Source organism: Shimia sp. MMG029, assembly GCF_027947445.1.
In the GTDB taxonomy this organism is placed as follows: domain Bacteria; phylum Pseudomonadota; class Alphaproteobacteria; order Rhodobacterales; family Rhodobacteraceae; genus Shimia.
Genome location: NZ_JAQJIM010000002.1, coordinates 1 through 54830 on the forward strand (window position 1 = coordinate 1; position 54830 = coordinate 54830).

General features: G+C 55.6%; 64 protein-coding genes, 1 tRNA gene and 1 pseudogene (1 of these 66 running past the window's edge). 14 read left to right on the plus strand and 52 right to left on the minus strand.

The features are described 5' to 3' along the window. The first annotated feature begins 122 nt into the window (after positions 1 to 122). The 4 genes and pseudogenes from PJL69_RS06730 to PJL69_RS06745 all read left to right on the plus strand — a co-directional run bounded on the left by PJL69_RS06730 (position 123) and on the right by PJL69_RS06745 (position 5387). A complete protein-coding gene (locus PJL69_RS06730) occupies positions 123 to 497 on the plus strand; it encodes a toll/interleukin-1 receptor domain-containing protein (RefSeq protein ID WP_271308999.1) in 375 nt (124 codons plus the stop codon). A gap of 9 nt (positions 498 to 506) precedes the next feature. After that, entirely contained in the window at positions 507 to 2345 is a 1839-nt protein-coding gene (locus tag PJL69_RS06735; RefSeq protein ID WP_271309000.1) for a WD40 repeat domain-containing protein, read from the plus strand. Positions 2346 to 2513: 168 nt separating this feature from the next. After that, a pseudogene (locus PJL69_RS06740) lies at positions 2514 to 2750 on the plus strand (toll/interleukin-1 receptor domain-containing protein); the annotation flags it as partial. A 2082-nt stretch (positions 2751 to 4832) separates the two neighbouring features. After that, on the plus strand, positions 4833 to 5387 hold the full coding sequence (locus PJL69_RS06745; protein ID WP_271309398.1) for a WD40 repeat domain-containing protein: 555 nt from the start codon (positions 4833 to 4835) through the stop codon (positions 5385 to 5387). 1068 nt (positions 5388 to 6455) lie between these two features. Here PJL69_RS06745 and PJL69_RS06750 read toward each other — a convergent pair. The 5 genes from PJL69_RS06750 to PJL69_RS06770 form a co-directional block, all read right to left on the minus strand. Next, complete coding sequence (locus tag PJL69_RS06750; RefSeq protein WP_271309001.1) at positions 6456 to 7481, minus strand: IS110 family transposase; 1026 nt, start codon at positions 7479 to 7481, stop codon at positions 6456 to 6458. A gap of 410 nt (positions 7482 to 7891) precedes the next feature. Further along, a tRNA-Arg gene (locus PJL69_RS06755) sits at positions 7892 to 7968 on the minus strand. Between the two features lie 59 nt (positions 7969 to 8027). Next, the gene (locus PJL69_RS06760) at positions 8028 to 9416 is read right to left on the minus strand and encodes a sensor histidine kinase (protein ID WP_209101729.1); all 1389 of its coding nucleotides are present in this window, start codon (positions 9414 to 9416) and stop codon (positions 8028 to 8030) included. Positions 9417 to 9435: 19 nt separating this feature from the next. Further along, positions 9436 to 10854: a dihydrolipoyl dehydrogenase family protein gene (locus PJL69_RS06765; protein ID WP_271309002.1), complete on the minus strand. Its 1419-nt coding sequence runs from the start codon at positions 10852 to 10854 to the stop codon at positions 9436 to 9438. Then, a complete protein-coding gene (locus PJL69_RS06770; RefSeq protein ID WP_441347469.1) occupies positions 10854 to 11609 on the minus strand; it encodes a TVP38/TMEM64 family protein in 756 nt (251 codons plus the stop codon). Before PJL69_RS06770 ends, PJL69_RS06765 begins: the two co-directional genes overlap by 1 nt. 304 nt (positions 11610 to 11913) lie before the next feature. Between PJL69_RS06770 and rpmH the strand changes: the two genes are divergently transcribed. The 6 genes from rpmH to PJL69_RS06800 all read left to right on the plus strand — a co-directional run bounded on the left by rpmH (position 11914) and on the right by PJL69_RS06800 (position 15503). Beyond that, on the plus strand, positions 11914 to 12048 hold the full coding sequence (gene rpmH, locus PJL69_RS06775; RefSeq protein ID WP_005980833.1) for a 50S ribosomal protein L34: 135 nt from the start codon (positions 11914 to 11916) through the stop codon (positions 12046 to 12048). A 25-nt stretch (positions 12049 to 12073) separates the two neighbouring features. After that, positions 12074 to 12547 (plus strand): ribonuclease P protein component, encoded by a 474-nt coding sequence (gene rnpA, locus PJL69_RS06780; protein ID WP_271309003.1) that lies wholly within the window; start codon positions 12074 to 12076, stop codon positions 12545 to 12547. Positions 12548 to 12656: 109 nt separating this feature from the next. Next, positions 12657 to 12977, plus strand: coding sequence for a putative quinol monooxygenase (locus PJL69_RS06785; protein ID WP_271309004.1), 321 nt, complete (start codon positions 12657 to 12659; stop codon positions 12975 to 12977). Positions 12978 to 13305: 328 nt separating this feature from the next. Further along, the gene (gene argB / locus PJL69_RS06790) at positions 13306 to 14169 is read left to right on the plus strand and encodes an acetylglutamate kinase (RefSeq protein ID WP_271309005.1); all 864 of its coding nucleotides are present in this window, start codon (positions 13306 to 13308) and stop codon (positions 14167 to 14169) included. 87 nt (positions 14170 to 14256) lie between these two features. Then, on the plus strand, positions 14257 to 15003 hold the full coding sequence (locus PJL69_RS06795; RefSeq protein WP_271309006.1) for a ferredoxin: 747 nt from the start codon (positions 14257 to 14259) through the stop codon (positions 15001 to 15003). Continuing rightward, entirely contained in the window at positions 14988 to 15503 is a 516-nt protein-coding gene (locus PJL69_RS06800; RefSeq protein WP_271309007.1) for a SixA phosphatase family protein, read from the plus strand. The genes PJL69_RS06795 and PJL69_RS06800 overlap by 16 nt, the downstream gene beginning before the upstream one ends. A 54-nt stretch (positions 15504 to 15557) precedes the next feature. Here the strand turns inward: PJL69_RS06800 and PJL69_RS06805 are convergent, their stop codons facing one another. From PJL69_RS06805 to rplO, 22 genes are all read right to left on the minus strand, one after another. After that, complete coding sequence (locus tag PJL69_RS06805) at positions 15558 to 16349, minus strand: amino acid ABC transporter ATP-binding protein (protein ID WP_271309008.1); 792 nt, start codon at positions 16347 to 16349, stop codon at positions 15558 to 15560. A gap of 11 nt (positions 16350 to 16360) precedes the next feature. Next, positions 16361 to 17659 carry an amino acid ABC transporter permease gene (locus PJL69_RS06810; RefSeq protein ID WP_271309009.1) on the minus strand — a complete coding sequence of 433 codons (1299 nt, stop codon included), beginning with the start codon at positions 17657 to 17659 and terminating at the stop codon, positions 16361 to 16363. A gap of 3 nt (positions 17660 to 17662) precedes the next feature. Then, complete coding sequence (locus PJL69_RS06815; RefSeq protein ID WP_271309010.1) at positions 17663 to 18895, minus strand: amino acid ABC transporter permease; 1233 nt, start codon at positions 18893 to 18895, stop codon at positions 17663 to 17665. A 128-nt stretch (positions 18896 to 19023) separates the two neighbouring features. After that, positions 19024 to 20040: an amino acid ABC transporter substrate-binding protein gene (locus tag PJL69_RS06820; protein ID WP_271309011.1), complete on the minus strand. Its 1017-nt coding sequence runs from the start codon at positions 20038 to 20040 to the stop codon at positions 19024 to 19026. Between the two features lie 198 nt (positions 20041 to 20238). Further along, complete coding sequence (locus PJL69_RS06825) at positions 20239 to 20949, minus strand: ATP12 family chaperone protein (RefSeq protein WP_209096766.1); 711 nt, start codon at positions 20947 to 20949, stop codon at positions 20239 to 20241. After that, positions 20946 to 21623 (minus strand): HAD-IA family hydrolase, encoded by a 678-nt coding sequence (locus PJL69_RS06830; protein ID WP_271309012.1) that lies wholly within the window; start codon positions 21621 to 21623, stop codon positions 20946 to 20948. Before PJL69_RS06830 ends, PJL69_RS06825 begins: the two co-directional genes overlap by 4 nt. Positions 21624 to 21681: 58 nt before the next feature. Further along, positions 21682 to 22728: an RluA family pseudouridine synthase gene (locus PJL69_RS06835; protein ID WP_271309013.1), complete on the minus strand. Its 1047-nt coding sequence runs from the start codon at positions 22726 to 22728 to the stop codon at positions 21682 to 21684. Continuing rightward, entirely contained in the window at positions 22725 to 23114 is a 390-nt protein-coding gene (crcB, locus tag PJL69_RS06840; RefSeq protein ID WP_271309014.1) for a fluoride efflux transporter CrcB, read from the minus strand. Before crcB ends, PJL69_RS06835 begins: the two co-directional genes overlap by 4 nt. Before the next feature lie 103 nt (positions 23115 to 23217). After that, positions 23218 to 24540 (minus strand): replication-associated recombination protein A, encoded by a 1323-nt coding sequence (locus PJL69_RS06845; protein ID WP_271309015.1) that lies wholly within the window; start codon positions 24538 to 24540, stop codon positions 23218 to 23220. A gap of 15 nt (positions 24541 to 24555) precedes the next feature. Further along, complete coding sequence (locus tag PJL69_RS06850; RefSeq protein WP_271309016.1) at positions 24556 to 25938, minus strand: trypsin-like peptidase domain-containing protein; 1383 nt, start codon at positions 25936 to 25938, stop codon at positions 24556 to 24558. A 90-nt stretch (positions 25939 to 26028) separates the two neighbouring features. Further along, the gene (locus tag PJL69_RS06855; RefSeq protein WP_271309017.1) at positions 26029 to 27201 is read right to left on the minus strand and encodes an NAD(P)/FAD-dependent oxidoreductase; all 1173 of its coding nucleotides are present in this window, start codon (positions 27199 to 27201) and stop codon (positions 26029 to 26031) included. Positions 27202 to 27380: 179 nt separating this feature from the next. Continuing rightward, a complete protein-coding gene (gene rplQ / locus PJL69_RS06860; protein WP_209064880.1) occupies positions 27381 to 27800 on the minus strand; it encodes a 50S ribosomal protein L17 in 420 nt (139 codons plus the stop codon). A gap of 137 nt (positions 27801 to 27937) precedes the next feature. After that, positions 27938 to 28954 (minus strand): DNA-directed RNA polymerase subunit alpha, encoded by a 1017-nt coding sequence (locus tag PJL69_RS06865; RefSeq protein ID WP_209078491.1) that lies wholly within the window; start codon positions 28952 to 28954, stop codon positions 27938 to 27940. Positions 28955 to 29070: 116 nt separating this feature from the next. Further along, positions 29071 to 29460 carry a 30S ribosomal protein S11 gene (rpsK, locus tag PJL69_RS06870; protein ID WP_209064875.1) on the minus strand — a complete coding sequence of 130 codons (390 nt, stop codon included), beginning with the start codon at positions 29458 to 29460 and terminating at the stop codon, positions 29071 to 29073. Positions 29461 to 29475: 15 nt separating this feature from the next. Further along, a complete protein-coding gene (rpsM, locus tag PJL69_RS06875; RefSeq protein WP_209096773.1) occupies positions 29476 to 29844 on the minus strand; it encodes a 30S ribosomal protein S13 in 369 nt (122 codons plus the stop codon). A 244-nt stretch (positions 29845 to 30088) separates the two neighbouring features. Further along, positions 30089 to 30838, minus strand: a complete 750-nt coding sequence (locus PJL69_RS06880) for an anti-sigma factor family protein (RefSeq protein WP_271309018.1) — start codon at positions 30836 to 30838, stop codon at positions 30089 to 30091. Continuing rightward, a complete protein-coding gene (locus tag PJL69_RS06885) occupies positions 30828 to 31364 on the minus strand; it encodes an RNA polymerase sigma factor (RefSeq protein ID WP_271309019.1) in 537 nt (178 codons plus the stop codon). The genes PJL69_RS06880 and PJL69_RS06885 overlap by 11 nt, the downstream gene beginning before the upstream one ends. Positions 31365 to 31386: 22 nt before the next feature. Further along, entirely contained in the window at positions 31387 to 31761 is a 375-nt protein-coding gene (locus PJL69_RS06890) for a c-type cytochrome (RefSeq protein WP_271309020.1), read from the minus strand. A 56-nt stretch (positions 31762 to 31817) separates the two neighbouring features. Next, entirely contained in the window at positions 31818 to 32402 is a 585-nt protein-coding gene (locus PJL69_RS06895; protein WP_271309021.1) for a YceI family protein, read from the minus strand. Positions 32403 to 32539: 137 nt separating this feature from the next. Next, entirely contained in the window at positions 32540 to 33115 is a 576-nt protein-coding gene (locus tag PJL69_RS06900; protein WP_271309022.1) for an adenylate kinase, read from the minus strand. Beyond that, a complete protein-coding gene (gene secY / locus PJL69_RS06905; RefSeq protein ID WP_209096779.1) occupies positions 33112 to 34476 on the minus strand; it encodes a preprotein translocase subunit SecY in 1365 nt (454 codons plus the stop codon). Before secY ends, PJL69_RS06900 begins: the two co-directional genes overlap by 4 nt. 107 nt (positions 34477 to 34583) lie before the next feature. After that, a complete protein-coding gene (gene rplO, locus PJL69_RS06910) occupies positions 34584 to 35057 on the minus strand; it encodes a 50S ribosomal protein L15 (protein WP_271309023.1) in 474 nt (157 codons plus the stop codon). Between the two features lie 279 nt (positions 35058 to 35336). Here rplO and PJL69_RS06915 point away from each other — a divergent pair, with 279 nt between their 5' ends. Beyond that, positions 35337 to 35897, plus strand: a complete 561-nt coding sequence (locus PJL69_RS06915; protein WP_271309024.1) for a histidine phosphatase family protein — start codon at positions 35337 to 35339, stop codon at positions 35895 to 35897. Between the two features lie 73 nt (positions 35898 to 35970). On the opposite strand, the gene PJL69_RS06920 is transcribed toward PJL69_RS06915, so the two are convergent. From PJL69_RS06920 to rpmC, 13 genes are all read right to left on the minus strand, one after another. Next, entirely contained in the window at positions 35971 to 36183 is a 213-nt protein-coding gene (locus PJL69_RS06920; RefSeq protein ID WP_271309025.1) for a DUF1127 domain-containing protein, read from the minus strand. Positions 36184 to 36401: 218 nt separating this feature from the next. Then, a complete protein-coding gene (locus tag PJL69_RS06925; protein WP_271309026.1) occupies positions 36402 to 36617 on the minus strand; it encodes a DUF1127 domain-containing protein in 216 nt (71 codons plus the stop codon). A gap of 217 nt (positions 36618 to 36834) precedes the next feature. Then, positions 36835 to 37023: a 50S ribosomal protein L30 gene (gene rpmD / locus PJL69_RS06930; protein ID WP_209064855.1), complete on the minus strand. Its 189-nt coding sequence runs from the start codon at positions 37021 to 37023 to the stop codon at positions 36835 to 36837. A gap of 13 nt (positions 37024 to 37036) precedes the next feature. Beyond that, positions 37037 to 37603, minus strand: coding sequence for a 30S ribosomal protein S5 (gene rpsE / locus PJL69_RS06935; RefSeq protein WP_209064853.1), 567 nt, complete (start codon positions 37601 to 37603; stop codon positions 37037 to 37039). A 117-nt stretch (positions 37604 to 37720) separates the two neighbouring features. Continuing rightward, positions 37721 to 38083, minus strand: a complete 363-nt coding sequence (gene rplR, locus PJL69_RS06940; protein WP_271309027.1) for a 50S ribosomal protein L18 — start codon at positions 38081 to 38083, stop codon at positions 37721 to 37723. Positions 38084 to 38094: 11 nt separating this feature from the next. Then, positions 38095 to 38628 carry a 50S ribosomal protein L6 gene (gene rplF / locus PJL69_RS06945; RefSeq protein ID WP_209096784.1) on the minus strand — a complete coding sequence of 178 codons (534 nt, stop codon included), beginning with the start codon at positions 38626 to 38628 and terminating at the stop codon, positions 38095 to 38097. 12 nt (positions 38629 to 38640) lie between these two features. Further along, on the minus strand, positions 38641 to 39030 hold the full coding sequence (gene rpsH, locus PJL69_RS06950) for a 30S ribosomal protein S8 (RefSeq protein ID WP_209096785.1): 390 nt from the start codon (positions 39028 to 39030) through the stop codon (positions 38641 to 38643). Positions 39031 to 39042: 12 nt separating this feature from the next. Beyond that, positions 39043 to 39348 carry a 30S ribosomal protein S14 gene (gene rpsN / locus PJL69_RS06955; RefSeq protein WP_010437098.1) on the minus strand — a complete coding sequence of 102 codons (306 nt, stop codon included), beginning with the start codon at positions 39346 to 39348 and terminating at the stop codon, positions 39043 to 39045. Positions 39349 to 39366: 18 nt separating this feature from the next. Further along, positions 39367 to 39927, minus strand: a complete 561-nt coding sequence (gene rplE / locus PJL69_RS06960) for a 50S ribosomal protein L5 (protein WP_271309028.1) — start codon at positions 39925 to 39927, stop codon at positions 39367 to 39369. Then, positions 39920 to 40231 (minus strand): 50S ribosomal protein L24, encoded by a 312-nt coding sequence (gene rplX, locus PJL69_RS06965; RefSeq protein ID WP_209096787.1) that lies wholly within the window; start codon positions 40229 to 40231, stop codon positions 39920 to 39922. Before rplX ends, rplE begins: the two co-directional genes overlap by 8 nt. 1 nt (position 40232) lies before the next feature. Continuing rightward, positions 40233 to 40601, minus strand: coding sequence for a 50S ribosomal protein L14 (gene rplN, locus PJL69_RS06970; protein ID WP_005621870.1), 369 nt, complete (start codon positions 40599 to 40601; stop codon positions 40233 to 40235). 100 nt (positions 40602 to 40701) lie between these two features. Then, on the minus strand, positions 40702 to 40932 hold the full coding sequence (rpsQ, locus tag PJL69_RS06975) for a 30S ribosomal protein S17 (protein WP_209064841.1): 231 nt from the start codon (positions 40930 to 40932) through the stop codon (positions 40702 to 40704). A gap of 14 nt (positions 40933 to 40946) precedes the next feature. Further along, positions 40947 to 41147, minus strand: coding sequence for a 50S ribosomal protein L29 (gene rpmC, locus PJL69_RS06980; protein ID WP_209096788.1), 201 nt, complete (start codon positions 41145 to 41147; stop codon positions 40947 to 40949). Positions 41148 to 41584: 437 nt separating this feature from the next. On the opposite strand from rpmC, the gene PJL69_RS06985 reads away from it, so the two are divergent. Further along, positions 41585 to 42211 carry a LysE family translocator gene (locus PJL69_RS06985; RefSeq protein ID WP_271309029.1) on the plus strand — a complete coding sequence of 209 codons (627 nt, stop codon included), beginning with the start codon at positions 41585 to 41587 and terminating at the stop codon, positions 42209 to 42211. A gap of 52 nt (positions 42212 to 42263) precedes the next feature. On the opposite strand, the gene PJL69_RS06990 is transcribed toward PJL69_RS06985, so the two are convergent. Together PJL69_RS06990 and PJL69_RS06995 are read right to left on the minus strand one after the other, a co-directional pair. After that, positions 42264 to 43847, minus strand: coding sequence for a BCCT family transporter (locus tag PJL69_RS06990; protein WP_271309030.1), 1584 nt, complete (start codon positions 43845 to 43847; stop codon positions 42264 to 42266). Between the two features lie 385 nt (positions 43848 to 44232). Beyond that, the gene (locus tag PJL69_RS06995) at positions 44233 to 44853 is read right to left on the minus strand and encodes a 2OG-Fe(II) oxygenase family protein (RefSeq protein WP_271309031.1); all 621 of its coding nucleotides are present in this window, start codon (positions 44851 to 44853) and stop codon (positions 44233 to 44235) included. Positions 44854 to 44999: 146 nt separating this feature from the next. On the opposite strand from PJL69_RS06995, the gene PJL69_RS07000 reads away from it, so the two are divergent. Next, a complete protein-coding gene (locus tag PJL69_RS07000; RefSeq protein WP_271309032.1) occupies positions 45000 to 47165 on the plus strand; it encodes a methyl-accepting chemotaxis protein in 2166 nt (721 codons plus the stop codon). 272 nt (positions 47166 to 47437) lie between these two features. Here the strand turns inward: PJL69_RS07000 and rplP are convergent, their stop codons facing one another. From rplP to PJL69_RS07035, 7 genes are all read right to left on the minus strand, one after another. Continuing rightward, the gene (gene rplP, locus PJL69_RS07005) at positions 47438 to 47851 is read right to left on the minus strand and encodes a 50S ribosomal protein L16 (RefSeq protein WP_209064820.1); all 414 of its coding nucleotides are present in this window, start codon (positions 47849 to 47851) and stop codon (positions 47438 to 47440) included. Positions 47852 to 47864: 13 nt separating this feature from the next. Beyond that, the gene (rpsC, locus tag PJL69_RS07010; protein WP_209064818.1) at positions 47865 to 48572 is read right to left on the minus strand and encodes a 30S ribosomal protein S3; all 708 of its coding nucleotides are present in this window, start codon (positions 48570 to 48572) and stop codon (positions 47865 to 47867) included. Beyond that, on the minus strand, positions 48572 to 48952 hold the full coding sequence (gene rplV, locus PJL69_RS07015; protein ID WP_058238276.1) for a 50S ribosomal protein L22: 381 nt from the start codon (positions 48950 to 48952) through the stop codon (positions 48572 to 48574). Before rplV ends, rpsC begins: the two co-directional genes overlap by 1 nt. Positions 48953 to 48955: 3 nt before the next feature. Continuing rightward, positions 48956 to 49234 (minus strand): 30S ribosomal protein S19, encoded by a 279-nt coding sequence (gene rpsS, locus PJL69_RS07020; protein ID WP_058238275.1) that lies wholly within the window; start codon positions 49232 to 49234, stop codon positions 48956 to 48958. A 3-nt stretch (positions 49235 to 49237) separates the two neighbouring features. After that, positions 49238 to 50080 carry a 50S ribosomal protein L2 gene (gene rplB, locus PJL69_RS07025; protein ID WP_132862190.1) on the minus strand — a complete coding sequence of 281 codons (843 nt, stop codon included), beginning with the start codon at positions 50078 to 50080 and terminating at the stop codon, positions 49238 to 49240. Between the two features lie 285 nt (positions 50081 to 50365). After that, a complete protein-coding gene (gene rsmD, locus PJL69_RS07030) occupies positions 50366 to 50935 on the minus strand; it encodes a 16S rRNA (guanine(966)-N(2))-methyltransferase RsmD (RefSeq protein ID WP_271309033.1) in 570 nt (189 codons plus the stop codon). Next, positions 50932 to 52140, minus strand: coding sequence for an NAD(P)/FAD-dependent oxidoreductase (locus PJL69_RS07035; RefSeq protein WP_271309034.1), 1209 nt, complete (start codon positions 52138 to 52140; stop codon positions 50932 to 50934). Before PJL69_RS07035 ends, rsmD begins: the two co-directional genes overlap by 4 nt. A gap of 84 nt (positions 52141 to 52224) precedes the next feature. Here PJL69_RS07035 and PJL69_RS07040 point away from each other — a divergent pair, with 84 nt between their 5' ends. Next, positions 52225 to 52713 carry a peroxiredoxin gene (locus PJL69_RS07040; protein ID WP_271309035.1) on the plus strand — a complete coding sequence of 163 codons (489 nt, stop codon included), beginning with the start codon at positions 52225 to 52227 and terminating at the stop codon, positions 52711 to 52713. A 47-nt stretch (positions 52714 to 52760) separates the two neighbouring features. Here the strand turns inward: PJL69_RS07040 and PJL69_RS07045 are convergent, their stop codons facing one another. From PJL69_RS07045 to PJL69_RS07055, 3 genes are all read right to left on the minus strand, one after another. After that, a complete protein-coding gene (locus PJL69_RS07045; protein ID WP_271309036.1) occupies positions 52761 to 53051 on the minus strand; it encodes a 4a-hydroxytetrahydrobiopterin dehydratase in 291 nt (96 codons plus the stop codon). Continuing rightward, complete coding sequence (locus tag PJL69_RS07050; RefSeq protein ID WP_271309037.1) at positions 53048 to 54235, minus strand: GNAT family N-acetyltransferase; 1188 nt, start codon at positions 54233 to 54235, stop codon at positions 53048 to 53050. The genes PJL69_RS07045 and PJL69_RS07050 overlap by 4 nt, the downstream gene beginning before the upstream one ends. 178 nt (positions 54236 to 54413) lie before the next feature. Next, positions 54414 to 54830, minus strand: partial view of a RidA family protein gene (locus PJL69_RS07055; RefSeq protein ID WP_209096800.1) — the 3' portion only. It continues 45 nt past the right edge of the window; the window shows 417 of its 462 coding nt (coding positions 46–462); the start codon falls outside the window, past its right edge; the stop codon is at positions 54414 to 54416.

Below are 54830 nucleotides of genomic sequence, written 5' to 3' on the forward strand. Positions count from 1 at the left end.
CAATTGGACTTTGATTCTATTGCCCATGCAGGTTTATGAAAAGCTGGATCTAAGGGATGTTTAGGGTCTTGTCGGACATATTTCGGTATTGTTTCGGTTTTCTCGAGAGGATCGCAAACGCCTTGTTCGGCCACGATTTTTTCATTGCCTACAGTCGCAATGACGGCGCGGGATACGCAGAGTCGCTGGATGCGGCTTTAAGCGAAGGTTTTTCGGTTCACTTCGACTCGCGCGATTATCCTGTAGGAAATGATTTAGGACTCCTCTCTAAAATTCGCGTGAGGAATTCACGGCACCTGGTGATCGTCGCGACACCCGATGCCCTCACAGGTTCGACGTGGGTCAAAATAGAGAATGAACAGTTTGTCGCCGCTAAAAAGCCGCCGTTTATCGTGGACGTGGATGGCGCAGTGGAAGAGGCACTGCACCTTCCAAAAAGCGACAAGCTCAGCGGCTGGATCGAAAGCACACGGACACGCCAGGATGATGGGTCTTAAATCGATCCCGTGCTCAGGCTGCAGGACAACAGCGGATACACCAAAAACGGCGTCCGCGTCGCAGATCACAACGTGATCTCGCAACTCAAGGCCTCTTATACAGGCGCGCGCGTCGCCCGTCGGCGGCTCAGGATCGTCTCGACAGCAGCAGTCGTGCTTTTGGGCTTGCTGCTTGCAACAACTTGGTTTGCGAATGCGGCCTATCAACAATTGGTTGCCACGCTGACCAGTCGTTCCGAAGTTTCCGCCGTCGCAGCGATTAGCTTGACCGAGCAACGATCGATGCCAGAGGCGTTGGCCCTTGCGAAGAATGCACTTCCTGACCCAAGCCGGTGGATCCAGGCGTCCCATCCCCTTTCGGTCTCGGCTGCCGTCTCCGTGTTCAACGGGCTTGCGATTGGGTCCTCGGAGCAAATGGCGTTTCACATCAAGGATGCAGACTTCGACCCGACTGCGCAGGTGGTAGCAACGGTTGAGGGCGACTTCACTGAGGGCAATCCCAGGACGATGCCGCATTGGGGGCGGCTTTGGTCCGTTGCCACTGGCGCACTGATTTACGAGGTGCGGTTGCCAAAGAATACGTCCTTCGCAGTCGAGATCATCGCCAGTCACCGGGCCGCCCTTTATGGTGGGTTCGGTCGGGAGTTACTTTTGTGGCGTTTTGGATCTGAAGAGACTTTGCCTTTTGAAACAAGCGAGCCCCTAGCGCAGATAACTGAGATCGTATCCTATGACGATCTGAATATTTTCGCGGTCGCGACGGTAAACGCGGTTCACGTTTTCGACTTCGAGACAGGACAAAGCGTCGGCCACACATTTGCGAGCTACGAGACGGGGCACACGGGTAAGCCCGACCACTCGCTTGACCTGCATCCAAACGGGGCTTGGTTCGCGGCGCAAACGGCACCCGGTGTCACGGTTTTCGATTTCAAAGAAAAAATAACCCTTTGCGACGTATCCCACGACGGACACAGTTTCGTTTCGATACGCTTCACGCCGGACGGTCGTCGGCTAGGATTGATTTCTGACGACGGAACCTTGTTTGCCGTCGACGTGGACGAAACCGGCGCATGCTCGGACTTACGATCGTTTGAAATGGTGGCCGCAAATGGTGAACATCTGTGCGGACGGTTCTCAGCAGAAGAAGCGACTACTGCGTTTGTAGATCGTAAAACCTGGGTCTTGCGGTTCACCAGTGAGCGGTATCATGCGGACGACATGTACTGCGCCTATCTCTATGACTGGAAAGAAGGAAAAACGCTTTCCACTGTCTTGCTCGGCCGCGGGTATGCGCCGTTTGCTCAAGCCTTCTTGGACGTTGATGAACCCCATACAGCGCATCGGGACCTGTCAAGCTTAGAACGACTGGGCATTACCATCGCTTCAGAGGGGCTTGACGTCTTCAGCTATCGAAGGAACTTGCCGGGCGGTGTGTTCATAAGGGACCGGTGGCTTCGGATAAACCCGAATGGAATTACGCTCGCACCAGACCTCCCTCAGGACGCTATGACGTTCATCCAGCCAGTCGCTGAAGACGTTTCGAGGCGATCCTGGGAGTGCAAAGGCTACGAAGCCGGTCCAAGTGTTGAGACCGTCGCGGTCTCGCAAAGCGGTCGCTTCGCGGTTGTTGCGGAACCGAACGCGATCCGAATGCATGATCGCGTAACCTGCACGGGGGTTGGGGTTTGGCCAATTTCTATGGCCAGAGCGGCCGAGTTTGTGGACAATGACGCTATGCTATTGGTGACGACGGCGCAAAGGCAGGTGTTTCGTGTGCCGATGCCAACATCACTGGTCGATGAAGGCTTGGAAGAACGGTTAAGTGACGTACTAAACCAAATCAAATAGTATCATGAATTCTAGTTTATCAATGCCTCCGGAGAGGCACCCGTTGGTTGATGGCAGCAGTACTGGGACAATTCAGGATGAGCGTATGTAAGGATGACCAAGCCACTTCAACTCACATATGATTTCGTCTTTGGGTACGACTTTTTCATCTCTTAAGCATGGAGTGATGGGCGCGACTACGCTGTTAAGCTTCGAGATAGACTAACTAAGTTAGGTTACGTTGTCTTTTTGGATTCAGAAGACTTTGAGCGCGGCGGGAATTGGCGCCTCGGGGCAATTAGCGCCCTTCGAAGAACCGCCAAGTTGCTTGTGGTATTGACCCCTGACGCATTCAAGTCCGATGCGGTGGCGTTTGAAGTCAAATCGTTCTCCCAACGCAAGAAGCAGATCATTCCAATTGCGGTGAATGGATCTCTGGAAGATTTTGGTGACAAAGGGTTAATGAAGTACATAACGCGCGAAAATATTTTCGTTGCAGAGAAAACTTTTAGAACATCTGACCAGCCCTCTGAGCTGGTGGTCTCAGAAATTGACAAATCCTTCAACATTACGAAACAGATAAGCTGGCGCTTCCGAATTGCGACGGTTGCGCTGATGTCCCTTTCTATTCTTGCAGTGTCGCTCGCGGTTGCAGCGTATTACGCAAACATCCAACGCGTTGAGGCTAATGAGCAGCGACGCGAGGCCGAGCGGAAGCAGCTCATTGCACTTAACAATGAAAGTGCTGCGTTGACGGCGCTGGCGTCAAATGCAGTAGATGAACAGCGACCCACGATTGCAGCGAAATTGGCTTTGGCTGCTTGGCCCAGGAATGCCGAAGACCCTCGACCGCAATTGGCAGCTACACAGAAGTTGTTTTCCGAGATTGCTCCTTTGCAAAGAGAACAAATTGATGTGCATTCGTTGGTTGGTTCGGTTGCCAAGGTCTATTTCGTCGGTGAGGACAGCCGCATCCTGAGCTTCTCGGGGGGAGGTATTGGAAGTCTGGTCGATGGTTTGACCGGTGTCCCTGTCGCTGAAATTGAGGGGCAGGGAGAACGCGTTCAATTCAGCCATGACAACGCTTATTTCGCGACAGTTCTGGAAGATAATCATTCGGTAGGAGTTTGGGATGCTGTCACGGGAAAGCAAGTCGCGGTTCTAACCCATACGATGCCAGTGTTTGGACTGCGCATTAACCACGACGGATCGCGGGTGCTGACGACTACTGGTGAGCAATTTGCACGCCTCTGGGCGACCAAAACGCAGTCACTGGTTCGAGAACTCAAACGCCACCAATTGGTAGCCGCACATCAGGACAGTGTAGTGGGAGTGAGGTTTACACCTACAGGCACAAGAGCTGTAACCGTATCAGAAAGCAGCGTCATTCTTTGGGATGGGCTTAACGGTAACATGATCGAAGAATTACTTGAGAGTGATGGGGTTGAGTTCATCTATAGCTCACCAGATGGAACGCGCTTCCTCGCTACGCAATTAGACGGATCATCTCCCGTGATCTACGATGCCATGACCGGGCAACGGGAACCTTCTTTACGAAATCCTGTAGAGGATGCCGTTTTTGTTCCCGAGGCAAACCGTCTGATTGCCTGGCGAGCGGGAAAGATTCATCTGTTTGATGCAAAGGAGAGGAAGAGAGGTGCAAGCATACCGGCCTTGCGTCGCCCATTGACTGGCAGTTCGTGGGTAGCCGATGTTGAATCGCGTGTAGTCAGCGACGACGGGCGTCGCTTTCTAACTTGGGAATCTGATCGGATTGTGCGCGTCAGGTCGACCGCAACTGGAGATGTTGTCGCCGAGACAAAGGCCCATCAAGGGAATATTGTCCGTGCTGATTTTGGAACTGGCGGCGATGACCTGTGGGTGCAGACGTCGGACAATCAATTGCATCTTTGGGATGCGGCTTCTGGCTTTCATCGAGCTGTGTTTCGCAACCCCAGTGAAGGTTCAGCACTCTTAGGCTTTGCCGTTTCGGAATACCACGAACGACTATTAACATGGTCGGACAACGGTTCTGTGCGCATATGGGATACTAAAGCTCAGACACCGCAGTCGTCAGTATTGGCCGATGGCTTTGTCAGATCAGCAACGTTGAATCCCGCAAAAGACCAGGCATTGGTTGCTATTGGGGACTATACAGTTCTAATAGATCTCGTAACAGGCGAAGAAATTGAGCGTTTCAAGACTGTCCGTTCGCGAGTTGAAGAAGCTCGCTTCAGCCCAGACGGCTCTCGGATTTTGGTAAAAGAATATGCCTCTTCAAACGCCTTACTCTGGAATAGCTCGACTCGTAAGCAGGTCGCAAGTTTAGGTAACGCTGAATTTCGCCTCAGTAAATTTGAATTCAATCCTAAACGTCCCGAAATATTGGCCCTTGCTTCTAGAGACCATGGAGCACGAATCTACAGCAGCCTAGATGGCTCAATTTTGAAGAGTTTTAGCGGCTATGTCCGCGACGGAATCTTCAATCCGCAAGGCACGCGAATTCTAATGACGCACCGTTCTAGCGATGGCGTTCTTTACAACGCCAACACTGCGGACGTGGTCGAAATTATACCAGGGCGTGTTCGCGGCGGGCACTTCAGCGATGATGGATCAATCCTATTGGTGTGGTGGAGCAATCTTGACGATCGTTTAAAGAATACGGCAAAGATCTATAACGCGGAAACCGGGCAAGAACAGGCGGTGTTTCTAGGTCACGCTAAGCGCGTCCTTGGCGGACGCATCACACCTGATAGCACGCGAGCGCTAACCTGGTCACTCGGTGGTGACTTGCAGCTTTGGGATGCTAGCGATGGAAGTTTGGTGCACGCATTTCAGGGGCATAGGCAATCCGTCAAGGGTGTGGTGTTTGCCCCAAATGGCGAACGCTTCCTCACTTGGTCCTCAGACGGAACCATTAGGCTTTGGGACTTGGAAAATGGTGAAGAGCTTGGCATTCTTTACCAAACCGGCGCCGAAAGCGGCATCCTGTCGGCGCCAGTATTCTCCGAAGACGGACGCTATATTACAGTGAGAGCTGATGGAGTAGTTTCGAAGATCTAAACTGCATCCAAGATAACTCTTGCGCACTACAAAACTGGTAGTTTCACAGCTGGTATGGCGACGGGTGGTATCGGTGAGCGTTTGATCACTTGGTCCAACGATGCTATCGAGATTTGGCACACTGACCTTTGTCAAGCCAGAAGCGCATTCGAACAAATCTGTGCGAAATTGCCCGACTTGTTGTTGAGTGACCTAGCCGCTGACCTTGGTTTGGGTGCCTTGGATCCAATTTGCCTGGATCCTGAGAAGGTTCCAATCATCGACGAAATTTATCATTGATCGTGACTTCTCGGAGAAATTCGAAACACAAATCAGTTTGTATCCTGATGTCGACAGTGAGCTCAAGGTCGTCATTGTCCGTGTCTCGCTTGTCTGACTGGATATCGGCGAAAGAGTGGTCTCTGATCATGGAAAACGTAGCTTGTGAACAACCGGTTTGACGGCCTGGGCGGCATCGTAGCGAAAGAGTTCCGCCTATGCGAGTGGGTACTGAGTCCGCGAAGCACGGAAAAAGAGTGGCGGAAAAGTCCGCGACCTTCCTCTTTCGCGGACCTCGAGATTTCGCTGCCGCAGCGAATGGCCGCTAATCGGGCTGCTACCGCAGAATTCATAGGTCCTGCCGGACGGCGGCTCTGGGCCGTTCGTGTTATTCCGCAGTGCTCATCATCGTCGGCACAAATAGTGATTTCTGAAGTGCGACGTCGCTTGTGGCGGAGCTTATCGCCCCGCCGCTCTTGTTTGTTGGGCCAGCGGGATTTGGACGAGCCAAACGCCCCTGGCCGTCAGGGGGTAAGCGCTGCCTTCCCCCTCGTGTATGCACGCCCCCGGGGATGCAAGCGATTTCTTTTGTTAGCCCAAAGCTCCACAGTCGAGTTCCTACGTGTATTCGGCCTCTTTGTGCAGCCAAGTTGCTGCGGGCCCTCATGGTTCGTTCGAAGATCGGGTCCAAATCGGACAAACGCGGTGCATTTCCGCTGAGGGGGAAACTGGTTTTCCCGATCCCGTCCTTTTCGACGTTTTGCCATGACCTCCGTCAGAACCGCTGCAACCCTACCAACGCCCCAGCTCTCAAGCTGGCGCTGGTATTCTATATGTTCCGCCGTGTTTTATGATGGCCCAGGCGGCTCTGGCCATCTTGTTGGCCAACGCGATTGCCACAAGCATTCTTGGTTTCCACGCCAGCATGCGAGACAACCAGGATCCTTCTGGAGGTCCGCCGCGACTTCGTGCAGATGCGATGACGGCCATAGCGCCGATCACCAAGAAACGTCTGATATCTCGCTGCCCCATTTTTGAGGTTCGACCAAGCCGTGTCTTCCCGCCAGTGGAATACTGTTTTGGTGTCAGTCCGACCCAGGCTGCGAAGTCACGCCCCCGCCGGAACGTGCTGGTTGGCGGAGCAAGCGTGGCCAACGCAACGGCTGTGATCGGCCCGATCCCGGGCATCGTTCGAAGCCGTTGCGCGGTTTCGTTCTCCCGCGAGATTATTTGCACTTGTGTTGTAAGGTCGGCGATCCGGTCTGCGAGCGTAGCGATTTGCTCCAATAGTGTCGCACAAAGATCTACAACTGCCTCTGGCAAGGATTTTCTATGTGCCTCAACCTCTTGTTCTAACCTGCCAAGGTTCTGAATGCCTTTGGGAACCACGATACCGAATTCCGCAAGGTGGCTGCGAAGCGCGTTGATGGTTTGAACTTTCTGCGCCATCAACAAATCTCGCACTTTGAGTGTCATCGCTTGCCCCTGCAGATCAGCTGATTTCACGGCAACGAATCTCATCGTCGGTCGCGAAGCGGCTTCCGAAATCGCCTCGGCATCAACTGCATCATTCTTCAGACGTTTGACATACGGTTTCACATATTGCGGTGCGATAAGCCGAACATCATGGCCGAGTTTGCTGATCTCCCTTCCCCAGTGGTGCGCCCTGCCACAGGCTTCCATCGCGACGATACAGGGTTCCAAGTCAGACAGGAATTCCAGCAGGCGATTTCTGCCGAGCGCCTTGCTAAACTGGACAGTGCCGTCACCGCTGGCGCGATGCAGATGAAACGTATTTTTCGCGATGTCTAAGCCGATAATGTCCGGGGCCGCCATATCCAATTCCTCCATTTGTCCAATCGACGACCCCAGTTTGACACAAGATGAGGCCGGAGGGGGCGTCCACTCCATCGGGCAACCCTATTAGACAAAACCGTGTCCTCGCGCTCTGCGCTGCGGGCCGCACCACTTTTGTCGAATAGCATTGCCTCGCCCCCATCCGCGTTCGCCACGTGGCAGATCAGCAGGAGCAGGCGGCTTCGCCGACTGAACCTGCAAATCAGCCCTGATTTTCAGAAAGGGAAGTCAGATCAATCGAAACAGCCTGCGGGAGCATGAAATGAGGATGTTGCGTCAGTCTATGACGCAAAGGTCAAAGTCGTGTGAGGTTCAACATCGAGCAATGAGAATGGAAAGGTTCTGTCGCAAATGGCAGAACTATGTGTCGCCTCACAACAAATGGTAAATGGCGCTCTGGGGAGGATTCGAACCCCCGACCCCTTGATTCGTAGTCAAGTACTCTATCCAGCTGAGCTACCAGAGCGCGGTGAGGGGGATTTAGGCGCTACAGCGCAGAAGCGCAAGCGCAAAAAGACAGAAAAGTCAGATAAGCCCCAACTCACCCTTTGGCAGCGTTATTTTAAAGGTGGTTCCAGCAGATCCAGTCTCCGCCAGCACCAGCGCCCCGCCATGACCTCGGATCAGCTCCGCCGAAATCGCAAGCCCCAAGCCGGTGCCGCCTTTGCGAATCCCTCCCTGAAACGGGGTGAACAGATGCTCCTGGGCTTTGGCGGGCAAACCGGGGCCTGTGTCCCGCACACAAATCACCCAGCTGTCATCGGCCTCGCTGGCAGAAATCGCAATCTCGCCCGGCTGACCACTGGCCACAATGGCTTGGCGGGCATTGCGCACAAGGTTGGAAATCACGCGGTACAGCTGCTCTGCATCTGCGCGCACCATCAATCCGGAGGGCATGTCTTCGGCAAAGCTCAGGTCGTATTCTCCAATCGCCAGCCGCTCGCTGGCCACCACATCTGACACCAGCTCCGCCGGATCAAACCGCGACAGGGTCGGCGCGGGCTCTTCGGCCTTGCCAAACGCCAATGTGCTTTCACACAGATGCACGGCGCGAGTGATCGAATTCACCAGCTTCGGGGCGAGCCGCGCCACAAGCGGATCCTCGCTGCTCTCGATACGATCCGTGAACAGCTGCGCAGAGGTCAGGATATTGCGCAGATCATGGCTGACCTTTGCCACCGCACCGCCGAGCTGCGCCAAGCGCTCTTTTTGCCGCAAGGCCGATGTCAGCTCGGTCTGCAGGGTCAACAGCGCCTCTTCCGCCTCCCGCAACTCGGCCACACTTGATTTGGGTGTGATCACGCTGCGTGCGTCTTCAGGCGCCGCAGCGTAGGTTTGCATATAACGCACAACGCCCTCAATCGGACGTACCAGAATGGCGCGCACCGCAAGGAACAGCAGAAACGCTGTGACCACAGAAATCACCGCAGACAGCGCCAAAACCCGCAGCCCATAGTCGATCATCGCGGCTCGCAGATCCTGCGTATCCATTGTGACCTCGATCAGCAGCCCCGCATCCTGCACAGGCGCGCCAATCACCCGGATCACCCGGTCGCTGCGGTCCAGCAGCTGAATCATCGCATCTTTGATCAACACACCCGCCGTGGCCCCGCGCATGTCATACGTGTCGCTGATCGGTTCAGGGATCGGGGAGTTCAGGATCAACTGCCGCATTTCATCGCGCCGCAGCACCACGTTATAGACGCCCGCGTTTTTCAGCAGCTCGTCTTCCAGATCCATGTCGATCATGTCATCGGCGAGAAGCGCGAGCGAGGCAATCTGCGCCCGCTCCAGCCGCAACAACAGATAGTCCTCCCGATAGCGCGCAACCGAGGGCACAAAGATCAGCACCTCGGCCAACATCACAAAAATGACCGTGAGGATCAGGAACCGACCTGAGAGCGAATTGAGCATTCTGCGCGCCCGCCTTTGTCTATGGCAGCCAGCGTTGCACGAAACCGACCACCCGTTTGACCTTAGGATTATCAAACAGTTGTGGGGAGAAATAGGCCCCTGCAACACGCTTATTGATTTCTCCGACGGTCGGATAGGGGGAAACCATGCCTGCTACCGCGCTCATCTTCAGTTTGTTGGCAATCACCAGCGCCCACAGGTTGATCAATTCGCCCGCCTGCGGACCAGCAATTGAAACGCCGACCGGCCGGCCCTTCACGACCATCGCCTTGATCAGCCCTTTGGCTTTGCGCTCCGCGATCAGGCGGTCGTTATGGTCAATCTCAAAACGTGCCACCGTCAGCTTGTCCCCATAGAGCGCACGCGCCTCCGCCTCGGTGGGGCCGATCTGCGCCAGCTCGGGCTCTGTATAAGTGGCATACGGAATGTGATCCGTGCGCGCCTTCGCAGGCAGGCCAAACAAAGCCGAGCGAATGATCACCCCGGCATGATAGCCGGCCACATGGGTGAATTGCGCACCGCCCGCCACGTCGCCAATCGCATAGACCTTGCGGTTGGTGGTTTTCAGGCTCGCATCCACCTTGATGCCGGTCTTCGTGGTCTCAATCCCTGCCGCCGCAAGGTTCAGCCTGTCGACATTGGCCTTTCGCCCCACCGCGACCAGCAAATGCGAGCCGGTAAAGCTGCGCCCATCTTGCGTCTCCACAGTGATGGCCCCCGCCTGCCCGCTGATCTGCTTGGCCAGCGCGTCTTCGGCAATCTCCACACCTTCTGCACGCAGATTGTCCAGCACGATCGCCGCCATTTCCGGGTCATCCCGGCCAAGCGCCTTGGCGCCCTCTATCACCGTGACCTGAATGCCCAGCCGCTGATGCGCCTGCGCCATTTCCATGCCAATGGGACCACCGCCAATGATCAGCAGATGCTCTGGTGTCTCGGTCAGATCAAACAAGGTTTCATTGGTCAGATAAGGCACATCCTCAAGACCGGGAATCGGCGGCACCAGCGGGCTGGAGCCCGTGGCAATCACCACCCGACGCGCGGTGATGCGGTGATCGCCAGCCTCTACCACCTTGGGGCTGACAAACCGGCCATAGGCGCGGATCACCCGCACCCCAAAGCCCTCAAAGCGCTCTTGGCTGTCCATCGGCGCGATCTGTGCAATCACGTCTTTTACATGCGCCTTGGCGGCGGCGTAATCCACCTGCGGCGCCTGATCGGCCACACCATAAATGCTGCTGTGCGCCTGCCCGTGTGCGGCCTTACCGCTGGCGATCAGCGCCTTACTGGGCACACAGCCGAAATTCAGGCAGTCCCCACCCATTTCATGGCCCTCAAGCAGGGTGACATCCGCGCCCATCTGCACCGCTCCTGCAGCCACAGACAGCCCACCGGAGCCGGCGCCAATGACCAGCACATCGGTCGTTATCTCTTGCATTATACTGTCTCCCGGCCCCGAATTTTCTTGATCACCGCGGGCAGCAGCGACAGCGCCGCCAGACCCAGCATCGGCAAGAGCACATGCGGCTCAAAAATGATGCCCAAATTCGGCGTCTCACCGCGAGCAAAGACCTCACCAAGCCCGGCGCCGACCGAGGTGTAAACCAAACCACCCGGAATGATGCCAATGAAAGTGGACACGACGTAGCGCCACAACCGCACACCCACCAAAGCCGGGATCAGATTGGCCACAAAAAACGGCACCACCGGCACCAGACGGATCAGAAACAGCATGGTCCACTGGTTTTCATCAATCCCGTCTTTCAGCGCTTTGATCCGGCCCTCAGAGCTGTCCATCTTGGCCGCGAGCCGCTCCCCAAGACCAAACTTGGCCGCCAGAAACACCACCGTCGCCCCCATCGTGGCCGCACCCACGTTAAAAAGCACCCCCGGAAAGGTGCCAAACAGAAAGCCGCCGGTCAGCGTGGCAATCGTTGCCCCGGGCAGTGAAAAACCTGCGATAATCACATAGAAGGTCATGAAAACCGCCACGGCGGCCCAATAATGCTGATCCCGATAGGCTATCAGCATCTCGCGGTTGTCGCGCAACGTCTCAAAGCTCAGGTAATCTCCCAACGCATAGGCCCCGCCCATCGCTGCAACAAGAATCACCGCCAGCGGCACCAATCGTGCCCATTTTGATTTCACTGCCGCGCCCGGCGACTCGCCTCCGCGCTCCATTGCATCTGCCATCGTGGTCATTGCCTTTGGTCAATTCCGTTTCTTGCCTTCAAAATGAGACAGAGACCTTCTAAACAACAGGGGGTTCACAGCGGGTTGATCGCAGTCCCACGGTTTCGTGATGAAATCGGCCCGTTTGGGCGGTTCTGAAACAATATTCGCTCCGCTTTGGCCATAAGCCTTGCGTTTTTGTCGCAAAACCGCCATCAGGCGTTTGACTTATCACACAGGCCCGTCTAAAGACCGGGCTTCGAATAGACAGGCATCGCGAATCTTTCGCCGACTGCCCAGATTAACAAGATACGGAGACGGAGCGATGAAACGCACCTACCAACCTTCGAACCTGGTTCGTAAACGCCGCCACGGCTTCCGTGCGCGCATGGCCACCAAAGCTGGCCGCAAGATCCTGAACGCACGCCGCGCACGCGGTCGTAAGTCGCTGAGCGCGTAAGCTCACCGACACCGTTCAGACGGAAATGACACCGCCGGAGACCTCCTCGGATGGCTTTGCCAACCAAGAGAAGACGTCTCCGGCGGTTTCCGTTTGCGCGCCGGATACTTTGATGATCCTCAAGAAACGCAGCGACTTTGTGGCCGCATCCCGCGCCCGCAAACAGGGTACGACTGCGATGATGATTCAGGCGCGCAAGCGGCGCGAGTCTGAAGACATCTCCCCTGACATCATCCGCGTCGGCTTCACCTGCTCCAAAAAAGTGGGCAATGCAGTCGCCCGCAATCGTGCCAAGCGCCGAATGCGCGAAGTGGCGCGCGCAGTGTTGCCGGGTGCAGGCAAACCCGGTTGGGACTATGTGCTGATCGGGCGCAAAGATGCGACAGCGGCCCGCGATATACTTGCGCTTCAGGCAGATCTGAAATGGGCGCTCAAGAAACTGCATGCGCCCGCCAAGCCCCGCAAAGATGTGGCGTCAACGCCTCAGAAATCACGGTAATCTTTGCACTCACACATGGTCTCGTGCCCCCTTTAGGCAATCATTAACATTTGCACCGCAAAGTTGCGCCGTCGCCCAGAATACCGCTAAGAGAGATCCAGCGATCCCGATGTCCGTTACCGTTCTCCTTACATTTGTTGTCACCACAGATGACACCTCCGCCTTTCGCGAAACCATTTCGGAACTGGCCAAACGTGTGCAACGTATGCCCGGCGCTTTGCGCTATGCGGTCTATCAGGGCGCGGACGATCCCGATTATTTCCACGTTCATCAGGTTTGGGCGAATCGTGGATGCTATCAGGCCTATATCAACAGCACCGAAGCCGCTGCTGCCTTTGCCAGCTTGCGCGGCATTGTCTCTGAACTTCTGGTGAAAGAGCTGACCCCTGTCGCCAACAGCGACAGCACCCCGGTTCTGGTCGCTGTCTGAACCAGACCGAGTCGCGAACACCCCACACAATCTAGTGCATCGCCAACAAGTGTCAGCTTGGTCCATCCAGGCTGCACGCCCCGCATGCTGTCTGCCCCCCAACAGTCCCAGCGATCCCCGCAGTGGGGCCGCCTTTGTCGGTGGCTTAACCTTTGCGGCCCTCCGAAACGGGCACCTCCGCAAAACCGACGCGATACAGACGCAATACCGACGCTCCAAATCGGGTTAATTTTGCACTTTCTGCGCAAAACGGAACCCAACTCGACCATTGCGTCTTGGCACCCCTGCCAGTAGCCGTTAACAGGCTCTGTCAAAGAGGTCAGCCAAGATGAAGACACAAGATATGAATCGCGATTGGATTGCCACCGCCCGCACCCTGTCCCAGGCTCTGCCCTACCTTCAGCGCTACACCGGCGCGACGGTTGTGATTAAGCTCGGCGGTCACGCCATGGGCTCTGATGAGGCGATGGATGATTTTGCCCGAGACGTGGTGCTGATGCGTCAGGTCGGCATCAATCCCGTGATCGTGCACGGCGGCGGCCCGATGATCAATGCGATGCTGGAACGGCTTGAAATCAAATCGGAATTTGTGAACGGCAAACGCGTGACGGATGCCGCGACTGTCGAAGTGGTAGAGATGGTGCTCTCCGGTGTTGTGAACAAACGCATCGTCTCTGCGATCAACCGTCAGGGCGGCAAAGCGGTGGGTCTATCGGGCAAAGACGCCAACCTTATGATCTGCGATCAAACCAACGCCAACCTTGGCTTTGTTGGCACCCCAGCAGAAATGAATCCAACGATTCTGCACGAACTTTTCGCCAATGACACCATCCCGGTGATTGCCCCTCTGGGCGTTGGTCGCAATGGCGAAACCTTTAACGTGAACGGCGACACCGCCGCTGGCGCCATCGCCGGCGCCCTGGCCGCCGATCGCCTCCTCCTGCTGACCGATGTAGCTGGGGTGAAAAACGCAGAAGGCGAAGTTCTCACAGAGCTGAAAGCTCAGCAAATTCGGGACCTTGTCGCCGAAGGTGTGATCGCTGGCGGGATGATCCCCAAAACCGAAACTGCGCTGGATGCCATCGCACGCGGCGTCCGTGCTGCGGTCATTCTGGACGGTCGTGCACCCAACGCCTGCCTTCTGGAACTCTTCACAGAGCACGGCGCGGGCTCCATCATCCGAGCGGACTAAACCCTCCAAAGGGCGCGCTGACCCGCGCCCCATTTCTTCGCTTGAGCCAAACAATCAGCCTGTGCATGCTGATCAGGACCAAACGCCATGCGCAACGCCGCGCAACGGCAGCAGAACCTGTGGTATTGTCATGCACAAGCTGAACACCCCCCGCCAACACGCCACAGCGCCATGAGCTACCGCGCCCTTGAAAAAGCCGCACAGAATGCGGGCCTGATCACAATGGGCGCCGCGCATATTCAAAGCCAGACAGGCGTTGCCGATGATCCTGCCACCGTGGTGCTTGTTGGCACTGGCGCAGACTTCTGGCCCATCTTCTCGACCTCAGAGGAAGGTCAGGATGGGCATCCCCACCCCGTCGATCGCTGGTCCAAGCGCATCGTCGGCACGCTGGCAGATCAATTTGATGCCACAACCGCCTATCCCTCAGATGGGCCGCCCTACCCGCCCTTCATTTCTTGGGCCCTGAAAACAAATCGATTTTTCCTCAGCCCCGTGGGCATGATGGTGCATGACACGGTGGGCTTGATGATTTCCATTCGCGGCGCACTGCTGTTTGACACAGAAATCGCCATCCCCACCGCCGATCTCGCCTCCCCATGCACAGCTTGCAAGGCCCCCTGCACCACCACCTGCCCCGTGGGCGCACTCTCCGCGGGCGCCGCCTACAACGTCACCGCCTGCCACAGCTACCTTGACACCTCTGAGGGCCAAAGCTGCATGTCCCAAGGCTGCCACGCCCGCCGCGCCTGCCCTGTCTCTGCAGGAGCCTGTCGCACAGATGCGCAATCGGCCCTCCATATGAAAGCGTTCCACCCATGCGCCACACCTTGATCCTGATGCGCCACGCCAAATCAAGTTGGGATGACTTCAATCAACCCGACCACGCACGCCCCCTGAACAAGCGCGGCCGCGCGTCGGCGCATGCCCTTGGTAAATGGTTGGCCCAAAAGCATTTGTTGCCAGATGAGGTTCTCTGCTCAAGCTCAGAACGCACCCGCGAAACGTTGGATCGGCTGACACTGCCCACCATCGCAAAAGTCAGTCATCTAGATGCTATTTACCTCGCCTCCGCTGACACAATGCTGCATCACCTCCGCAAAGCGGAGCAGCCGACGATACTCATGATCGGCCACAACCCCGGCATCGCGCATTTTGCCGATCAGCTTGCCACGCAAACGCCAAATCACCCAAGGTTTCAAGACTACCCCACAGCGGCCACAACCATCTTTCACTTTAACCTAAACCACTGGAAAGACGCACAATACAGTGCCGGGCAAATTGTCGACTTCGTCATCCCTCGCGAGCTTATGGCGCGGGATACCGACCTCTAGCAAAAGAAAAAGGCGGGGATGACCCCGCCTTTTCGAATTCATATCGCTCAGAACTCAGTGGCCCAAAATCTGGCTCAGGAACAACTGAGTCCGCTCGCTCTTCGGGTTGTTGAAGAACTCTTCCGGCTCGTTTTGCTCCACGATCTGACCTTGGTCCATGAAGATCACACGGTTCGCCACCTGACGGGCAAAGCCCATCTCATGGGTCACACACAGCATTGTCATGCCTTCTTCCGCGAGCTCGATCATGGTGTCGAGCACCTCTTTGATCATCTCAGGGTCAAGCGCTGAGGTCGGTTCATCAAACAGCATGATGCGCGGCTTCATGCAGAGCGAGCGGGCAATCGCCACACGCTGCTGCTGACCACCGGACAACTGGCCCGGATATTTCAGCGCCTGATCCGGAATCTTCACCTTTTCAAGGAAGTGCATCGCGATGTCTTCGGCTTCTTTCTTAGGTGTCTTGCGAACCCAGATTGGCGCCAGCGTGCAGTTCTCCAGAATGGTCAGATGCGGGAACAGGTTGAAGTGCTGGAAGCACATCCCCACTTCCGAGCGGATTTTGTCAATGTTTTTCAAATCATTGGTCAGCTCAGTGCCATCTACAACAATATCACCCGACTGGTGTTCCTCCAGACGGTTGATACAGCGGATAAGGGTTGATTTACCGGAACCCGAAGGCCCCGCAATCACGATCCGCTCGCCTTCATTGACGGTCAGGTTGATATCTCTCAACACATGGAAACTGCCGTACCACTTGTTCATGTTGGAGATTTGGATCGCAACCTGATCGCTCACATGCATCTTGGAGCGGTCGATCGCGCGGTCGGTCATAAGTTCAGACATAGGTGAACTCCTTATTTGTGCCCGGTTGCGAGACGACGCTCCAACCACTGTGAGTATTGTGAGATGCCGTAGCAAACGACAAAGAACAGGAAGGCCGCAAAGCCCAAGAGCTCCCAATAAACGCCGTTCCACTCTGTGGAGGCGAGGACGGGTCCGCGGATCATGCCAACCAAGTCAAACATCGAAATCACGGAAACCAGCGTGGTGTCCTTGAACAGGCCCACGGCCACGTTCACGATACCAGGGATCGAGATTTTCAATGCTTGCGGCAGAATGATCAGGCGCATCGCTTGCGGATAGTCCAAGCCAAGGCTGTCAGCAGCTTCATACTGCCCTTTGGGCAACGCAGCGAGACCACCACGGATCACCTCAGCAATATAGGCTGCCGAGAACATGGTGATCATGATCACCACACGCAGAAACAGGTCCACTGTGCTGTCTGGTGGGAAGAAATATGCCAGCATCACAGACGCCACAAAGAGCAACGTGATGAGAGGCACGCCCCGCACAAACTCAATGAACACAACACAGATGCCTTTGATCAGCGGCATGTCGGACTGACGACCCAAAGCCAGAGCAATGCCCAACGGAATCGACAACGACACACAGGTGACGCCCAGCATCAAGTTCAGCATAAAGCCACCCAGATCGCGGCTAGGCACCGCAGGCAGCAAGGCGTTCTCAGACGCGCCTTCTGGGATCAACGCCCCACCAATGCCCCAGACAACGAAGGCTGCCAGGATACCGCCAAAGAAGCCGATGGCAAAAGTCGACTTGCCAAATTTCTGAAACACGACACCGCCAGCAACAACGCCTAGGAATGCCACGATAGGTGCCATGATGGTGCCGCCCCAGATTAGCCAAAAGGCAACGAAGGGATAAACGGCCGTGAACATCAGAAGCTTACGCGGCAGATCGAAGAACAGCACTGGAGCAATCGCCACCAGCAGAAGCACAAACGCGAGGTTTGGACGCCAGTATTCCTCAACCGGATATTTGAAACCATAGATCAACTGGTTCCAACGCTCTGTCAGCACTGAGAAACAAGCACCCGTTTTGCCCTGCAACACTTCGCGACATTCCGCGAGAGACGAAGTTGTCCAGACACCGTTGAAAATCCAAGGCAAAATGGCTGCCAGCGCCAGATAGATCACGTAGAGAGACAAAATGGTCAGAATGCCATTTGGAATGGTTGAAAACAGGTTTTCACGCATCCATTTGACCAGTCCGGTTTCGCGCGCCGGGGGCGGGCTTTCCGGTATCACCTCAGTGGCAACAAAAGCGACAGAGTTGTTTTGAGTATCAGCCATAACTCAGCGCTCCTTCAGCTTCACAGAGGCGTTGTACACATTCATCGCCATGGAAATCAGCAACGATGCGGTGAGATAGAACAGCATCAGCAAAAGCACACATTCAATCGCGCGCCCGGTTTGGTTCAGTGTGATCCCCCCAAGCGTCGCTGTGATATCGGCATAGCCAACAGCAATCGCCAGCGATGAGTTCTTGGTGATGTTGAGATACTGAGAAATCAGCGGTGGAATAATCACACGCAGCGCCTGAGGCAGCACCACAAGGTTCATCACACGGTTCGGACGCAGACCAAGCGCCGAAGCTGCCTCTGTCTGACCTTTGGAGACAGCCTGAATACCTGCACGCACGTTTTCTGCGATGAAGGCACCGGTGTAAATCGACAACGCAAACCAAAGCGCAATCAGCGGCCCACCAATTTTAATGCCACCGGCGAAGTTGAACCCTTTCAGCGCAGGAACGTCGAATGTCAGCCCCATAAGGAACATAAGCGCCGCGAACGGCACAAACCATATCGCCAGCACTGTCCACAGCGTGTTTGGCCGTTGACCGGTTTGCTCTTGCTTCACGGTCGCAGCCGCATTGACCCGACGTGTCGCAAACCAAGAGCCTGCAAGAACGGCCAGCACCAACACCCAGTTCAGAGACGTCGCGGCAAAGAAACCGCTCTCAAACACAGGGCGCGGGATATAGATACCGCGGTTTGTGAAGGCGAAGAGATCAAACAACATGCTCGATGTGGCGTTGTCTCCTCGGAAAGCACGTGGTCCCGGCAGTGCCGCCGTCATGATCGTGAAAATGATGATGATCCAGATCAGAACGGGAATGTTGCGGAAAATTTCAACGTAGAACGCCATCAGCTTTGAGACGAGCCAGTTGTTAGACAGACGCAATACGCCTGCTATGACGCCAAAGACCGTAGCGGTGATGCATGCGAGGAACGCCACGAGCAGAGTATTCAGAATACCAACCAACGCAGCGCGGGCATGAGTGGATTGGCTGTCATATTCAACCAGGCGCTGGTTGATGTCATATCCAGCTGGGTCACCCAGAAATGACAGTGAAATGTTCAGTCCGGCTGCGCGCAAGTTCTGAATAAGGTTGTTACCTAGATACCAGATCGCAAGGGCAAGCAAGACCGCGGCTATCGCCTGAAAGGTCAAAGAGCGATACCGGGTGTCGTTGATCAACATCGACAGCCGGAACGACTCCTTGGGGGGGTCGGTCAAAGTGGTCATATGGGATCTTCCCGTTCCTCGGCCGATTGTTTTTTTGGCGTCGCTATGCGCCGTGGCCGATTATTGTTGTTGGTCACATAATGTGAGAAGGGCGCGGAATTCCTCCCGCGCCCTCTTTGTGTCAGATCTTAGCGGAAGGGCGGGGAGTAGATCAGGCCGCCGTCAGTCCACTGAGCGTTCAGGCCACGGGCCAGACCGATCGGAGTGGCTTCGCCGATGTTGCCTTCAAACAGCTCACCGTAGTTGCCGCCCGCCATAATGGCGTTCTTGGCCCAGTCAGCGCTCAGACCGAGCATTTCACCCAGAGTGCCTTCGGTGCCCAGCAGGCGGTTCACCTCAGGATTGTTGGTGCCAGCCGCCATCTCTGCGATGTTTGCGGAGGTCACGCCCAGCTCTTCTGCAGTGATCAGGGCGTTCAGGGACCAGCGTACCACGTCACCCCAGTTGTCGTCGCCGTGGCGAACCAGCGGGCCCAGAGGCTCTTTGGAGATGATTTCTGGCAGCAGAACGTGCGCAGATGGATCTTCAAAGGTCGCACGAGTCGCCGCGAGGCCGGATGCGTCGGTGGTGTACACGTCACATGCGCCAGCCAGATACTGCTGCTGTGCTTCAGCGTTTGTTTCGATTGGAACCGGCTCGTAGCTGATGTTGTTAGAGCGGAAGAAGTCCGCCAGGTTCAGCTCGGTGGTGGTGCCGGTCTGGATACACACGGTTGCGCCGTCCAGTTCCTTCGCAGAGGACACGCCCAGCTCTTTCGGGACCATGAAGCCCTGACCGTCGTAGTAGTTCACACCTACGAAGGTGAACTTCAGGTCTACGTCACGGCTGAAAGTCCAGGTGGTGTTACGCGCCAGCATGTCGATCTCGCCGGACGCCAGAGCGGTGAAACGGGTTTTGCCGGTGGTTGGCACGAATTCAACCGCGGTCGGATCGCCCAGAACAGCGCCAGCAACCGCACGGCATACGCCCACGTCAAAGCCCTTCCACTCACCGTTTGCATCTGGTGCAGCAAAGCCAACCAGACCAGTGGTAACGCCACAGTTCAGCTTGCCACGCGCTTTAACATCGTCAAGCGTGCCAGCAGCCGCAGCACCGGCCGCCAGGCCAGCGACAGTGAGCGCACCAAAAACTACGGATTTCTTCATTTTTACCTCTTCCTGTTTACCCACCCTTCGTAGGTGGTGTTGGCCATTCACGGCCTATAACGATGTGTTGAGACAACACCCCCCGCACATCTGCGGTCAGTGTGGTCGCATTCATCGCCAAACGTCAAGAGGCCCATCACGCATTACAATCAATGCTTGCGAGAATGTGAAAGCCGCTTCCAGCAAACCCTTGTCTGATTAGGAATTGCTCAGTTTATAAAACCGGTAAGCGTGTTTAAATGCTGCGAGTTTTTTTGCTGCGTCGGCCACCGCTTCTTCGTCTTGGCCCCATTGTTCTTCCTGCCAAATCTCATCGATTCTGGAGAGTTCCCAAAGCGCTTCGATTTCGTGCAAATCATGCGTTGCGGCGAATCCGAGGATCAAAGATCCAGAGATGCCAACAAGATCGTGAAAGGCCGCAAGTTCAAAGTTGTCAAACCTGTGCACTTCTCTGGCCAAAGACGCCAGTGCAACAGGATCTTGCGCCTCAAACATCACGCCAGACACTGGCTTCAGCCGCGCACCAAATGTCTCCGCAGCCCAATCCAAAAGCGGATCCCACTTGCGGGCCTGTCGATCAATCAATTCTTCTGGCGAGGTGGCGCGGTAACAGAGCAAATCGCTGCCGCCATACTCCGCCAACATATCGGCCACTTCCGCATGCTGGATTGCGACCTTGTCAATCGCAGCATTCGCAGAGCGGGTCACTGGCATGCTATTGGGATCAATCTCACCCTCCTGAGCCTCCCATTCGACTGCCATCGCCTGCGCCATAGCTTGGGTCGGCACCACAAGTGCTGCCTTTGCCGGTGTTTTGACCCCGCGCCCGTCTAAAAACACTCCGAACCCACCGTCCACAGGCGCAACTGTTGTCTCTTTCCAGAACCGTTTCTTTGCCCATCCGCTCATGGCTGAAGTCCCCAAATCTGTTCCAAAGCGCCATCCAGCGCACCAAAATCATCAAGCATTGCCTGCGCAGCCCCCAGACGCGTGGCGGGGTGATACCCCCACTTCACCGCTATGCCGGTGACACCCGCGGCGGCGGCCATCTCCATATCAAAACTGGTGTCACCGATCATCACCGTTTCGGCTGCCGTGGCACCGGTTTCCAGCATGGCTGTTTCGATCATGGAAGGGTGCGGTTTGGAAGGATGATCATCCGCCACTTGCGTTGTGACAAAATAGCCTTCCAGCCCATGGCCAGCGATCAGCTTGTCCAGGCCGCGACGCGACTTCCCGGTGGCCACCCCCAACAGCACGTCCTCACGTTCGCGCAGGCGTGTCAGGGCGTCAAAGGCACCGGGGTAGAAGGGAGACGACTGCGCCGCCCCCTGCGCTGCGCGCAATTGCATATAGGACTGCTTGTACCCATCGACCAAACGCGCACGCTGTGTCTGTTCCAGATCCGGCACCAGCTTGAACACCGCGACATCCAGAGACAGGCCAACTATGCCAAGGATCGCCTCCCGCGTAGGCGCTTGCAGCCCCTCTTCTGCAAAGGCAGCACGCATTGCCGCAAGAATGAGCCCCTGGCTGTCAACCAGCGTGCCATCAACGTCAAAAATCACAAGTTTCAAAGGCATCGATCTCCTGCGTTGTCATGCTGTTTCAACCCGGACCATTCACCATGGTCAAGCACCCTCAACGCAGGCTTTCAAACGGGTCCTCTGCTGCCAGATCTTCGGACCATCCGAAGGTTTCCCAAGTGTGCATCATATGCTCTGGAAGTTTGGCCGTCACAGTCACCTCTTTGCGGGTGAGGGGATGCTCAAATGTCATACTCCGCGCATGCAAATGCAGCTTGTTGGAAATGATCCCACCAAGCTTTGCCCCCCAGCCATCGCCAAGATTTTCCTGACCAGAACCACCATATTTGCCATCGCCAATGATCGGGTGGCCAATCTCTGCCATATGTGCCCGCAACTGGTGCGTGCGCCCGGTGATCGGCTCCATCGCCACCCAAGCGGCGCGGCCTGCCACACGGTAAAGCGTGGCATATTGCGTGATCGCCCGTTTGGCCCCCGGCGTCCGGTCAACTTCACGCGGATGCACCGCGATCATTTTTTCGCCTTCGCCACGCGCACCATGCCCGCCTGCTTTCACGAGTCCGTATTTGATCTCACCAAGGTACGGCGTCGGCACACCAGCAACGACGGCCCAATAAATCTTTCGGGTCTGCTTGTGGCGCATCGCCTCTGTCAATGCCTGCGCCACCTGCCGCGTCCGCGCCAGCAACAAAACGCCAGAGGTATCTTTGTCCAGACGATGCACAAGGCGAGGCTTTTCCTCAAACCCAAACTTGAGCGCCTCTGCCAGACCATCCACATGGCGGGTCTGTTTGCTGCCGCCTTGCGTCGGCAAGCCCGGGGGTTTGTTCAGGGCAATGATCTGATCATCGCGATAGATCACACAGTTCTGGATCAGCTTTTCATCCGCAGCCGAAACACGTGACTTGGCAGGTGCCGCCGGTTTCTCACCAGGTGCGGGGAGCGGCGGCACGCGCACAGACTGGCCTTCTTCAAGCCGGGTGTTGGCCTTCACACGGCCCCCATCAACGCGGATTTCGCCTTTGCGGCACATCTTCTCGATCTGGCCCTGCCCCACGTGGGTAAACCTGCGCTTGAACCACCGATCAAGCCGCTGATCGCCTTCGCCTGCTTCCACAATTAGTGTCTGTACCCGGCTCATGCCAACAGCCCTCTCGTCACAATCATCCCCAGCATCAGCGCGCCCACCGCACCAATCACCGAAACCGTCACATATATGCCTGCGGCGCCATAGTCACCGCGCTCCATCAGGGTCACCGTTTCCAACGAAAACGCCGAAAACGTCGTAAAACCACCCAAGAAGCCCGTCATCACCAAAGGCGACAAATGAGTCAGCCCCCGATGCGCCGCCAACACCACAAAGGCCCCCATCAGGAAAGAGCCGATCACATTGACTGTGATAATCGCCACCGGAAAACCACTCCAAAGGCCCGGCCCGATCAGCCGCACAACGCTCAATCCCACAAGGTAACGCAGTGCCGCGCCAAGCGCGCCACCAACAGCCACATATGTCAGGTTTAAAATCATCCGGCGTCTCTCTGCGCTTCCGCGCCCAATGTCAAGAAAACAGGCCTTTCTCACGCCGCAAATGTGCCGGATAGAAGATTCGAAGTCCCAGAGGGGCCGCCCCTCATCCGCCGCGTTGACTGCGCAACTTGGCAAAGTAATCAAGCCGCCGTTTCAGCTCGCGCTCATATCCCCGCTTAACTGGTGCATAGAGTACAGGCCGTTTCAGGCCCTCCGGGAAGTAGTTCTGCCCGGAAAACCCATCTTCGGCGTCATGATCATATTGATACCCCGCACCATAGCCCTGATCCGCCATCAATGAGGTTGGGGCATTCAGAATATGCTTGGGGGGTGGCTCCGATCCGGTCTGTTTCGCCAATGCACGCGCCGCTTTGTAGGCCGCATAGCCTGCGTTGGTCTTTGGTGCGAGCGCGAGATAAATCACCGCCTGCGCCAATGCGAGCTCGCCTTCCGGGCTGCCCAACCGTTCATAGGTTTCCCAGGCATTCAGGCAAACACCTTGTGCCTGCGGATCGGCCAGAGCGATGTCTTCGCACGCCATCCGCGTGATACGCCGTGCCAAAAAGCGTGGATCTTCGCCGCCTTCCAGCATGCGGGCAAACCAATACAGAGCTGCATCCGGATCTGACCCTCGCACCGATTTATGCAGCGCTGATATAAGGTTATAGTGCTCATCGCCGGATTTGTCGTATTTGGCAGCACGCCGCATCAGGCGTGTCGCCAAAGCTTCGCTGTCAAGCTTGCCCTTCACGGTCCACGCCGCCACCTGCTCAATCAGGTTGAGCAACGCACGCCCATCGCCATCCGCCATTTCCAAAAGCGCTTCGCGGGCGTGCCCATCCAGAGGCAAGGCTTTGCCCAGCTCTTGTTCGGCACGCTGGGCGAGACGCTCCAAATCCGCAAGACTCAGGCGCTCAAGCACCAAGACCTGCGACCGGCTCAAAAGCGCGGCATTGAGTTCAAAGGATGGGTTTTCGGTGGTCGCGCCCACCAGAAGGATGGTGCCATCCTCCATATGTGGCAGAAACCCATCTTGCTGCGCTTTGTTGAAGCGGTGGATCTCATCCACAAACAACAGCGTCCCCTGCCCGTTCTGGCGACGGATCTTGGCCGCTTCAAAGACTTTCCGAAGCTCAGGCACACCGGTAAAAATCGCGCTTATCTGCACAAAATGCAGATCCGTCTCATCTGCCAAAAGGCGTGCGATTGTGGTTTTTCCGACACCGGGCGGCCCCCAGAACACCAATGAGGACAAAGAGCCGGAGGAGAGCATCACGCCCAATGGCGCCTCAGCCCCCAGCACCTGTTCCTGCCCGATCACATCAGTCAGCGCACGCGGCCGCAAGCGATCCGCCAAGGGGCGCGGTGCCTCGGCCACAGATGCTGAAGAAATAGTCCCGGCAGGGGAGTCAAAGAGATCGGCCATGGGGGTTTTGTGCCTTTACAGTCGGAACCGCATCACCAGCCGCTGAGTGCCGCGCTGGACCTCTAGCGTAAGCCGATTGCGCGCAGCGCGCAAAGCCTTGTCCGCATCTGCCGTGGTTTCAATGACCTGCCCGTCAATCAAGCGCAATACATCACCCGGATGCAGGCCAAGGCGCGCACCGATGTCGCCGGGGTTTTCAACAACCACACCCTCTGCACTCAGCGGCAGGCCATAACTGCTCAGAACCGCTGGGTTGATGTTTGAAATCACAAGATCCGGAATGGCTGCCCGGCGCCCTGTGGTCAGTTGCGCACGAGACGGTTCCTCAGGCGCAATGGTCATCAGAACCATACGTTCCTCTTCGCGCCCTTCACGCACCATCTGGACAGCAACTTCGCTGCCAAGCCCGGCCACAGACATGCGAAAAATCATTTCTGCAGGCGTGTTGACTGGCTGTCCATCGAGGGCAAGGATCACGTCGCCCGGCTCAAAGCCTGCATTCAGAAACGGGCTCACCGCGTGCATTTCAGTGATCACAATGCCGCCTGCGCGATCTAGCCCCAAGCCCTCTGCCATATCCGCATCCACTGGCTGACCAAACATACCGGCCCATGGGCGCTGGAAACTCTCAAACCCCGTGCGCGCCTGATCAACAAACTGCGCAACCAAACGTGCCGGAATGGCAAAGCCAATACCGTTGGAGCCACCGGAACGAGTCAGAATAGAGGTGTTGATCCCAATTAGGTCACCGTTCACGTCAACCAACGCACCACCAGAATTGCCTGGATTGATTGCCGCATCGGTCTGAATGAAATAGCCCCGCGCATTGCCGGTCGCCACGCCCGAGCGCGCAAGCCCTGACACAATGCCACTGGTGACCGTCTGCCCGACACCGAAGGGGTTGCCAATCGCCATCACCAGCTCCCCGACATCCACACTGTCACTGTCGCGCAAGGTGAGAAACGGCAGCCCTTCCGCTTCTTTGAGCTTGAGAATCGCCAGATCACTTTCCTCATCTGCGAGCAAAACGTCCGCCGTGTATTCGCTTCGGTCGTTCAGTTGCACGCGTATGTCGGTCGACATGCCCACAACGTGGTAATTGGACACAACGATGCCGTCTTCCGTCAGGATCACCCCCGATCCCAGCGAGTTCTCTACACGTGGCTGTGGTGTGCCAAAGTTGCGGAAAAACTGGTCAAAAAAAGGATCCCCCGAGAACGGGCTTTGTCGCGCCTGCACCACGCGTTTGGCAAAAATATTTACCACGGCGGGGGCGGCCTGCTTCACCAGCGGCGCGAACCCAAGCGCAATTTCGCTTTGTGTTTGCGGAATTTTTGTCTCTGCCGAAACGGTGGTCGCCAAACCAAGCGTAAGCGCAATCATAGCGGCACGGATCATGCATAGTCCTCTATTTGGTCCAGCCAAAGATATGCGCGGCACGCGATGAGATTACAAGCCACAGTCGCGCAGCGCAGTGCAGTGCAACCATCAGGGAGTGAAATCACTTGCATAGGGCCCGCTTGCAAGTTCATGCCCGGCCACCATCAATGCACCGAGACGCCCAATTTCATCGGCGCATTTCGCCCCTGCCCCATTGCCCCCGGTCAGGGCAAAAATTCGTTCGCTTTGCGGATAGATCAGTGGGGCGCCCTTTGGGGTAAAACATGTCACGCATGCCCCGTGTGAAACGCTTTCAACCCGCAGGTCCGGCATCAAACCTTTCAACTGATCTGCGAGCAGCTCGCCGACACGCGCGTTTCCACCACCGCGGAACCAGGTTTTCATGTCGGCAACCGTCACAAGCTCATGGTCTTCCGGGTCCCCCCCGATCTTGAGGTATGTTTTGCCATCTGGATACGTCACAGGCGGCAAAACATAAGTGTCTCGTTCTGTGCCCGGCGGCACATATACAAACGACGGCATAGCCTGCAGGCGCCTCGCTTCTGCGGGGTCAATCTCAAGAAATGCAATCGTCCGCGCATAAGCCGTTAACGGCACCGCTTCGGGCAGAAGTTCCGCGGCTTTGGAAAACGCCCCACAGGCCACCACGGCCTTTTTCGCGGTAACCTCCTCACCGTCAGCACATTGCGCAGTCACAGTGCCCCCAACCTCAGAAAGACGCACAACCTCACTGCGGTGCAGTTTTGCGCCATGCTGCTTTGCAATGGCAATCTCCGCCAGGATATGCTGCCTGGGGTTGATCCACCCACCACCGTCTTCTTCATAGAGCGCATGCGTGTTGCCTGGGAAGGAAAGAAACGGGAAGCGCGCGTCCAACTGCGGCCCTTCAAGTTCTTGGAACGCAAAATCTTCTTGTTGTGCAACCTCCCGTGTGTTGGCCACAAAACCCGCACCCACGCCACCTTTGGCACCGACCATCAGGGCCCCAACGGGGGCATGAAATTTATGCCCGCTGCGCGCTTCCATATCAGCATAGCGCGCCATTGACGCCTGCGCCAAACGGGACCAATCCCGATCACTGGCCAACCGCCGCGTAATCCGAGCTTCGTCGTAGTGGCTGGAAAAGACGCCCGTATGACTGGACGCGTCCCTTGGCTCGTCAGGACCCACCAGAACGGTCGACAGCCCCATCTCGCTCAAATGGCGAGCGCAGGCACTGCCCCAAAGCCCAGCACCAACCACAATCACGTCCGCATCCATCGCGCCAGCCCTCCTGCGTGTTGCGACCGCAATACACGATCACATAGGTTGCGGGCACATTGCCCCGCAGCGACCGGGAACACCATCACATAAAGCGCAATTTTAGCCGCGCATTCGCACAAAAAAAGACCCCCACCAAAATGGCAGGGGTCCAGTCATTCGGTTGGTCCGAATGTGTATTATTCTTCGGCGGCTTCTTCAGCTGCCACGCGAGCCTTGTCGGCCGCGCCTTTTGCATCAACGTCACGATCCACGAATTCGATGATCGCCATCGGCGCCATGTCACCATAGCGGAAGCCGGCTTTCATGATGCGGATGTAACCACCTTTACGCTCTGCGTAGCGTGGGCCCAGAACGTCGAACAGTTTTGCAACATACTGATCTTCTTTCAAACGTGCAGCCGCCTGACGACGGGCGTGCAGGTCACCGCGCTTTGCAAGCGTGATCAGCTTTTCAACGATTGGACGCAGTTCTTTTGCCTTTGGCAGCGTGGTTTTGATCTGTTCGTGTTCGATCAAAGAGCCCGCCATGTTGGCAAACAGAGCTTTACGGTGTTCGTGAGTACGGTTCAGGCGGCGATAGCCACGAGCATGACGCATTTTATTTCTCCTAATTCGCGTTTTGCTTTGTCAGACCAGTGATGCGTGTCACCGGTTCACCTTGAGGCCTTTGGCCCAACTTTCCCCGGCAGGTCCGGGCATTTGTAAGACGGGCGGGGTCGCCCCCGCCCAAAACCTTAGAAGTTGTCTTCGAACTTCTTGGCCAGATCTTCGATGTTGTCTGGTGGCCAGTCCTCGACGTCCATGCCGAGGTGCAGACCCATGCCGGACAGCACTTCTTTGATCTCGTTCAGAGACTTGCGGCCGAAGTTCGGTGTGCGCAGCATCTCTGCTTCGGTTTTCTGGATCAGATCGCCGATGTAAACGATGTTGTCGTTCTTCAGGCAGTTTGCCGAACGTACAGACAGTTCCAGTTCGTCCACTTTCTTCAGCAGAAGTGGGTTGAACTCCAGACCATCATCTTCTTCCTGACGGCCCGCAGATTCTGGCTCGTCAAAGTTCACGAAGATGGACAGCTGATCCTGCAGAATGCGCGCGGCATAGGCCACAGCATCTTCAGGAGTGATCGAACCGTCGGTGTCGATCTTCATGGTCAGCTTGTCATAGTCCAGAACCTGACCTTCACGGGTTGGCTGAACGTCATAGGACACTTTTTTGACCGGGGAGTAGATCGCATCGATCGGCATCAGGCCGATTGGCGCGTCTTCCGGTTTGTTTTTGTCCGCAGACACATAGCCTTTGCCAGTGTTTACAGTCAGCTCCACGTACAGGTCTGCACCATCGTCGAGGTGGCAGATCACGTGGTCTTTGTTCAGAACTTCGATACCAGCGCTGTCACTGATGTCGCCAGCCGTCACAACACCTGGGCCTTTTGCATTGATGGAAAGACGCTTAGGGCCTTCCACTTCCATGCGCAGGGACACGCCCTTCAGGTTCAGGATGATGTCGGTCACGTCTTCGCGCACACCGGCAACGCTGGAGAACTCATGCAGAACATTGTCGATCTGAACGCTGGTGATGGCCGCGCCTTGCAGGCTGCTCATCAGAACGCGACGCAGCGCGTTGCCCAGTGTCAGACCAAAACCACGCTCCAGCGGCTCTGCCACAACAGTGGCCTGGCGCGCAGGGTCGTTGCCCGGCTTCACTTCAAGCTGGGTTGGCTTGATCAATTCTGCCCAATTCTTGTGGATCATGCGTCCCTCCATTCTTGTCTGGCTCCCATGTTCCAAGAAGAACCAGACGCCCGAGGTTTAAAAATGACGAAATGGGGCCGTGTAAAACACGCGGCCCCAAAGTAATGAAATATCGCTTAGACGCGGCGACGCTTTGGAGGGCGGCAGCCGTTGTGTGCGATCGGGGTTACATCACGGATAGAGGTGATGTTGAAACCGATAGCGGCCAGCGCGCGCAGTGCGGATTCACGGCCAGAACCTGGACCCTGAACTTCCACTTCCAGCGTTTTAACGCCGTGCTCTTGCGCTTTTTTACCTGCATCTTCCGCAGCCATCTGAGCAGCATAAGGCGTGGACTTACGGGAGCCCTTGAAGCCCATGGTGCCAGCAGAGGACCAGGAAATCGCGTTACCCTGAACGTCAGAGATCAGGATCTTGGTGTTGTTGAAAGAGCTGTTTACGTGTGCAACGCCGGAGGCGATGTTCTTACGCTCTTTTTTCTTCGTACGAGTCTTATCGCGTGCCATTGATCAAACCCTCCCTTACTTCTTCTTGCCGGCGATCGGCTTCGCAGGACCTTTGCGGGTACGTGCGTTGGTGTGGGTACGCTGACCGCGGACCGGGAGGTTACGACGGTGGCGCAGACCGCGGTAGCAGCCCAGGTCCATCAGACGTTTGATGTTCATCTGCACTTCACGACGCAGGTCACCTTCTACGGTGTAGGTCGCATCGATGTGCTCGCGGATTGCCAGAACTTCTGCGTCAGACAGTTCGTTCACACGACGGGTCGCGTCGATGTTCACGGATTCGCAGATTTCTTTGGCGGATGCTGGACCAATGCCAGTGATATAAGTCAGGGCGATCGGGACCCGTTTGTGGGTCGGGATGTTAACGCCGGCGATACGTGCCACGTGTCACTTTCCTTTTCGTTGCGGTTCCGTGGTTCCAGAACCTTTTTTCACAACGTAAGCCCGACGCGGTCTGCGATCGGGCCTCAGCTGATCAGGTGATCTTGCGTATTGGGTGCGACCCAAAAGCAAAGAATTGATTCTCGATTAAGAGATGAGGTGATGTAGGGGGGAAAGCGCAGGCCGTCAATAGGGGATCTGGCGAAAGAGACGGAGATCCTAACGTCCAGCTCTCAAAGCTTAGATCCTAGATCTGCATCGACTGCAAGGCCTGCCCCAAACGGCGCACAAGACCATCCTCTGTGCCGCCAATCAAAACATAGTCATACGCCCCATCAGACCAGACTGCCGAACTCAACCCTTCCAGTCGCATGGTGGCCAACGCCTCCTCAGATACGCCCGCTTCTTCGCGGCGCATGATGCAGAGCGCCATCGGCACACCACTGGGTGTTGCAAAGGCCAACTGGATCAAAGGACGCCCTTCAAAACTCAGCACCTGCCCGCGTTTGTATTCCACGTCTGGCAGAGCGGTCAGTTGCGCCAACTCTATGTCTTTGCCCACTGCCGCAGACACCCGTGCCAACTCATTCTGCAACTGCTCTGGCGTCTGCTGAATATGATCCAATGTCGCATGGGTATAAAGCGCCTGATAAGCCGCCACGTAGTCCACCCAGCCACTTCTTTCCGGCCCGGACGTCCAGTTCCCCAAGCCAAATCCGACAGCGAGCGCAACACAAGCCACCATAGCCACGGCGGCCATAGGGCGTTTCGCTGGCCCCCTGCCCCTCACAGGCAACGCACCCAGCACATCTTGTGACGGCTGCAACAGCTCAAAACTCTCCTGCAGCGCGGTCACATCAAACCGCAATGCTTCAAGCCTCTTGGCCAATGCAGGATCTTCCTGCACCGCAGCCTCAATCTGCGCCATTGGCACGAGCTCAGTTTCACCATCGAGATAGGCCACGAGCTCCTCATCTGAGAAACGTCTATCTTGCACGGCTCATTCCCCTCTGATCCCTGAATTTGCGCCCCAAACTGGCGCGTGCGGTGGCAAGGCGGCTCATCACGGTGGCCAGCGGAATATCAAGTATCTCCGCAGCGGCCTTGTAAGAATAGCCCTCAACATACACCAGAACCACAGTCACACGCTGTGCCTCCGGCAGATCCAGCACCGATTTCAAAACCTCTTGGCGATCATAGTCCCGCTCTGGGTCTTGCTTGGGGTCCGGAATATCAGCGGCATCCACCATTGGCATGCCGCCACCTTTGCGTACTTTTTCTTTGCGGATCTCACTGATCCAAAGGTTGTGGGTGATCCGAAACATCCACCGGTCCAAATGGGTGCCGGGCTGGAACTTGCTGGCCTGCTCCATCGCCCGCAAACAGGCGGCCTGCGCAAGATCATCCGCCCCATCCCTGGATCCCGTGAGCGAAAACGCATAGCGCCAGATGCGGGGGAAGACCTTTGGCAAGCCTGCTTCCACCTCTTCTTCTGCGCTATATTTTCTCCAACGGCCCAGCATCAGTCTCTCGCGCTCTGATCTCTCATTGATCTGCCAGTTCACTCTGCAAATAGGCCAAGAGGTCGTCAATCTGCTCAGGCTTTCTAAGGCCCGCAAATGCCATTGTGGTTCCCGGCACCAGCGCTCTTGGCTTCGTGAGAAATTCTGTGAGCGTTGCCGCGTCCCAGACAATGCCCGCCTGCTGCATCGGACCCGAATAGCGAAAGCCCTCCACAGACCCTGAGGTGGCGCCAAACACGCCATAGAGCGTCGGTCCAGCACGGTTGTCATCAGGCTTCAAGCTGTGACAGGACTGACATTTGCGAAAGACCTTTTTGCCAGCTTTCACATCCCCCTCTGAGGCTGCCGCCCCGGCCCATATCGTCAAAGCAACCGCTAAAAACGTCAGTTGGCGCATCTTTATCTCCTTGCTTGATGCACGGGGCCAAGGCCCCGCACGTCTGGCTCGCGCCGTCACTTCTCAAAAATCATCCGCACAGTCACAGGCGTCACACGCGTGATCCCCTCAAGGCTCGCAAGCTCTTTCAACTTATCGACACCCGCATCAATGCCCAGATCATAGGTGGACAGCATGATCATATCCGATGTTGTGACCAAAACACGGTCTTCGCTCAGCCGGGCAACAAACAATTCCGCCTCAACATCTGCGCTCACCCCGACGAGGCTCAGCGCGCCCTCAAAATCCACAACCGTGGTTGCACCGACTTCCAGATCGTGCACCGCATCAAAATCCACAGAACCAGTCAGCTCGGCTCGCGCGTCCGCCGCCTTAAAAATATGTGTGATCATGCGCTCATTGCGAATGTCGATGTTGGTCTCCACCGAGCCAAGCTCGATAGATACCGCCACCTCACCTTTTTCGTTCACTGACCCAGACAGAGCATCAAATGTATGAACTTCACCGAACTCACTGCTCTTGATCGACCCAAACGCAATTTGGCTGTCTTCATCAACGGTTTTCCAAGTCTCATGCCCGCCGGCTATCGCGGGGCCAGCAAATGCCAAAACAAGCGCAGTGGTTTTCAACAGTGTCTTCATCGGTTCCTCCAAGCCAGGCAAAATCGCCCATTCAGAAGATCAACGCGCCAGCTGGCAAAACTATTCAGAAAAAAATTTATCAAAAAACAAAAAAGCCCTCAGAAACCTGAGGGCTTTCTAAAAAGTCTGTGTTTTGCTTACCCAAGCACGCCTGTAACCGAGGCTTCCACCTCATCCATCGACGCAAGACCGTCGATAGAGGTGAGATTGCCCTTGGCGTGGTAGTAGCCGATCAACGGTGACGTCTGTTTGTAATACGCCATCAAGCGCACCTTCAGACTTTCCTCGTTGTCGTCTGCACGCGCTTCGCCGCCTGCGGCCACCGTTTCTTTTGCACGATTGATGATGCGTTCAACAAGAACTTCATCGTTCACCTGCATCTCGATCACGGCATCCAGCTGTTCGCCGCAGTCTTCAAGCAAAGCCGCCAGAGCGTCGGCCTGCGCCAGTGTGCGTGGGAAGCCGTCAAAGATGAAGCCGCCCTTTTTGTCACCTTCGAGTTGTTCACGGATCAAGCCGATCACAATCTCATCCGTCACAAGCTCGCCACGGTCCATGACTTCTGCAACTTTTTTGCCCATCTCAGTGCCAGAGGTCTTTGCCGCACGCAGCATATCCCCTGTGGAGAGTTGGATCATGTCGCGGCTCTCAACGAGACGACTTGCTTGTGTCCCTTTCCCCGCACCTGGCGGGCCAAGCAAAATAATGTTCATCGACGAGCAGCTCCCTTACGTGCGCCGCGCTTTTTGCCTTTACCGCGCAGCTGCGATTTTTCGATCAGCCCTTCATATTGATGGGCCAGCAGATGGTTCTGTACCTGTTGGATGGTGTCCATGGTCACTGACACAACAATAAGAACAGAGGTTCCGCCAAAATAGAATGGGATCGCAAACTGGCCACGCAGAATCTCAGGAAGGAGACAAACTGCCGCAAGGTAGGCTGAGCCAAGCACCAGAATACGGTTCACAACATACTCAAGATACTCTGCAGTACGCTTGCCTGGGCGAATACCCGGCACAAACCCGTTCTGGTTTTTCAGGTTGTCAGCCACATCATCGGGCTTAAAGCTCACATTGAATGTGTAGAAATACGCAAAGAACACGATCATGGCGACAAAGAACAGCAGATACAGCGGCTGACCTGGGCCGAAGTAAGCAAGCAGTGTCGACATGATTGGGCCGGTCTGGCTGCCAGAGAATGTCGAGATCGTCGTCGGCAACAGAAGCAGAGAGCTTGCAAAGATTGCCGGGATCACGCCTGCTGGGTTGACCTTGACTGGCAGGTGGCTGGAGCCACCGTCATAGACTTTCATGCCCACCTGACGGCGTGGGTATTGAATGTGGATCTTGCGCAGCGCACGCTCCATGAAGACCACGAAGGCGATGGTTGCAATCACCATCACAATGACGCCCACAATCACAGCTTCGCTGATTGCGCCGGTACGGCCAGACACGAAGAACTGCGCCAGTGCGGCTGGAAGCTCGGCCACAATACCGACAAAGATGATCAGGGAGATGCCGTTGCCGATGCCGCGTGCGGTGATCTGCTCACCCAGCCACATCAGGAACATGGTGCCACCAACCAGTGTGATCAAGCAGCTGAAGCGGAAGAACATACCCGGATCGGTCACCAGATCACCTGCCTCAAGGCTCACCGCAAGACCATAAGCCTGCAATGTGGCAAGGAACACCGTGCCGTAGCGGGTGTATTGGTTCATCTTTTTGCGGCCCTGCTCACCCTCTTTCTTGAGTTGCTCAAGCGCGGGCACCATCGAGCCGAGGAGCTGGACGATGATCGAGGCCGAAATATAAGGCATGATGCCCAGAGCAAAGATCCCCATACGGCCCAATGCACCGCCGGTGAACATGGACAGGATACCACCAATCCCTGCGCCTGCGCTCTCCATGAATTCACGAAGCGCCACACCATCAATGCCCGGAACCGGGATCCAGGTGCCAAGACGATACACAATCAACAATGCCAGAGTGAACAGGATGCGATTGCGCAGATCGGTCGCTTTGGTCAGCGCGGCCCAGCTTGTGTTGGCCGCCATTTGCTCTGCTGCAGATACCATTTAGGATCTCTCTTAGACTAGAAACGCCGCCAGAACCGTTTCCCGGTTTGGCGGCGTTGGAAAACTTGTCAGATTATGTAAGCGGGTCCGTCCCCGCTCACAACCTCTTATTCAGCCGCTGGCGCGGTTTTGACAGTCAGAGAGCCGCCTGCTTTTGCAACAGCGTCTACAGCTGCCTTGGAAGCGCCGGTCACTTCGATGTTCAGCTTGGCGGTGACTTCGCCTTTTGCCAGAACACGGATGCCGTCAAGCTTGCGACGTACCAGACCGGATTCGATCAGCGCATCTTCGGTGATCGCTGCGGATGCGTCCAGTTTCTTGGCGTCGACGAATTTCTGGATCAGGCCCAGGTTTACAACAGCAAATGCCTTGCGGTTTGGCTTGTTGAAGCCACGCTTAGGCAGACGCTGGTACAATGGCATTTGGCCACCCTCGTAGCCGTTGATCGCCACACCCGAACGGGATTTCTGACCTTTGATACCACGGCCACCCATTTTACCTTTACCGGAACCAGGGCCACGGCCAACGCGCATGCGTTTCTTAGTTGCGCCAGGATTGTCGCGCAGTTCGTGCAGTTTCATTTCGCTTCTCCTTGCCGGAACTGACCCACGAAGCGTATCGGGCCAAACTCGGCTTTTCTTGATTTTGATTCTGTGGCGCACAGAACGCCACCGGGCGCGTATAGACCCTTGTTGCGCAGTTTGCAATGTCCATCCACATCACAGAGGCACATGCCCTGCCGCGGTTGTCACACGCGCCTTTGAGACATGCCTGCGCTCCAAAGACGCACCTCAAAAACCTATCAATGGCGCCGCACTTCCAATAGCAACGGCCTGTTGAGATCTCAAGGGCGGCGGAACATGTCTTATCCGGAACTATATGTTTTGCGGCACGGTGAAACCGAGTGGAACGTAACGGGCAAATTTCAGGGCCGGCAGGACTCCCCTCTCACAGCGCAAGGGCGCCAGCACGCACAGCGTCAGCGCGAGCTGTTGCAAACACTGACAACGCCGCCTCTGACCGCGTTTTGTAGCCCTCAGGGGCGCGCGCGTCACACCGCGCAATTGGCGTTAGGTGGCACTCTGAAACCTGTGTTTGATGATCGCTTGCAGGAAATAGATTTCGGGGTCTGGGAAGGCAAAACGCGCCTTGAGATCAAAACGCTGATCGATTGTCCTTTTGAAAGTCATCAATGGTATTTTCAAAGCCCAAAAGGCGAATCCTACGCTGACATCTCAAAACGCGTAAAAGCGTTCCTGAATGACCTGGTCCAACCTGCTGTCATCGTCACACATGGGGTCACGTCCATTGTGTTGCGCGGCCTCTATTTAGGCCTGTCCAAAGGCGCCCTACTCCAGCTCCCGAAAGAACAGGGCTGTATCTACCATCTATCAGATGGTCAGGAGCGGGTTCTCAGGTAAACGCCTCTAAACGCTTGAAACCAAAACGCCCTCAACGAATGTGAGGGCGATACGGTCGAAATGTCGTGCAGGCTTAGCCGTAAACGTGCTTGGTCGCCAGCTCTTCAATGTCATAGCGACAGATGCCGATGTCCGCGAGGTCGCGATCCGTCATCTCAGAAAGTTCGCGTACGGTTGTATTGTATTTCGCCCGCAAAGCGCGCGCTTCTTTGAACGCTTCCAGTGCGGCTTCGATACGGGCAACAAGGGAAGATCCAGTGGAAAGAGTGATGTTTGCGTTTGCCATTGTACTGGCTCCTTTTGATCTATGCCGAAACGTATTTTCCGGCGAGCTGTTTTGTTTCTTTCTGTTGTGCCCTCTATATAGAACGCGCCGTTATCGCTAACAATTGACGGTTTGAACTGCCCGCTATGCGCCAGAGGCATGCCGCCTTAACAAAGCTCTAAAACGACAAAAGCCCCGGACAGGCATCCGAGGCTAAGTCACAAGGAAGATACTTTAGATCAGAGTGCTTCTGCACCCTGACGCGCCACGCGCTCGATGTCGCCGCGGCTCAGGCCCACATCAGCCAACTCACGAACTGTCAGCTTGTTCAGCTCTTTCACGGTCTTCTTATAAGAAGACGCGCGTTTCTGATTCAGGCGCCATGTTTCAACCATGCGGGCGAAACGGCCAACGAAATCAACGGCTTCAATGTGCAAAGAGGGTGCATGTTGCATGGGATTAATCCTTAAAACTGCCGGTGCGCCACTTCGGCCAATGCGCGTTAAATCTCACTACGCGTTCACATAATGCCTTCTTTTTCATCGAGGTAGGGGAAGAACAGCATCTCCGTTATGCAGTTTATGCATGACCGCAGTCATAATCTCTTAACACACGCAAAAACGCCCCAGGCGTGAGCCTGGGGCGTTTTCAAACTTTTAGATCAAAAAGAGCTTAGTCGCGCTCTTCGATGATTTCCACCATGTGGGAAACCTTACGGATCATGCCGCGCACGGAAGGTGTGTCTTCCAGTTCACGTGTGCGGTTCATCTTGTTCAGACCCAGACCGATCAGCGTGGCACGCTGGTCTTGAGGGCGACGGATCGGCGAACCGACCTGCTTTACAACGATGGTTTTTGCCATGTCTCGTTACTCCTTACGCGTCTGCAGCTTCGGCAGGTGCTTCATCCTTGCGCAGGATGTCAGCAACTTTCTTGCCACGACGTGCCGCAACCTGACGAGGGCTGGCTTCTTTTTTCAGCCCGTCGATGGTGGCGCGGATCATGTTGTATGGGTTCTGCGAACCGATGGATTTCGAAACAACGTCTTTGACGCCGAGCATTTCGAAAACGGCACGCATTGGACCACCGGCGATGATACCAGTACCTTCAGGTGCGGTACGCATAACCACTTTACCGGCGCCGTGACGGCCTTCCATGTCGTGGTGCAGAGTACGACCTTCGCGCAGAGGCACGCGGATCATTTGACGCTTGGCTTGCTCGGTGGCTTTGCGGATAGCCTCAGGGACCTCTTTCGCTTTACCTTTGCCGAAGCCAACGCGGCCTTTTTGATCGCCCACAACTACCAGAGCAGCGAAGCCAAAGTTCTTACCGCCTTTGGTGGTTTTGGACACGCGGTTGATCGCTACGAGACGATCTGCGAATTCCGGGGTTTCTTCTTCGCGGTTGCGACCGCGGCCCCGGCGATTTTCACGTTCTGCCATTTGGCATTCCTTTATCTACTGGCGCGAGGCGCCTGTTACTTCCGATCCCAGTGAACCCTGGCGAAAGCGCCAGAGCTCCCGGATCATCGGGGGGACGTTGCCGTCCCCCACAAGTGCTTACACTTTCAGGCCACCTTCACGCGCAGCGTCGGCCAGAGCCTTCACTTTGCCGTGGAAGAGACGACCGCCGCGATCGAAATAAGCTTCGCTCACGCCAGCTTTGACCGCACGCTCTGCAATCGCCGCGCCCACTTTGGTGGCTGCTTCGATGTTGTTTTTGCCCACTACGCCCAGATCTTTTTCCAGGGAGGAGGCTGCTGCCACAGTCACGCCAGCACGATCGTCGATCAGCTGAGCGCTGATGTTCTTGTTGCTGCGGTGAACGGACAGGCGCAGTTTGCTGTCGCCATTGACCTTGCGAAGTTTGTTCCGGACGCGCAGGCGGCGCTTGAGGAACAGTTCCCGTTTGCTGTTTGCCATCTGTCTGGTCCTTACTTCTTCTTACCTTCCTTGCGGAAGATATACTCGTCTTTGTACTTGATACCCTTGCCTTTGTAAGGCTCAGGCTTACGCCATTCGCGGATGTTCGCCGCAACCTGGCCAACCAGTTGGCTGTCAGTACCTTCAACGATGATTTCAGTCGGCTTCGGCGCAGTCACGGTGATGCCTGCTGGAACCTCGAAGTTCACCTCGTGAGAGAGACCGAGCGACAGCTTCAGGGTGTTGCCCTGCATCTGCGCACGATAACCAACACCGTTGATTTCGAGTTCTTTTTTGAAGCCAGTGGTCACACCGGTCACCATGTTGGCAACCATAGTGCGGGACATGCCCCACTGCTGGCGAGCACGCTTGGATTTGCCGCGAGGAGTGACCGAAACGGCGTTCTCTTCAACTTCAATCGTCACGTCATCGGTCGCAGTGAAGGACTGAGTGTCCTTCGGACCTTTGATTTCGATGGTCTGGCCGGAGACAGAGGCAGTAACGCCGCTGGGCAGCTCGACCGGTTTTTTACCAATACGAGACATTCTCAGCTCTCCTTAGAAGACTGTGCAGAGCACTTCGCCGCCAACATTGTTGGAGCGTGCGCTTGCGTCAGACATCACACCTTTGGAGGTGGAGACAATCGACACACCCAGGCCCTGACGGACGGTTGGGATGTCATTGACATTCATGTAAACGCGACGACCAGGCTTGGAGACCCGCTTCAGTTCGCGAATGACAGGAGTGCCTTCGTAGTACTTCAGGCTGATTTCGAACGCCGGATGGCCGTTCTCTTCAATTGCCTCATAGCCGCGGATGTAGCCTTCGTTAGTCAGCACATCCAGAACCCAGCCACGGAGCTTGGAAGCCGGGGTAGACACCACGGACTTGCCACGCATCTGGCCGTTGCGGATACGGGTCAGCATATCACCGATAGGATCGTTCATATCGTTCTCTCCTTACCAGCTGGATTTGACCATGCCGGGGATCTGACCAGCAGAACCCAGCTCGCGCAGCGCAATACGGCTGACCTTCAGCTTACGGTAGTAAGCGTGGGGACGGCCGGTGAGCTGGCAACGGTTGTGAAGACGGGTCGCCGAGCTGTTGCGCGGCAGTTTCGCCAGTTTCAGACGCGCTTTGAAACGCTCTTCCATTGGCTTGGACTCATCGTTTGCGATCTCTTTGAGCTCGGCGCGCTTAGCAGCGTATTTTGCCACCAGACGCTCGCGCTTCTTCTCGCGCTCGATCATTGCTTTTTTAGCCATGTCGTAATCCTCTCAGCCTTACGCGATGAACGGCATGTTGAAATGCTTCAACAGGCTCTGCGCTTCGGCGTCGGTTTCAGCAGTGGTGGCGATGACGATATCCATGCCCCAGTTTTCGTCGACTTTATCGAAGTCGATTTCTGGGAACACGATGTGCTCTTTCAGACCGGTGGCGAAGTTGCCACGGCCGTCAAAGCTCGGCTTCACACCACGGAAGTCGCGGATGCGAGGCATCGCAACGGTGATCAGACGATCGAGGAATTCGTACATACGGTCGCCACGAAGGGTCACCTTGGCGCCCATCGGCATGCCTTCACGAACACGGAAGCCAGCGATGGAGTTCTTTGCCACGGTGGTCAGCGCTTTCTGGCCCGCGATTGCGGTCAGATCTGCCTGAGCGGACTTGGCTTTCTTGCTGTCTTTCACGGCTGCACGGCCACAGCCGATGTTCAGCACGATTTTGTCCAGCTTTGGGATCATCATGTCGTTCTTGTAGCCGAACTCTTCTTTCAGAGCGGCGCGGATGGAATCCTTGTAGAGCGACTTCAGACGTGGGGTGTAGTCTGCGGAATCAAGCATCGATCACGTCCCCTGTGGTCTTTGCAAAACGCACCTTCTTGTCGCCTTCCATGCGGAAGCCAACGCGGGTTGCTTTGCCATTTGCGTCCAGGAATGCCAGGTTGGACAGTTCGATCGGCATCGCCTGAGGGATGCGGCCGCCCTGTGCGGTCTGGCTCTGTTTGGTGTGGCGGATGGCGATGTTGATGCCTTCCACGACGGCTTTACCGGCTTTGGGGTCAACAGAGGAGATCGTGCCCTCTTTGCCTTTGTCCTTACCGGCCAGAACGACGACCTTGTCGCCTTTTTTCAGCTTAGCAGCCATCTTACAGCACCTCCGGCGCGAGCGAGATGATCTTCATGAAGTTCTTGGCGCGCAGTTCACGAACAACTGGGCCAAAGATACGTGTACCCACTGGCTCGTTGTTGTTGTTCAGAATAACAGCTGCGTTGCGATCGAAACGGATCGCGGTGCCATCTTCACGACGGACTTCTTTAGCGGTGCGTACGACAACGGCCTTACGGACGTCACCTTTTTTAACGCGACCACGTGGAATGGCTTCCTTAACCGAGACAACGATGATGTCGCCTACGGATGCGTATTTACGCTTGGAGCCACCCAGAACCTTGATGCACTGAACTCGGCGAGCGCCGGAGTTGTCAGCAACATCCAGATTGGTTTGCATCTGGATCATGTGGTTTCTCCCGACCTATGGGGCAGCGATGCGTGCTGGTATCCCCCAGGGTTTCGACTAACTGTAAAGTCTAGTCGCCAGGAGTCTCGAGGTGAGACTCTTAGGCTTCCAAAACTTCCCAGCGTTTGGTTTTCGAACGCGGTGCGCATTCGATGATGCGAACAGAGTCACCTACTTTGTAGGCGTTGTTCTCATCGTGAGCCCGGTATTTCTTGGACTTACGAATGGTCTTCTTCAGAACCGGGTGTGTGAAGCGACGCTCAACAGACACGGTAATGGTTTGGGCATTGGCATCGGAGGTCACGGTGCCAGTCAGGATACGTTTGGGCATCTATCTAGCTCCTCTTACTCTGCTGCCGACGCGGCTTTTTCGTTCAGGATCGTCTTCACACGTGCTGCGTTACGACGCGCGGCACGGATCTGAGCGGAGTTTTCCAGCTGGCCAGTGGCCTGTTGGAAACGCAGGTTGAACGATTCTTTCTTAAGATTGGCCAGCTCCTCGCGCAGCTGATCCGGCGTCTTATCACGCAGTTCTTTGGCGTTCATCGCCTTTTCCTTTCTCATACATCAGAGGGCGCCCGAGTATGTGCGGGGTGACCCTTTTGTCTGATGGACATATGACGAACACACGAATCCCGCAGTCACGGAATCCATGAGATGGCGCTCTATACGGGTGCGTGGTCAGGATGGCAAGGGAAACTTAGCGCACAAGGTTGATCGGTCTCAAAGAGACGCCAAAATTAGCTGGGTCAGAGAAACGAGCGCAGCGCCAGACCGCACACCGCCGCCTTGGTTCCATCCATCTTTCTCATTGAGGCGCGATACCCTCGCGCTAGGATAAACGCGAAACGTGCACCTAAGATAGCGTAATCCTCAGAAGCCTTCGCCCCCCTGCCCCTTCCCTCCCCTTTCCATCTCCCCTACACCTTCTCGACAAACGCGTGCAGCCTTACGGCCACCGCGCACACTTTGGGAGGAAAGACATGATACCCGTAGACGTAATGATCCTGTTCATGGGCGCCGCTGTCGCCCTCGCGCTTGTACCGGGACCAGACAATATCTTTGTGCTCACGCAATCGGCGCTACATGGCCGCGTAGCGGGCCTTACCGTCACATTGGGCCTTGCCAGCGGGTTGATTTTTCACACAACAGCCGTGGCGCTCGGCGTGGCCGTGATCTTTCAGACCTCTCAAGTGGCTTTCGCCATTCTGAAATACATCGGTGCGGCCTACCTGGCGTATCTGGCGTTCAAAGCCTTCACCGCTGCGAAATCCAATCTTGATGGCGACGCCCCCGCCCCAGAGACGACCGCCAAACAATATACGCGCGGTCTGATCATGAATATCGCAAACCCAAAGGTAACAATCTTCTTTCTCGCCTTCCTGCCGCAATTCGTGGACCCCGCAAACGGGCCTATGGTGGCGCAGTTTTATCAGCTCGGCTTTCTAATGATCATCGCCACACTCTTGGTGTTTGGCTCCGTCGCCCTGGCGGCTGGTTGGCTTGGCGATTGGCTCAAGAATTCGCCCACCGCCCAAATCTGGCTCAACCGTATTGCAGGGGTCGTCTTTATTGCTCTCGCATTAAAACTGGTGACAGCAGAACGCTGAAACGCAAACGCCGCCCACAAGGGGCGGCGTTTTTTCTTTACTGTCGAACAGTTCAGCGACGGCGGCGTTCTCGCACGAGGCCAATCATCACCGACACGCACATCAGCATCAGAACAATGGCAAACGGGAAACCCGTTGCGATAGATGCCGCCTGCAGTGCGCCAAGTCCGCCTCCCAGAAGCAGCACAATCGCAATCGCGCCTTCCAGAATGCACCAGAACACCCGCTGTGCCGTTGGTGCGTCTGTCTTGCCACCCGCAGTGATCGTGTCGATCACAAGCGAACCAGAGTCAGAAGATGTCACAAAGAACACAACCACCAGAACAATGCCGATAAACGACAGCAACCCGGTCATTGGGAAAGCTTCAAACATCTTGAACATCTTTAGCTCCAGCGCCGCATCAGAGAGCGCCTGCGCTGTACCGCTTGCGACTTGCTCCAAAGCCGCCACGCCAAAGACATTCATCCAAAGCGCGCCAACCAAAGTCGGAATGAAGATCACGCAGATGATGAATTCGCGAATGGTCCGACCCCGTGAAATCCGTGCAATGAACATCCCAACGAAGGGCGACCAGGAAATCCACCAAGCCCAATAGAAGGCCGTCCAGCCTTGCATGAAATTGGTATCCTCACGACCGACCCAGTTGGACAGGGCAGGCAACGCCACAGCATAGTCGACAAGGCCAGAGAAAAAGCCGGAGATAATCGCGGCAGTTGGACCCACGATGAGGACCAGTACCAACAAGACAGCCGCCAGGATCATGTTGACCTCAGACAGACGTTTAACGCCTTTGTCCAACCCTGCAATCACCGATACCAAAGCAAATGCTGTGATGGCGATAATCAATAGCACGCTCATGCCATCGCTGATTGGCACATCAAAGAGGTAGTTCAATCCAGCCAGTGCCTGACTTGCCCCCAAACCCAGCGATGTCGCCAGACCAAAGATCGTTGCAAACACAGCAAGGATATCAATGATGTGGCCCAATGGCCCCCATGTCCGCTCCCCAAGAAGTGGGTAAAACACCGAGCGCATGGTCAGCGGCAGCCCACGGTTGAAGCTAAAGAACGCCAGCCCCAAAGCCACCACCGCATAAACCGCCCATGGGTGCAGCCCCCAATGGAAAATGGTTGCGGCCATAGCAAGATCACGGGCCGCGTCTACGTCGCCAGCCGCGGCACCAAGTGGCGCCCAGTCGGTACGCAAGCCGTTCTCTCCCACGGCTGTACCCCCAAGGGACGAGCCATAGTGTGAAATCGGCTCCGCAACGCCCCAGAAGACCAGACCAATGCCCATGCCAGCTGCGAACAGCATCGCAATCCAGCCCGCGTAGCTATAATCCGGTTTGGCATCCTCTCCACCAAGGCGAATCTTGCCATAAGGCGACACGACCAAGAACAAAGAGAACACAACAAACATGTTGCAAGCGATCATGAAGACCCAGTCGAAATTGCTGGTCAACGTCGGGCGCAGCCAACCGAAAAATGCGGCTGCTTGTTCATGGAACACCAAGGAAAAAAAGACGAAAGCAACGATCGTCAATCCTGAAACTGCAAACACAGGATTGTGTACGTCCAACCCCATTACCTGCACATTGTCCTGACCAACCTCGTAGTCGGTTTCTTGTTCTGACATAAAACTCCCCTTTTTGGATGTCACTGCCCAGAGACTCCGCACACACAGCAAAACAAACCCTTGAAAACCGACCATTCAAACGGATGAATCGGCGCGCATGCCTGAAACATGCGGCCGGTTCCTCGGCTCTCACACGCGCAGCGCAGGGTTATGGGTCTCACCGGAATGCAATCGGGCGCGCTTGTTACACAGGTGACGCTGATGCACCAGCGGAGTCTGCGTGTGGCATCATATGGCTCTATGCGCGCAAGTGCCCTTGAGCCTTTCACCTCAAACGTTCGAGGTGAAAGGCGATATCGCGCAGGACCGACGATCCACCTCCGCGATACAGCTGCAAAACCGACGTATTACCGACGCAATACCGCAGCCTGTTTTGGGATTAGGGTCATTCCCAAATGTAGTTGAAGCTCACGCTAACCCGTTCTTCTTCCGACATATTCATCGGAACTTCATGGCGCAGCCAGCTTTCCCAAAGCAGCACATCCCCCACATCAGGCTTCACATAAATAAAAGGCCGCAACTCCCGCCGCGCCTCCTTTTCGCGTACTGGGGCCGCCATCATGCGACCTGACCTTGGATCTTCCAGCTTCAACGCGCTCGCGCCTTCTGGCATGGACACATAGGTCGTACCGCTAATGACAGAATGAGGATGGATATGAGACGCATGCATTCCGCCCTCTGGCAGAATGTTTATCCAGATATCTTCAAGCTTAAGAGCCCGGCCATCAAGATTAAACTCCAAGTCTTTTGCAAAGGCCGCAACGTGCTGATCGAGCGCTTCAACGACATCCGCAAATATTGGAAACCGCCAAGGCAAATCAGTAAGCGAAGCGTAGGACGTGTAACCTGGGTAGGCATTGGCTTCACACCAGTCTTGTCCCGCCTCATCATCTTCAGCGATAGAAAAACAAGAGTTTTCCAACTCATCCGTGTCTATTGGCTTACCAAACTCTGCGAGACGCGCGCGGTAAAGCCGCGTCACAAACAAAGATTCAATTGTAGACATATTCTCTTTCCTTCTCTGAGTGCGCAACCCGCTGGTTTGATTGCACTATCTGAGGCAGCGCGTTGTGGGTTCGCGCTTGGGTACCTTCTGTTAACCAGACATGCCTAATTCTCGCATCGAAACGCAAACAAGTAGGCCGCGAACCAATGAAACCTAAAATAACGATCACCGCTGCTATCATTTCGATCATCGTGCTCGCATTGGGCGTTATGGGTGGGCTTGGTGCCACCTCTTACTACTCTCATATCATGCGCGACAAGATGCAGAGCGACTTGGAAGACATTGAAGAGCTCAATATCGCCACCGCCAATCTTCAGGTCGAATTTCTAATGGCCAGACGCTCCGAAAAAGATCTGCTCCTACGTGAAGCTGAGAAATATATAGACCGCCATGCACAAACGATGGTTTCGTTGAAATCTGAGTTTGAAATGATCGAGCAGATCGTGCCTGAAATTCCTGAAATGGCGGAGTTTGCGACCCTTGTTCCCCTGCTTGGCACTGCAGTCTCTGCGTATGAACAGTCTTTCCTTGAAATGGTCAGCCTGAAGCAGAAGCTCGGGTTGAGTGAAAAAGAAGGCATTCGCAAAACGCTCGCAGATGCAATTGCGGCAGTAGAGGCAGAGGTTGCCGGCGTCTCTATTCCGATTTTGCATGCAAAACTGCTTACGATTCAGCTGCATGCTAAGCAGTTTAGATTGGAACCGGACGCAGCTGAGCTTGCTACAATCAAACAGCTCATCCAAGAGTTCAAAGGATTCCCGGAGTTTTTCTATGACGATCCAGCCGTCATTCCGGACCTACACGAGAAACTTGATATCTACCTGACAAGCTTCACCGAATACGTGAATACGCGCTTGATGGAATCTGAAAAGCGTCTCGAAATGTCCGCCCGTTTTTCTGACGCTGAGCCTGTTATGGCGCAATTCAAAGCTGCGGCACACAATGAACTCACCAAAAAGCTGGCCGAGAGCGAGCGCATTAGCGCCTTGGCCCAGCAGGTGACACAATTGGCAGGCATTATCGGCTCTATTGTCTTTGTGCTCTTCGCAGTTTTCTTGGCGCGTGCAATCTCTCGCCCACTTAAGAAAACCGATGCAGTACTGAAGAAAATGATGGAAGGGGACTTCACCGCTGAACCTCCAAGGTCGTTCATCCGAGAAATCGGTGCGATCGCAAATGCCGTCACCAATTTCCAAGATGAAGAACGGATCAAACATGACATCACGCAGCAGATGTCTCGTGTGATTGACGCCTGTGCAGAAGGTGATTTTTCTGACCGTATTGATATTGGCGACGCTACGGGTACATTTGCGGAACTCGGAAGAGGCGTTAACGCAATTGGCGAAGTTGCGGAGAACGGACTGGGCGATGTGAAAGAAGCGCTGGAAATCCTCTCAACCGGCGATCTGACCCATGAGATGCCTCAAGGTCAGAAAGGCGTGTTCAAGGACATTTCAGAGACGCTCACCCATCTCACTTCAAGCTTGGACGGCATGGTTCGCCAGCTGTCCTCTTCTTCGAACGTCCTGAATCGAACTTCCAAGGAAATCTCTCACTCCGTTGATGATGCATCTCGCCGTGGTGAAATTTCAGCCGCGTCTTTGGAAGAGACGTCTTCGTCACTGCAAACCGTCGCAGAAACCGTCAACAGCACAGCACAAAGCGCGCAAGAAGCGCGCAGCCATGTGAACAATGCTCAGAAGAAAGCAGAGGCCACTCGGTCCGTTGCAGATCAAACTGTAGAAGCCATTCAGCGCATCAAAGAAAGCTCTGACGCGATTTCACAAATCTCGGGGCTGATTGAAGACGTGGCCTTCCAAACCAATTTGCTGGCGCTTAACGCCGGTGTGGAAGCAGCCCGTGCAGGAGATGCAGGACGTGGCTTTGCAGTGGTGGCTTCTGAGGTGCGCGCTTTGGCACAACGGTCATCTGAAGCGGCCCATGAGATCAACACCCTGATTTCCAGCTCTCAGACCGAGGTTGTTAACGGCGTAAACCTGATGGATGATACAGGGAAATCGCTTGGTGAAATCCTTCAAGCTGTCGAACAGGTGGTTGGCAAGGTCAATGAGATTGCAGAGAACGCGGTTGATCAGTCGACAGGACTCGCCGAGGTGAACGCTGCCGTCGAAAACTTGGACCGTGACAGCCAAAAGAGCGCGGCCATGCTTGAGGAAACGGCGGCCTCTGGCCAAGTATTGCTCGGTGAAGCTGAGAACTTGGTGCGAGCAGTGTCCGGGTTCAAGCTAAAAACAGAAGCAGAAACGCTTGCGGATGAAGACACACTCGACGCGGAATGGGACGCAGCCTAAAAAGCGCGCTGCAGGGTGGCCATAACGGCCGCGTTGCGCGCTCTCCGTTTGCATCGCCGCCCCTAGCTCCAAGACGACTTACTGAACAAAGCCCTGCGCACTGCGCGGGGCTTTTTTGATGGCGCCAAGTACGATTGCTGAAATTCGGAGACCGTTTTCGAAGTCTCTGTGCGACTGGCAGTCGAAAAGTAAACCACACAAAAAGAAACCCCCCGCTGTTTCCAGCGAGGGGTCAATTGAGTGAAGGAGGAGAGCGTCAGCTCACCAGCCTCTTACCAGTCTTCGCGAACGACAACGCGGGTTTTGACAGGAAGTTTCATCGCGGCGAGGCGCAGAGCCTCACGTGCGATGTCTTCGTCAACACCGTCGATTTCGAACATCACGCGGCCCGGCTTCACTTTGCAGGCCCAATAGTCCACGGAACCTTTACCTTTACCCATACGGACTTCGGTAGGCTTCGAGGTCACTGGGGTGTCTGGGAAGATACGGATCCAAACACGGCCCTGACGTTTCATGTGACGGGTCATTGCACGACGTGCTGCCTCGATCTGGCGAGCTGTCACGCGTTCCGGTGTGGTTGCCTTCAGGCCGAAAGAGCCGAAGTTCAGGGTGGAGCCACCCTTGGCTTCGCCTTTGATGCGGCCTTTGTGCATCTTGCGGAATTTAGTACGCTTTGGTTGAAGCATTGATCAGTCTCCCTTAGCGACGACCACCGGCACCACGTGGTGCAGGGCCATCCTGGACTTCTTGTGCACGACGGTCACGCGCCTGTGGATCATGCTCCATGATCTCGCCTTTGAAGATCCAGGTTTTGATACCAATGATCCCGTAAGCGGTGGTCGCTTCCACATGTGCGTAATCGATGTCAGCACGCAGGGTGTGCAGAGGCACACGGCCTTCGCGGTACCATTCGGTACGTGCGATTTCGGCACCACCCAGACGGCCCGCGACGTTCACCCGGATACCCAGGGCGCCCATGCGCATTGCGTTCTGAACGGCACGCTTCATCGCGCGACGGAAAGACACACGGCGTTCCAGCTGCTGAGCGATGGACTCGCCAACCAGCTGAGCGTCGAGTTCCGGCTTGCGCACTTCAACGATGTTGAGGTGCAGCTCGGAGTCAGTCATCGTTGCGATCTTCTTGCGAAGAGTCTCGATGTCAGCGCCTTTTTTACCGATGATCACGCCAGGACGTGCGGTGTGAACGGTCACGCGGCACTTCTTGTGCGGACGCTCGATGATCACACGTGCAACACCAGCTTGCTTGCACTCTTTTTTGATGAACTCACGGATTTTGAGGTCTTCTAGAAGAAGATCACCGTAGTCCTTAGTGTCAGCATACCAGCGGCTGTCCCAGGTGCGGTTCACCTGAAGGCGCATGCCAATCGGATTGACTTTGTTACCCATTAGGCTTGCTCCTCAACTTGACGCACCTTGATGGTGAGCTCAGAGAACGGCTTGATGATCTTGCCGAAACGACCACGGGCGCGCGGACGGCCGCGTTTCATGGTCAGGTTCTTGCCCACATAGGCTTCGGCAACGATCAGGCTGTCGACGTCCAGGTTGTGGTTGTTTTCGGCGTTGGCAATCGCGGACTGAAGGCATTTCTTCACGTCTGCTGCAATCCGCTTGTTGGAGAAAGTCAGGTCGGTCAGAGCCTTCTCAACTTTCTTGCCGCGGATCATGCCGGCTACCAGGTTCAATTTCTGCGGGCTGGTGCGAAGCATGCGGGTTTTCGCCATTGCTTCGTTTTCAGCCACGCGGCGGGGGTTCTTTACCTTGCCCATGACTTACTTCCGTTTCGCTTTTTTGTCAGCTGCGTGACCGTAATAGGTACGAGTTGGCGAATACTCACCAAACTTCTGACCGATCATGTCTTCAGTAACGTTGACAGGGATGTGTTTCTTGCCGTTGTACACACCAAAGGTCAAACCCACGAACTGGGGCAGGATGGTGGAACGACGGGACCAGATTTTGATCACTTCATTGCGACCGGATTCGCGAACTGCTTCGGCTTTTTTAAGCACGTAAGCATCCACAAAAGGGCCTTTCCATACAGAGCGAGACATCTATTAACGCCCCTTCTTCTTGGCGTGACGCGAGCGGATGATAAGCTTTTGCGACGCTTTGTTTTTGTTGCGGGTACGCGCACCCTTGGTCGGCTTACCCCATGGTGTCACTGGGTGACGACCACCGGAGGTACGACCTTCACCACCACCGTGAGGGTGATCGATCGGGTTCATGACCACACCACGAACGCTCGGACGCTTGCCTTTGTGGCGCATACGGCCGGCTTTACCGAAGTTCTGGTTGGAGTTGTCAGGGTTGGACACGGCACCAACGGTGGCCATGCATTCCTGACGTACGAGGCGCAGTTCGCCCGAGGACAAGCGGATCTGAGCGTAACCACCGTCACGGCCAACAAACTGAGCGTAGGTACCAGCTGCACGGGCGATCTGGCCGCCTTTGCCTGGTTTCAGTTCGATGTTGTGAACGATTGTACCGATCGGCATGCCCGAGAACGGCATTGCGTTGCCCGGCTTGATGTCGGCCTTTGCAGACGCGATCACCTGATCGCCAACTGCCAGACGCTGAGGCGCGAGGATATATGCCTGCTCGCCGTCGTCATATTTGACCAATGCGATGAATGCGGTCCGGTTCGGGTCGTATTCGATCCGCTCAACGGTTGCCGCTACATCAAATTTGTTCCGTTTGAAGTCAACGATCCGGTAAAGGCGTTTCGCCCCACCACCACGACGACGCGAGGTGATCCGTCCGGTGTTGTTCCGGCCGCCCGATTTTGTCAGACCCTCAGTGAGGGCTTTGACAGGACGTCCTTTCCAAAGCTCCGAACGGTCGATCAGCACCAGCCCACGCTGGCCCGGCGTCGTCGGCTTGTACGACTTGAGTGCCATGCTTTCTGTCTTCCGTATAGCGCGCCAGACCTTAGGTTCTTGTCTTTGGTCCAGCTATGTTAAAGCCCCCCGCCCGAAAGTTTCGTCAGAAACCCCTACTAGGGTGGCCAAGTTTGTAGGGCCCCGAAGGTCCCCGGTTCAAAAACGGTGCAGCCCCAGAGCGAATCTGAGGCCACACGACTGGCGCGATGTAACAGGGATGGGAGAGGCTGTCTATAGCAACGGCAGGATTTATTGGGGTTTGCCGCCTGCCCTCCAATCGGATTTCTCTCAAGCAGACTGCGCTTACGAGACCCCCGTCCAACGCAGCATGGTGACATGCGTATCGCCGTACTTTCGCGCATCCAGAATTTCGAAGCCCTCAGGCGCAAGCTGCGGCGCGTTTTCTTCCCACACGATCAGCGCATCCTCCGCCAGCCACCCCTGTTGGGCCGCCTCAGCAAGTGCCCTCTGTCCCAGCCCCTTTCCGTATGGAGGATCCAGAAACACCAGATCACAGGGCGCGGCCTCATTTTTGCGCAGCCGCGTGGCATCAATTTTCAAAAGTTGCGTATCAGCCTTGGCATTCAACCTCTGAATATTGCTTTTAATAAGCTGCCCGGAGACGCGCCCATCATCAACAAACGTCACATGCTCGGCGCCACGTGAAAGTGCTTCCAGTCCAAGCGCGCCCGTTCCAGCAAAAAGATCAAGCACGCGTGCGCCAGAGATGGGGTCGCCAAATTTGCCCCCTTGCAGGACATTGAAAAGACTTTCGCGCACGCGATCCGTCGTGGGGCGCAGGTGTTTGCCCGCGTCCCCTTTACCTACCGCCGCCAGCGCCGTGCCGCGCCATGTCCCCGCAATAATCCTCACAGGCGCATCAGATCCTTGATCTCAACCGCCATATCCGCAACCATTTCTGCGCTTGGCGATTTACCACCTTCGATCAGACGTTTGCCAACCATATAGTCCCGCGCAGAATTCATCGCGTCGACAGCCAGCAGCGTCTCACCTTGATAGTACCAGAACGATTTGGCACCATCGCCATTGTCGCGTGTCACCACATGATCAAAGCCCGTGTTCAGACCCGCAATCTGCAACTTAACGTCATATTGATCTGACCAGAACCAAGGTTTGGCAACGTAGGACTTTTCTGCGCCCAGAATGTTTTCAGCGACAACTTCGGCCTGATCAATCGCATTGGGCACGCTCTCAAGACGGATCAGCTCCCCTTTGTAGGGGAACGAGGCACAGTCACCTGCAGACCAAACCCCGGCGACGTCCGTGCGCCCAAACGCATCCGTTTTGATACCATTATCGACAGTGAGACCGGCGGCCTTCGCCAAGCCAACGTTCGGCGTCACACCCACGCCAACGATCACAAAATCCACATCCAGCGTAGTCCCGTCAGTCAGTTCCGCACCGGTAACACGACCTTCACCACTCAAACGCTTGAGCCCTACACTTTCCAAAATCTCGACACCGCGAGACCTGTGTAAGTCGCGAAAGAAATCAGAGGTCTCCGGCGCGGCGACACGCTGAAGAATGCGGTCTGACATCTCCACCAACGTGACAGACAAACCCCTAGACGCTGCAACAGCTGCGGCCTCCAAGCCGATGTAGCCACCGCCGACAATCAATACGCGGCGCCCCTCGACAAACTCCGGCGCCATGGCATCGACATCCTTAAGATCGCGCACAACATAAACACCGTCGATGTCGCCCCCAATCGCAGCAGGCAGCCTATTTGGCGCCGCTCCTGTGGATAGCACCAGATGATCATAGGTCAGGACCTCAGCATCTGCTGTGACAGTTTGCGCCTGCGTGTCGATTGCGCTCACTTGCGTGCCCAGACGCAAATCAATGTTCTGCTCTGCATAGTAGCTTTCGGGGCGCAGATAGAGCCGCTCCAATGTCATTTCGCCGAGCAGATATTTTTTTGAAAGTGGCGGTCGCTGATATGGCGGCACATTCTCAGCGCCAACCAGTGTGATTTGCCCTTCAAATCCTAGCGCGCGCAGCTTTGCCACACAGGCCGCACCGGCCTGACCAGCGCCTATCACAACAACGTGCGTCACGTTACACTCCCCTCGCGGCCATTGCGTCCATCGCATGGGAGCCTATATCCGCATTTCAGGGAAACGCAACGAAGAGTATAAGCAATGACAATTTCAGTTGGTGACAAAATTCCAGAAGGCACATTGATGAAGGTTGGGGCTGAGGGTCCGGAACCTGTCGGTGTTGAATCCCTGACCGCTGGTCGCAAGGTTATTCTATTTGGCCTGCCCGGCGCATTCACGTCCACATGTTCTGCGGCGCATCTGCCAAGCTTCATGCGCAACATGGACGCCTTCAAAGAGAAAGGCGTCGACGAAGTGATTTGCCTTTCCGTCAACGACCCGTTCGTGATGGACGCGTGGGACAAAAACACCCAAGCCGCTGAAGCTGGCGTCACATTGCTGGCCGATCCAAGCGGTGCGCTCACAGTGGCTATGGGCCTTGATTTCTCCGTCCCAGAAATTGGCTTCGTCAACCGCTCCAAACGCTATGCCGCGCTTCTCGAAGATGGCATTGTGAAGGTGCTGAACGTGGAAGAGTCCCCCGGCACCTGTGACATCAGCGCAGGTGAATCCATGTTGTCCGCGCTTTAAGCCAAGGACGTTCAAACGGCCCAATCATTTTTGATTGGGTCGTTTTATTAGAGCGTGTCCATTTTCCGCGCGAGCTTGGCATCCAGCGCTGAAATCCCGCCGACGTCATGGGTCGTCAAAACCACCTCAACACGATTGTAGACATTGAACCATTCTGGATGATGGTTCCACTTCTCTGCCCAAATCGCAGCCCGCGTCATCCAGCCGAATGCCTCCACAAAATTTGTGAATTTGAACGTCTTTTTCAGGGCATCTCGCTCCGCATCAAGCGCCCATCCACTCTCTAGAAGTGGCTCCAACACGGCATCTCTCGCCGCCTCGCTCAATCGCTCTGTCATTGCTGATCCTCCTCCGTTGTCTTTTTAAACGGTCCCCATGCAGTCAAAACCTCAACATCCTGCGATACCGACTGCCGCTCGGCCACCAAGAACTTATCGACCGCTTCCCGAAATCCTGCATCTCTTATCCAATGAAGCGAGTGGGTCGTGACCGGCAAATACCCTCGCGCCAATTTATGCTCTCCTTGCGCGCCAGCCTCCACCGAAGCTAGGCCATTTGAAATCGCCCAGTCCATCGCTTGATAGTAGCACAGCTCAAAGTGCAAACAGGGATGATCCTCCACACAGCCCCAATACCGCCCAAACAGCGCATCACGGCCAATGAAATTCATCGCACCAGCCACAGGCAGCCCGTCGCGAATTGCCAGGACGAGCAAAACATCGTCACGCATAGTGTCATGCACGACATCAAAAAACGCGCGCGTCAAATACGGCGTGCCCCATTTGCGCGCACCTGTGTCCTGATAGAACTGCCACATCGCATCCCAGTGTTGCGGTTGAATGTCGTTACCGGTTAGGGCGACAATGTCTCCACCAAATTGTTGCGCGCGTGCGCGTTCTTTTCTGATGTTTTTGCGTTTGCGGGATGACAGCTTGGCGAGAAAGTCATCAAAATCGCCATAGTGCTCGTTCAGCCAGTGAAACTGCTGACCCGTGCGATGCGAAAGTCCCAACTGTTTGCCGATTTCAGCCTCTTCAGCTGTGCAAAACGTGATATGGGCACTGCTCAGGCTGTTGTCATCAGCAATTTGGACCATGGCCTGTGTCAAGGCGGCCTGTGCATTGCCCTGCCATTCTTTGCGCCCCAAAAAGCGCGACCCAGTCACGGGCGTAAACGGCACTGCGGACTGCAACTTGGGATAATATCGCCCCCCAGCTTGTTCATAGGCATGTGCCCAGTTGTGATCGAACACATATTCGCCCTGCGAATGCTCTTTTACATAGAGTGGCACGGCAGCTGCGATGCCATCCTCTCCGCGCACTGTCAGATATCTCGGATGCCATCCTGTTCCAGGCCCGACGGAGCCGCTCTCCTCCAGCGCAGAAAGGAATCTATGAGTCACAAAGGGGTTGGAATTGCGCACACCGAAGGTGTGTTCCGGATCAGCACAGGCATCCCATTCTTCAGCAGATAGATCACGCAGTGTGCTGTGTACTTCAATTTCGACCTGCTTGCTGTCCACGATCAATCTCCGAGATGCTCTCAACAATGGTCACTTAGTAAGCCAGGGCAACGTTCGCCATCTTTGCCAACAATACGAGACGAGTGTCACCTTCGGACGTCACTTTTTTCTGATCAGCGCCTGCCCAACAAGAAACGCGGCGCATTTACCCTGCGCCGCGCCTTAGATTGAGTATTGCTTATGCGATCTGGAAAATCGCCTCGATTTCAACCGCAACGCCAAGTGGCAATGCGCCCGCAGACACTGCAGAGCGCGCGTGGCGCCCTTTGTCACCCAGAGCTTCTACCAAGAAATCAGACGCACCGTTGATGACTTTTGGTTGTTCCGTGTAGTCCGCTGTGGAGTTCACAAAACCCACCAGCTTCACAACACGCACCAAACGATCGATATCGCCACCACATGCAGACTTCAAAGCAGCCAACAGCCCAATAGCGCAGGTTTTTGCTGCTGCGGCGCCTGCCTCAGTGTCTAAGTCGGCGCCAACTTTGCCCAAAATCAAGCCTTCGGCGTTTTGCGAAATCTGGCCAGACACATACACCATGTCTCCCACAACCACATACGGCACATAGTTTGCAGCAGGCGCCGCTACATCAGG

Bases quoted from the DNA above. Each gene is read 5' to 3' on its own strand.
- PJL69_RS06745 (WP_271309398.1), top strand. From the start codon at position 4,833: ATGACGCACCGTTCTAGCGATGGCGTTCTTTACAACGCCAACACTGCG.
- PJL69_RS06750 (WP_271309001.1), bottom strand. From the start codon at position 7,481: ATGGCGGCCCCGGACATTATCGGCTTAGACATCGCGAAAAATACGTTT.
- PJL69_RS06760 (WP_209101729.1), bottom strand. From the start codon at position 9,416: ATGCTCAATTCGCTCTCAGGTCGGTTCCTGATCCTCACGGTCATTTTT.
- PJL69_RS06765 (WP_271309002.1), bottom strand. From the start codon at position 10,854: ATGCAAGAGATAACGACCGATGTGCTGGTCATTGGCGCCGGCTCCGGT.
- PJL69_RS06770 (WP_441347469.1), bottom strand. From the start codon at position 11,609: ATGGCAGATGCAATGGAGCGCGGAGGCGAGTCGCCGGGCGCGGCAGTG.
- rpmH (WP_005980833.1), top strand. From the start codon at position 11,914: ATGAAACGCACCTACCAACCTTCGAACCTGGTTCGTAAACGCCGCCAC.
- rnpA (WP_271309003.1), top strand. From the start codon at position 12,074: ATGACACCGCCGGAGACCTCCTCGGATGGCTTTGCCAACCAAGAGAAG.
- PJL69_RS06785 (WP_271309004.1), top strand. From the start codon at position 12,657: ATGTCCGTTACCGTTCTCCTTACATTTGTTGTCACCACAGATGACACC.
- argB (WP_271309005.1), top strand. From the start codon at position 13,306: ATGAAGACACAAGATATGAATCGCGATTGGATTGCCACCGCCCGCACC.
- PJL69_RS06795 (WP_271309006.1), top strand. From the start codon at position 14,257: ATGCGCAACGCCGCGCAACGGCAGCAGAACCTGTGGTATTGTCATGCA.
- PJL69_RS06800 (WP_271309007.1), top strand. From the start codon at position 14,988: ATGCGCCACACCTTGATCCTGATGCGCCACGCCAAATCAAGTTGGGAT.
- PJL69_RS06805 (WP_271309008.1), bottom strand. From the start codon at position 16,349: ATGTCTGAACTTATGACCGACCGCGCGATCGACCGCTCCAAGATGCAT.
- PJL69_RS06810 (WP_271309009.1), bottom strand. From the start codon at position 17,659: ATGGCTGATACTCAAAACAACTCTGTCGCTTTTGTTGCCACTGAGGTG.
- PJL69_RS06815 (WP_271309010.1), bottom strand. From the start codon at position 18,895: ATGACCACTTTGACCGACCCCCCCAAGGAGTCGTTCCGGCTGTCGATG.
- PJL69_RS06820 (WP_271309011.1), bottom strand. From the start codon at position 20,040: ATGAAGAAATCCGTAGTTTTTGGTGCGCTCACTGTCGCTGGCCTGGCG.
- PJL69_RS06825 (WP_209096766.1), bottom strand. From the start codon at position 20,949: ATGAGCGGATGGGCAAAGAAACGGTTCTGGAAAGAGACAACAGTTGCG.
- PJL69_RS06830 (WP_271309012.1), bottom strand. From the start codon at position 21,623: ATGCCTTTGAAACTTGTGATTTTTGACGTTGATGGCACGCTGGTTGAC.
- PJL69_RS06835 (WP_271309013.1), bottom strand. From the start codon at position 22,728: ATGAGCCGGGTACAGACACTAATTGTGGAAGCAGGCGAAGGCGATCAG.
- crcB (WP_271309014.1), bottom strand. From the start codon at position 23,114: ATGATTTTAAACCTGACATATGTGGCTGTTGGTGGCGCGCTTGGCGCG.
- PJL69_RS06845 (WP_271309015.1), bottom strand. From the start codon at position 24,540: ATGGCCGATCTCTTTGACTCCCCTGCCGGGACTATTTCTTCAGCATCT.
- PJL69_RS06850 (WP_271309016.1), bottom strand. From the start codon at position 25,938: ATGATCCGTGCCGCTATGATTGCGCTTACGCTTGGTTTGGCGACCACC.
- PJL69_RS06855 (WP_271309017.1), bottom strand. From the start codon at position 27,201: ATGGATGCGGACGTGATTGTGGTTGGTGCTGGGCTTTGGGGCAGTGCC.
- rplQ (WP_209064880.1), bottom strand. From the start codon at position 27,800: ATGCGTCATGCTCGTGGCTATCGCCGCCTGAACCGTACTCACGAACAC.
- PJL69_RS06865 (WP_209078491.1), bottom strand. From the start codon at position 28,954: ATGATCCACAAGAATTGGGCAGAATTGATCAAGCCAACCCAGCTTGAA.
- rpsK (WP_209064875.1), bottom strand. From the start codon at position 29,460: ATGGCACGCGATAAGACTCGTACGAAGAAAAAAGAGCGTAAGAACATC.
- PJL69_RS06885 (WP_271309019.1), bottom strand. From the start codon at position 31,364: ATGCTGGGCCGTTGGAGAAAATATAGCGCAGAAGAAGAGGTGGAAGCA.
- PJL69_RS06890 (WP_271309020.1), bottom strand. From the start codon at position 31,761: ATGCGCCAACTGACGTTTTTAGCGGTTGCTTTGACGATATGGGCCGGG.
- PJL69_RS06895 (WP_271309021.1), bottom strand. From the start codon at position 32,402: ATGAAGACACTGTTGAAAACCACTGCGCTTGTTTTGGCATTTGCTGGC.
- PJL69_RS06900 (WP_271309022.1), bottom strand. From the start codon at position 33,115: ATGAACATTATTTTGCTTGGCCCGCCAGGTGCGGGGAAAGGGACACAA.
- secY (WP_209096779.1), bottom strand. From the start codon at position 34,476: ATGGTATCTGCAGCAGAGCAAATGGCGGCCAACACAAGCTGGGCCGCG.
- rplO (WP_271309023.1), bottom strand. From the start codon at position 35,057: ATGAAACTGCACGAACTGCGCGACAATCCTGGCGCAACTAAGAAACGC.
- PJL69_RS06915 (WP_271309024.1), top strand. From the start codon at position 35,337: ATGTCTTATCCGGAACTATATGTTTTGCGGCACGGTGAAACCGAGTGG.
- PJL69_RS06920 (WP_271309025.1), bottom strand. From the start codon at position 36,183: ATGGCAAACGCAAACATCACTCTTTCCACTGGATCTTCCCTTGTTGCC.
- PJL69_RS06925 (WP_271309026.1), bottom strand. From the start codon at position 36,617: ATGCAACATGCACCCTCTTTGCACATTGAAGCCGTTGATTTCGTTGGC.
- rpmD (WP_209064855.1), bottom strand. From the start codon at position 37,023: ATGGCAAAAACCATCGTTGTAAAGCAGGTCGGTTCGCCGATCCGTCGC.
- rpsE (WP_209064853.1), bottom strand. From the start codon at position 37,603: ATGGCAGAACGTGAAAATCGCCGGGGCCGCGGTCGCAACCGCGAAGAA.
- rplR (WP_271309027.1), bottom strand. From the start codon at position 38,083: ATGGCAAACAGCAAACGGGAACTGTTCCTCAAGCGCCGCCTGCGCGTC.
- rplF (WP_209096784.1), bottom strand. From the start codon at position 38,628: ATGTCTCGTATTGGTAAAAAACCGGTCGAGCTGCCCAGCGGCGTTACT.
- rpsH (WP_209096785.1), bottom strand. From the start codon at position 39,030: ATGAACGATCCTATCGGTGATATGCTGACCCGTATCCGCAACGGCCAG.
- rpsN (WP_010437098.1), bottom strand. From the start codon at position 39,348: ATGGCTAAAAAAGCAATGATCGAGCGCGAGAAGAAGCGCGAGCGTCTG.
- rplE (WP_271309028.1), bottom strand. From the start codon at position 39,927: ATGCTTGATTCCGCAGACTACACCCCACGTCTGAAGTCGCTCTACAAG.
- rplX (WP_209096787.1), bottom strand. From the start codon at position 40,231: ATGGCTGCTAAGCTGAAAAAAGGCGACAAGGTCGTCGTTCTGGCCGGT.
- rplN (WP_005621870.1), bottom strand. From the start codon at position 40,601: ATGATCCAGATGCAAACCAATCTGGATGTTGCTGACAACTCCGGCGCT.
- rpsQ (WP_209064841.1), bottom strand. From the start codon at position 40,932: ATGCCCAAACGTATCCTGACTGGCACCGTGACCTCCGATGCCAATGCC.
- rpmC (WP_209096788.1), bottom strand. From the start codon at position 41,147: ATGAACGCCAAAGAACTGCGTGATAAGACGCCGGATCAGCTGCGCGAG.
- PJL69_RS06985 (WP_271309029.1), top strand. From the start codon at position 41,585: ATGATACCCGTAGACGTAATGATCCTGTTCATGGGCGCCGCTGTCGCC.
- PJL69_RS06990 (WP_271309030.1), bottom strand. From the start codon at position 43,847: ATGTCAGAACAAGAAACCGACTACGAGGTTGGTCAGGACAATGTGCAG.
- PJL69_RS06995 (WP_271309031.1), bottom strand. From the start codon at position 44,853: ATGTCTACAATTGAATCTTTGTTTGTGACGCGGCTTTACCGCGCGCGT.
- PJL69_RS07000 (WP_271309032.1), top strand. From the start codon at position 45,000: ATGAAACCTAAAATAACGATCACCGCTGCTATCATTTCGATCATCGTG.
- rplP (WP_209064820.1), bottom strand. From the start codon at position 47,851: ATGCTTCAACCAAAGCGTACTAAATTCCGCAAGATGCACAAAGGCCGC.
- rpsC (WP_209064818.1), bottom strand. From the start codon at position 48,572: ATGGGTAACAAAGTCAATCCGATTGGCATGCGCCTTCAGGTGAACCGC.
- rplV (WP_058238276.1), bottom strand. From the start codon at position 48,952: ATGGGCAAGGTAAAGAACCCCCGCCGCGTGGCTGAAAACGAAGCAATG.
- rpsS (WP_058238275.1), bottom strand. From the start codon at position 49,234: ATGTCTCGCTCTGTATGGAAAGGCCCTTTTGTGGATGCTTACGTGCTT.
- rplB (WP_132862190.1), bottom strand. From the start codon at position 50,080: ATGGCACTCAAGTCGTACAAGCCGACGACGCCGGGCCAGCGTGGGCTG.
- PJL69_RS07040 (WP_271309035.1), top strand. From the start codon at position 52,225: ATGACAATTTCAGTTGGTGACAAAATTCCAGAAGGCACATTGATGAAG.
- PJL69_RS07045 (WP_271309036.1), bottom strand. From the start codon at position 53,051: ATGACAGAGCGATTGAGCGAGGCGGCGAGAGATGCCGTGTTGGAGCCA.